The 55,736-nt window shown below is 65.2% G+C and carries 55 protein-coding genes and 1 tRNA gene (2 of these 56 cut by a window edge); 28 read left to right on the top strand and 28 right to left on the bottom strand.

Annotated elements, in window-relative coordinates; all coding sequences use genetic code 11:
* Together rpiB and RTL41_RS05315 are read right to left on the bottom strand one after the other, a co-directional pair.
* Positions 1-60, bottom strand: the beginning of a protein-coding gene (gene rpiB / locus RTL41_RS05320) for a ribose 5-phosphate isomerase B (protein WP_312162087.1). It extends 390 nt beyond the left edge of the window; 60 of the gene's 450 nt are visible here — the first part of the coding sequence; it begins with the start codon at positions 58-60; its stop codon lies beyond the left edge, outside the window.
* A 13-nt stretch (positions 61-73) separates the two neighbouring features.
* Positions 74-751, bottom strand: a complete 678-nt coding sequence (locus RTL41_RS05315; RefSeq protein WP_312162085.1) for a nitroreductase — start codon at positions 749-751, stop codon at positions 74-76.
* A gap of 119 nt (positions 752-870) precedes the next feature.
* On the opposite strand from RTL41_RS05315, the gene RTL41_RS05310 reads away from it, so the two are divergent.
* Positions 871-1,221, top strand: a complete 351-nt coding sequence (locus RTL41_RS05310; RefSeq protein WP_312162083.1) for a DUF2200 domain-containing protein — start codon at positions 871-873, stop codon at positions 1,219-1,221.
* Between the two features lie 12 nt (positions 1,222-1,233).
* Here RTL41_RS05310 and RTL41_RS05305 read toward each other — a convergent pair whose 3' ends face one another.
* Genes RTL41_RS05305 through RTL41_RS05295 form a run of 3 tightly spaced genes read right to left on the bottom strand, consistent with a single transcriptional unit; the run spans position 1,234 to position 3,484 of the window.
* On the bottom strand, positions 1,234-2,013 hold the full coding sequence (locus RTL41_RS05305; protein WP_312162081.1) for a DUF1080 domain-containing protein: 780 nt from the start codon (positions 2,011-2,013) through the stop codon (positions 1,234-1,236).
* Entirely contained in the window at positions 2,010-2,882 is an 873-nt protein-coding gene (locus tag RTL41_RS05300) for a GDSL-type esterase/lipase family protein (protein WP_312162079.1), read from the bottom strand. The genes RTL41_RS05305 and RTL41_RS05300 overlap by 4 nt, the downstream gene beginning before the upstream one ends.
* Positions 2,879-3,484, bottom strand: coding sequence for a helix-turn-helix domain-containing protein (locus tag RTL41_RS05295; protein WP_312162077.1), 606 nt, complete (start codon positions 3,482-3,484; stop codon positions 2,879-2,881). The genes RTL41_RS05300 and RTL41_RS05295 overlap by 4 nt, the downstream gene beginning before the upstream one ends.
* A 334-nt stretch (positions 3,485-3,818) precedes the next feature.
* Here RTL41_RS05295 and RTL41_RS05290 point away from each other — a divergent pair, with 334 nt between their 5' ends.
* Positions 3,819-6,158: a TonB-dependent receptor gene (locus RTL41_RS05290; protein WP_312162075.1), complete on the top strand. Its 2,340-nt coding sequence runs from the start codon at positions 3,819-3,821 to the stop codon at positions 6,156-6,158.
* Between the two features lie 125 nt (positions 6,159-6,283).
* Complete coding sequence (locus RTL41_RS05285; RefSeq protein WP_312162073.1) at positions 6,284-8,440, top strand: family 20 glycosylhydrolase; 2,157 nt, start codon at positions 6,284-6,286, stop codon at positions 8,438-8,440.
* Between the two features lie 22 nt (positions 8,441-8,462).
* Here the strand turns inward: RTL41_RS05285 and RTL41_RS05280 are convergent, their stop codons facing one another.
* Genes RTL41_RS05280 through RTL41_RS05270 form a run of 3 tightly spaced genes read right to left on the bottom strand, consistent with a single transcriptional unit; the run spans position 8,463 to position 11,219 of the window.
* Positions 8,463-9,050 carry a TetR/AcrR family transcriptional regulator gene (locus RTL41_RS05280; RefSeq protein ID WP_312162071.1) on the bottom strand — a complete coding sequence of 196 codons (588 nt, stop codon included), beginning with the start codon at positions 9,048-9,050 and terminating at the stop codon, positions 8,463-8,465.
* 52 nt (positions 9,051-9,102) lie between these two features.
* Complete coding sequence (locus RTL41_RS05275; RefSeq protein WP_312162069.1) at positions 9,103-10,134, bottom strand: glutathione S-transferase N-terminal domain-containing protein; 1,032 nt, start codon at positions 10,132-10,134, stop codon at positions 9,103-9,105.
* A gap of 14 nt (positions 10,135-10,148) precedes the next feature.
* The gene (locus tag RTL41_RS05270; RefSeq protein ID WP_312162066.1) at positions 10,149-11,219 is read right to left on the bottom strand and encodes an MBL fold metallo-hydrolase; all 1,071 of its coding nucleotides are present in this window, start codon (positions 11,217-11,219) and stop codon (positions 10,149-10,151) included.
* Between the two features lie 120 nt (positions 11,220-11,339).
* Between RTL41_RS05270 and RTL41_RS05265 the strand changes: the two genes are divergently transcribed.
* A complete protein-coding gene (locus RTL41_RS05265) occupies positions 11,340-12,242 on the top strand; it encodes a haloalkane dehalogenase (RefSeq protein WP_312162064.1) in 903 nt (300 codons plus the stop codon).
* An 11-nt stretch (positions 12,243-12,253) separates the two neighbouring features.
* Positions 12,254-12,670 carry a DUF1330 domain-containing protein gene (locus RTL41_RS05260; RefSeq protein WP_312162062.1) on the top strand — a complete coding sequence of 139 codons (417 nt, stop codon included), beginning with the start codon at positions 12,254-12,256 and terminating at the stop codon, positions 12,668-12,670.
* 36 nt (positions 12,671-12,706) lie between these two features.
* On the opposite strand, the gene RTL41_RS05255 is transcribed toward RTL41_RS05260, so the two are convergent.
* Positions 12,707-14,389: a sulfatase-like hydrolase/transferase gene (locus RTL41_RS05255; protein WP_312162060.1), complete on the bottom strand. Its 1,683-nt coding sequence runs from the start codon at positions 14,387-14,389 to the stop codon at positions 12,707-12,709.
* A 97-nt stretch (positions 14,390-14,486) separates the two neighbouring features.
* Positions 14,487-15,467 (bottom strand): amidohydrolase family protein, encoded by a 981-nt coding sequence (locus RTL41_RS05250; RefSeq protein WP_312162058.1) that lies wholly within the window; start codon positions 15,465-15,467, stop codon positions 14,487-14,489.
* Positions 15,468-15,599: 132 nt separating this feature from the next.
* On the opposite strand from RTL41_RS05250, the gene RTL41_RS05245 reads away from it, so the two are divergent.
* The 4 genes from RTL41_RS05245 (at position 15,600) to RTL41_RS05230 (ending at position 19,662) form a co-directional block, all read left to right on the top strand.
* Positions 15,600-16,523: a VOC family protein gene (locus tag RTL41_RS05245; RefSeq protein ID WP_312162056.1), complete on the top strand. Its 924-nt coding sequence runs from the start codon at positions 15,600-15,602 to the stop codon at positions 16,521-16,523.
* An 18-nt stretch (positions 16,524-16,541) separates the two neighbouring features.
* On the top strand, positions 16,542-17,408 hold the full coding sequence (locus RTL41_RS05240) for a fumarylacetoacetate hydrolase family protein (RefSeq protein ID WP_312162053.1): 867 nt from the start codon (positions 16,542-16,544) through the stop codon (positions 17,406-17,408).
* On the top strand, positions 17,401-18,885 hold the full coding sequence (locus RTL41_RS05235) for a bifunctional 3-(3-hydroxy-phenyl)propionate/3-hydroxycinnamic acid hydroxylase (protein WP_312162050.1): 1,485 nt from the start codon (positions 17,401-17,403) through the stop codon (positions 18,883-18,885). The genes RTL41_RS05240 and RTL41_RS05235 overlap by 8 nt, the downstream gene beginning before the upstream one ends.
* A gap of 120 nt (positions 18,886-19,005) precedes the next feature.
* Entirely contained in the window at positions 19,006-19,662 is a 657-nt protein-coding gene (locus RTL41_RS05230; RefSeq protein WP_312162048.1) for a TetR/AcrR family transcriptional regulator, read from the top strand.
* A 13-nt stretch (positions 19,663-19,675) separates the two neighbouring features.
* On the opposite strand, the gene RTL41_RS05225 is transcribed toward RTL41_RS05230, so the two are convergent.
* Entirely contained in the window at positions 19,676-20,887 is a 1,212-nt protein-coding gene (locus RTL41_RS05225; protein WP_409418308.1) for an acyl-CoA dehydrogenase family protein, read from the bottom strand.
* 119 nt (positions 20,888-21,006) lie between these two features.
* On the opposite strand from RTL41_RS05225, the gene RTL41_RS05220 reads away from it, so the two are divergent.
* A complete protein-coding gene (locus RTL41_RS05220; RefSeq protein WP_312162043.1) occupies positions 21,007-21,894 on the top strand; it encodes a TetR/AcrR family transcriptional regulator in 888 nt (295 codons plus the stop codon).
* Here the strand turns inward: RTL41_RS05220 and RTL41_RS05215 are convergent.
* Positions 21,844-22,464 (bottom strand): TetR/AcrR family transcriptional regulator, encoded by a 621-nt coding sequence (locus RTL41_RS05215; protein WP_312162041.1) that lies wholly within the window; start codon positions 22,462-22,464, stop codon positions 21,844-21,846. The genes RTL41_RS05220 and RTL41_RS05215 overlap by 51 nt on opposite strands.
* A 203-nt stretch (positions 22,465-22,667) precedes the next feature.
* Between RTL41_RS05215 and RTL41_RS05210 the strand changes: the two genes are divergently transcribed.
* The 5 genes from RTL41_RS05210 to RTL41_RS05190 all read left to right on the top strand — a co-directional run bounded on the left by RTL41_RS05210 (position 22,668) and on the right by RTL41_RS05190 (position 27,560).
* Positions 22,668-23,792 carry an amidohydrolase family protein gene (locus RTL41_RS05210; protein ID WP_312162038.1) on the top strand — a complete coding sequence of 375 codons (1,125 nt, stop codon included), beginning with the start codon at positions 22,668-22,670 and terminating at the stop codon, positions 23,790-23,792.
* Positions 23,789-24,628 carry a hypothetical protein gene (locus RTL41_RS05205; RefSeq protein WP_312162036.1) on the top strand — a complete coding sequence of 280 codons (840 nt, stop codon included), beginning with the start codon at positions 23,789-23,791 and terminating at the stop codon, positions 24,626-24,628. Before RTL41_RS05210 ends, RTL41_RS05205 begins: the two co-directional genes overlap by 4 nt.
* Before the next feature lie 51 nt (positions 24,629-24,679).
* Positions 24,680-26,260, top strand: coding sequence for an AMP-binding protein (locus RTL41_RS05200; protein ID WP_312162034.1), 1,581 nt, complete (start codon positions 24,680-24,682; stop codon positions 26,258-26,260).
* Between the two features lie 128 nt (positions 26,261-26,388).
* Entirely contained in the window at positions 26,389-26,517 is a 129-nt protein-coding gene (locus RTL41_RS05195) for a hypothetical protein (protein ID WP_409418307.1), read from the top strand.
* Positions 26,518-26,885: 368 nt separating this feature from the next.
* Positions 26,886-27,560, top strand: a complete 675-nt coding sequence (locus tag RTL41_RS05190) for a hypothetical protein (protein WP_312162032.1) — start codon at positions 26,886-26,888, stop codon at positions 27,558-27,560.
* Between the two features lie 48 nt (positions 27,561-27,608).
* Here the strand turns inward: RTL41_RS05190 and RTL41_RS05185 are convergent, their stop codons facing one another.
* Positions 27,609-28,376, bottom strand: coding sequence for a hypothetical protein (locus RTL41_RS05185; RefSeq protein ID WP_312162030.1), 768 nt, complete (start codon positions 28,374-28,376; stop codon positions 27,609-27,611).
* A 439-nt stretch (positions 28,377-28,815) separates the two neighbouring features.
* On the opposite strand from RTL41_RS05185, the gene RTL41_RS05180 reads away from it, so the two are divergent.
* The 5 genes from RTL41_RS05180 to RTL41_RS05160 are packed head-to-tail and all read left to right on the top strand — an operon-like array spanning position 28,816 to position 32,799.
* Positions 28,816-29,241, top strand: a complete 426-nt coding sequence (locus RTL41_RS05180; protein WP_312162028.1) for a hypothetical protein — start codon at positions 28,816-28,818, stop codon at positions 29,239-29,241.
* Positions 29,238-30,512, top strand: coding sequence for a relaxase/mobilization nuclease domain-containing protein (locus RTL41_RS05175; protein ID WP_312162025.1), 1,275 nt, complete (start codon positions 29,238-29,240; stop codon positions 30,510-30,512). The genes RTL41_RS05180 and RTL41_RS05175 overlap by 4 nt, the downstream gene beginning before the upstream one ends.
* 24 nt (positions 30,513-30,536) lie before the next feature.
* Entirely contained in the window at positions 30,537-31,094 is a 558-nt protein-coding gene (locus RTL41_RS05170; RefSeq protein ID WP_312162022.1) for a hypothetical protein, read from the top strand.
* Positions 31,091-31,321 (top strand): hypothetical protein, encoded by a 231-nt coding sequence (locus RTL41_RS05165; protein ID WP_312162019.1) that lies wholly within the window; start codon positions 31,091-31,093, stop codon positions 31,319-31,321. Before RTL41_RS05170 ends, RTL41_RS05165 begins: the two co-directional genes overlap by 4 nt.
* Positions 31,318-32,799 carry a TraM recognition domain-containing protein gene (locus RTL41_RS05160; RefSeq protein WP_312162017.1) on the top strand — a complete coding sequence of 494 codons (1,482 nt, stop codon included), beginning with the start codon at positions 31,318-31,320 and terminating at the stop codon, positions 32,797-32,799. The genes RTL41_RS05165 and RTL41_RS05160 overlap by 4 nt, the downstream gene beginning before the upstream one ends.
* Positions 32,800-32,946: 147 nt before the next feature.
* Here the strand turns inward: RTL41_RS05160 and RTL41_RS05155 are convergent, their stop codons facing one another.
* The 3 genes from RTL41_RS05155 to RTL41_RS05145 form a co-directional block, all read right to left on the bottom strand.
* The gene (locus RTL41_RS05155; protein ID WP_312162015.1) at positions 32,947-33,477 is read right to left on the bottom strand and encodes an antirestriction protein ArdA; all 531 of its coding nucleotides are present in this window, start codon (positions 33,475-33,477) and stop codon (positions 32,947-32,949) included.
* Between the two features lie 165 nt (positions 33,478-33,642).
* A complete protein-coding gene (locus tag RTL41_RS05150; RefSeq protein WP_312162013.1) occupies positions 33,643-34,512 on the bottom strand; it encodes a hypothetical protein in 870 nt (289 codons plus the stop codon).
* Positions 34,509-38,609: a HigA family addiction module antitoxin gene (locus RTL41_RS05145; RefSeq protein WP_312162012.1), complete on the bottom strand. Its 4,101-nt coding sequence runs from the start codon at positions 38,607-38,609 to the stop codon at positions 34,509-34,511. The genes RTL41_RS05150 and RTL41_RS05145 overlap by 4 nt, the downstream gene beginning before the upstream one ends.
* A 147-nt stretch (positions 38,610-38,756) precedes the next feature.
* On the opposite strand from RTL41_RS05145, the gene RTL41_RS05140 reads away from it, so the two are divergent.
* Positions 38,757-39,110 (top strand): type II toxin-antitoxin system RelE/ParE family toxin, encoded by a 354-nt coding sequence (locus RTL41_RS05140; RefSeq protein ID WP_312162011.1) that lies wholly within the window; start codon positions 38,757-38,759, stop codon positions 39,108-39,110.
* Between the two features lies 1 nt (position 39,111).
* The gene (locus tag RTL41_RS05135; protein ID WP_312162010.1) at positions 39,112-39,396 is read left to right on the top strand and encodes a helix-turn-helix domain-containing protein; all 285 of its coding nucleotides are present in this window, start codon (positions 39,112-39,114) and stop codon (positions 39,394-39,396) included.
* A 27-nt stretch (positions 39,397-39,423) separates the two neighbouring features.
* On the opposite strand, the gene RTL41_RS05130 is transcribed toward RTL41_RS05135, so the two are convergent.
* Both RTL41_RS05130 and RTL41_RS05125 read right to left on the bottom strand, forming a co-directional pair.
* Positions 39,424-39,918 carry a hypothetical protein gene (locus RTL41_RS05130; protein WP_312162009.1) on the bottom strand — a complete coding sequence of 165 codons (495 nt, stop codon included), beginning with the start codon at positions 39,916-39,918 and terminating at the stop codon, positions 39,424-39,426.
* Positions 39,919-40,405: 487 nt separating this feature from the next.
* Positions 40,406-41,665 carry a toll/interleukin-1 receptor domain-containing protein gene (locus tag RTL41_RS05125; protein ID WP_312162008.1) on the bottom strand — a complete coding sequence of 420 codons (1,260 nt, stop codon included), beginning with the start codon at positions 41,663-41,665 and terminating at the stop codon, positions 40,406-40,408.
* A gap of 237 nt (positions 41,666-41,902) precedes the next feature.
* Here RTL41_RS05125 and RTL41_RS05120 point away from each other — a divergent pair, with 237 nt between their 5' ends.
* Positions 41,903-43,006: a hypothetical protein gene (locus RTL41_RS05120; RefSeq protein ID WP_312162007.1), complete on the top strand. Its 1,104-nt coding sequence runs from the start codon at positions 41,903-41,905 to the stop codon at positions 43,004-43,006.
* Positions 43,007-43,389: 383 nt separating this feature from the next.
* Here the strand turns inward: RTL41_RS05120 and RTL41_RS05115 are convergent, their stop codons facing one another.
* Positions 43,390-43,998, bottom strand: coding sequence for a hypothetical protein (locus RTL41_RS05115; RefSeq protein ID WP_312162005.1), 609 nt, complete (start codon positions 43,996-43,998; stop codon positions 43,390-43,392).
* 10 nt (positions 43,999-44,008) lie between these two features.
* The gene (locus RTL41_RS05110) at positions 44,009-44,869 is read right to left on the bottom strand and encodes a hypothetical protein (RefSeq protein WP_312162003.1); all 861 of its coding nucleotides are present in this window, start codon (positions 44,867-44,869) and stop codon (positions 44,009-44,011) included.
* A 161-nt stretch (positions 44,870-45,030) separates the two neighbouring features.
* Between RTL41_RS05110 and RTL41_RS05105 the strand changes: the two genes are divergently transcribed.
* Positions 45,031-45,477, top strand: a complete 447-nt coding sequence (locus tag RTL41_RS05105; RefSeq protein ID WP_312162001.1) for a hypothetical protein — start codon at positions 45,031-45,033, stop codon at positions 45,475-45,477.
* A 33-nt stretch (positions 45,478-45,510) separates the two neighbouring features.
* Here the strand turns inward: RTL41_RS05105 and RTL41_RS05100 are convergent, their stop codons facing one another.
* From RTL41_RS05100 to RTL41_RS05080, 5 genes are all read right to left on the bottom strand, one after another.
* Complete coding sequence (locus RTL41_RS05100; RefSeq protein WP_312162000.1) at positions 45,511-45,807, bottom strand: hypothetical protein; 297 nt, start codon at positions 45,805-45,807, stop codon at positions 45,511-45,513.
* Positions 45,804-46,004 (bottom strand): hypothetical protein, encoded by a 201-nt coding sequence (locus tag RTL41_RS05095; protein ID WP_312161997.1) that lies wholly within the window; start codon positions 46,002-46,004, stop codon positions 45,804-45,806. The genes RTL41_RS05100 and RTL41_RS05095 overlap by 4 nt, the downstream gene beginning before the upstream one ends.
* 261 nt (positions 46,005-46,265) lie before the next feature.
* A complete protein-coding gene (locus RTL41_RS05090) occupies positions 46,266-46,508 on the bottom strand; it encodes a hypothetical protein (RefSeq protein WP_312161994.1) in 243 nt (80 codons plus the stop codon).
* 99 nt (positions 46,509-46,607) lie between these two features.
* Positions 46,608-48,380, bottom strand: a complete 1,773-nt coding sequence (locus RTL41_RS05085) for a hypothetical protein (protein WP_312161991.1) — start codon at positions 48,378-48,380, stop codon at positions 46,608-46,610.
* 47 nt (positions 48,381-48,427) lie between these two features.
* Complete coding sequence (locus tag RTL41_RS05080) at positions 48,428-49,444, bottom strand: PEPxxWA-CTERM sorting domain-containing protein (RefSeq protein ID WP_312161989.1); 1,017 nt, start codon at positions 49,442-49,444, stop codon at positions 48,428-48,430.
* 205 nt (positions 49,445-49,649) lie between these two features.
* Here RTL41_RS05080 and RTL41_RS05075 point away from each other — a divergent pair, with 205 nt between their 5' ends.
* Positions 49,650-50,225 carry a recombinase family protein gene (locus RTL41_RS05075; RefSeq protein ID WP_312161986.1) on the top strand — a complete coding sequence of 192 codons (576 nt, stop codon included), beginning with the start codon at positions 49,650-49,652 and terminating at the stop codon, positions 50,223-50,225.
* Here RTL41_RS05075 and RTL41_RS05070 read toward each other — a convergent pair.
* Positions 50,203-51,276 (bottom strand): glucokinase, encoded by a 1,074-nt coding sequence (locus RTL41_RS05070; RefSeq protein WP_312161984.1) that lies wholly within the window; start codon positions 51,274-51,276, stop codon positions 50,203-50,205. The genes RTL41_RS05075 and RTL41_RS05070 overlap by 23 nt on opposite strands.
* A gap of 105 nt (positions 51,277-51,381) precedes the next feature.
* Here RTL41_RS05070 and RTL41_RS05065 point away from each other — a divergent pair, with 105 nt between their 5' ends.
* Entirely contained in the window at positions 51,382-52,113 is a 732-nt protein-coding gene (locus tag RTL41_RS05065) for a hypothetical protein (protein WP_312161982.1), read from the top strand.
* Positions 52,114-52,868: 755 nt separating this feature from the next.
* Entirely contained in the window at positions 52,869-54,431 is a 1,563-nt protein-coding gene (locus RTL41_RS20845) for a recombinase family protein (RefSeq protein ID WP_409418310.1), read from the top strand.
* Here RTL41_RS20845 and RTL41_RS05055 read toward each other — a convergent pair.
* Positions 54,388-54,463, bottom strand: a tRNA-Ile gene (locus tag RTL41_RS05055). The genes RTL41_RS20845 and RTL41_RS05055 overlap by 44 nt on opposite strands.
* A gap of 153 nt (positions 54,464-54,616) precedes the next feature.
* Between RTL41_RS05055 and RTL41_RS05050 the strand changes: the two genes are divergently transcribed.
* On the top strand, positions 54,617-55,357 hold the full coding sequence (locus RTL41_RS05050) for an SIMPL domain-containing protein (RefSeq protein WP_312161979.1): 741 nt from the start codon (positions 54,617-54,619) through the stop codon (positions 55,355-55,357).
* On the opposite strand, the gene RTL41_RS05045 is transcribed toward RTL41_RS05050, so the two are convergent.
* A protein-coding gene (locus RTL41_RS05045; protein ID WP_312161976.1) for a hypothetical protein crosses the window boundary here: on the bottom strand, positions 55,354-55,736 show its 3' portion. 118 nt of this gene lie beyond the right edge of the window; 383 of the gene's 501 nt are visible here — the last part of the coding sequence; the start codon falls outside the window, past its right edge — the gene reads right to left on this strand; its stop codon occupies positions 55,354-55,356. The two genes, RTL41_RS05050 and RTL41_RS05045, sit on opposite strands and share 4 nt — an antisense overlap.

Raw genomic sequence — 55,736 nt, 5'->3', positions numbered from 1 at the left:
CTGTCGGAGCTGAATGGCGGTGTGGTCGCTGGAGAGGACGATGCGGCTATTGGCTGTCATCGAGAAGTCGTCCCTAGTCGCCGAAGCCGACGAACACGGTCGCCTCGGCCACCGCCTTGCGCTCCGACACCACCGCGTTGGCCGGGAAGCTCTCGTCGGGCCAGCCCAGGGCGATGCTCTTCATGATCACCTGGTCGTCGGCGATGCCGGCGTGCTCGCGCACCACCGGCGACTGCATGATGCCCTGGCTGTTGATCACCGTGCCCAGCCCGCGCGACCAGGCGGCGTTGACCAGGGCGGTCGTCACCGCGCCGCAGTCGAAGGGCGTGTCGTCGCTGCCGTCCAGCACGCGGTCGTAGGTCACGATCACGCAGACCGGCGCGTCGAACTGGCGAAAGCCGCGCAGCACCCAGTCCTGGCGCATCTCCTTGTCCTCGCGGGCGATGCCCATGGCGGAGAACAGTTGCTTGGCGACGCCGACCTGCCGGTCGCGGTGTTGCCCAGCAAAGGCCTGTCCCGTGCGGAACTCGCGCGAATGCGGCACGCCCGCCAGGTTCCGCTCGGTGTTGCCGGCGCGGATCTTGTCCAACGGCTCGCCGGTGATGACATAGAAGTTCCAGGGCTGGGTGTTCATCGACGACGGCGCCCGCATCGCCAGACCGATGATTTCCTCGATCAGCGCTCTGGGAACCGGATCGGGCTTGTAGCCACGGATGCTCCGGCGGCCGAGGATGACGTCGTCAAACTTCATGAATGGCCCCCGGGGCGGTTGGCGTGGCTTGATCGGTAGAGCACTGTCAGCTTTCGGCCCTGAAGCCAATGTCGGGCCGCGCGGGCCCCATTCCGGCAGGGCCGACGGAGGCAGACGTGATGACCAAGCATCGAATCTATACGACCAGCTTCGCCAGCGTCTATCCGCACTACGTCGCCAAGGCCGAGAAGAAGGGCCGCGCCAAGGCCGAGGTCGACGAGATCATCCGCTGGCTGACCGGCTTCAGCCAGCAGGAGCTCGACTCCCGCCTCGCCGACAGGACGGACTTCGAGACCTTCTTCGCCCAGGCGCCCCGGCTGCATCCCGCGCGGGCGGAGATAAAGGGCGTGATCTGCGGCGTCCGGGTCGAAGACATCGCCGACCCGCTCATGCGCGAGATCCGATACCTGGACAAGCTCATCGACGAGCTCGCCCGGGGCAAGGCGATGGAGAAGATCCTGCGCGGCTAGCGGCGGCGCCCCTCACCGCGCCGGCGCCAGCTCCCGCACCCAGATGTTGCGGAAGCTGATCGGCTCGCTGGGGTCGCGGTGGGCCTGCAGCTTGATCGGCGACTTGCCGTGCGCCTTGTACCTGGGCTTGCCGATGAACACCGTCTCGCCGGCCAGGACCGCATTGTCCTGCACCAGCACGCCGTTGTGCAGCACCGTGGCCCGCGCCGGCGCGACCAGCGCCCCGTCGGCCCCGAACACCGGCGCGCGCCAGATGACGTCATAGGTCTGCCACTCGCCCGGCTTGCGGCTGGCGTTGGCCAGCGGCGGATGCTGCTTGTAGAGGCTGGCGGCCTGGCCGTTCACATAGGTCGGGTTCTGGTAGGAATCGAGGATCTGCAGCTCGTAGCCGGCGTCGCCGCCGCCGGTGGAGGCCAGGAAGAGCCCGCTGTTGCCGCGCGCCTGCCCCGACCCGGTGATGTCCTCGGGGATGCGCCATTCGATGTGGAGCTGGTAGTCGCCGAAGCTGCGCCGGGTCTCGATGTTGCCGGCCGCCTTGTTCACGGTCAGCACGCCGTCGGCGAGCGTCCAGGCGGCAGGCGACTTGTCCTTGGTCGCCACCCATTCGGAGAGGTCCCTACCGTCGAACAGCACTAGCGCGTCGGCCGGCGCGGCGCCCGTCCCGGCCCCGGGCGCGACCACCGGCGGCTCCGGCGTCCACACCTCGGTGTCCTTGGGCAGCAGTTGCGCGCCGCAGGCGGTCCCGACCGACAGCGCGGCCAGGGCGGCGATCGCCGCGAACCTCATCTTCATGGCCTGGTTCCTCCCGACGCCCTTCTTGGCCCGCGCCGCCGCGCTTCGTCCAGGGCCTGCTCGGCGACCTGGCGCATCACGGCGTAGCCGGCGCGGTTGGGATGCACGAAGTCCTTGCTGAAGGCCGGCGCCATCGCCCCGGCCGGCGTCGCCATCGCCGCGTGGTAGTCGGCGAAGGCGTAGCCGCGCGCCGCCGCGAACGCCTTCAGCCAGGCGTTGAGCTCGACGATCTGCGCCGCCGGCTTCAGCTCGCCCCGCCACAGGAAGCGGTCGGCCGGCGGGATCGCGCCGATCACCACCGCGATCCGGTTCGCATCAGCAATGTCCGCCATCGCGCTGATATTGTTCTTGAAATCCTCGGGTCGGTTCGGCCCCGTATTGCCGGCCACGTCGTTGGTTCCGGCCAGGATGTGCACCACCTTCGGCCTCAGGGCGACGACGTCGGGCATGAAGCGCAGCAGCATCTGCGCGCTGGTCTGGCCGCTGATCCCGCGATCGACCCGCGCGGCGCTGAAGAAGCCCGGGTCGGCGACCATCCAAAGCTCGGTGATCGAGTCGCCCATGAACACCGTCTCGACGCCCTGGGCCGCGGCGTTCTCCGGGCGATAGCGGCAGAGGTCGGCCCAGTCGCTGGCCGCCTTCTCGGCCTTGGCCTTTTCGGCGGCCGCCCCGCGCGCCGGGTCCATGGCCTTGGCCAGCAGCGCCGGCGGGAACGGCACGTCGGCGACCATCGCCTGCGCGATCTCCACGCCCAGCGGATCGGGCGCGGCGAGCGGCGGGCATGGATCGGCGACCATGCCGACAGGCTGGGCCTGCGCGGCCCCCGCTACGCCGGCCAGCAGGCCCAGCGCGACGATCAGGCTTCTCATGACGTCTTCCCCCCATGCAGCGTTTCCATCAGCCGCCGCAGCAGCAGGATCGAGTCGCGCACGTCGCCGACGTCGGGCTCCAGCACCTGCGAGATCGACAGCCCGCGCACCGCCCAGACGATCAGCCGCATCTCCGGCGGCGCGGCGACGTAGTCCAGGTCGAACCATTTCATCAGCCGCTTGCGCGATTCCCTGGAAATCCGCGCCAGCACCGGGGCCAGGCGCTCGGTCATCGCCGGATCGCTGCGCGAGCCCTGCAGGATCTCCAGCACCGCCACCCCCGCCGGCCGGCTCAGCGTCTCCCACACCGCCTCGGGGATCGCGAACACCCGCTCCTTCGGGTCGGCGATGGCGCCGAACCGCTGGTCGTAGAGGTCCATCTCCTCCTCGAAGGCGGCCTCCACCACGGCCAGCATCAGGTCGGCGCGGGTCGGGTACTGGTGCAGCATCGCGCCGCGGCTCCCCGACCGCTGCGCCACCAGCGAGGTGGTGGTCGCCGCATAGCCCTCGTTGTGCAGGCAGTCGATCGCGGTGGCCAGCACCTTGGCCCGCGTCCTGGCGGTGCGCTCGGCTTGGGTCAGGCGGGGCGGGCGTTCGCTCATCGTTGATTCTCGGGCGCGGCGGCCGGGGCGGCGGGCGGACATCATCCGCGCACGCGCCGATCCTCGGCAAGGTTCATGGTCGAGCTCAACTTACATGCGGTATTGACCGGATGTAAGTTCCAGAATTAGGTTGCGGCGACTCCGGGGCATCGGGGCGCGTTCAGACACTCCAGACCACGGCTCCGCCCGCACCGCGGCTCGCCAAGTAAAGCCACGCTCATCAGCCGCCACAGCACAGAGCCCATGCTGCCGGCCGGTGATGACATCGATTACACCACACGACCAAGCCGGCGCCGATCGGCGCCAGAACAAGAAGAACCGGGGGAAACCACACATGCACAGATCCGCACGCATCAGCCTGCTCGCGACCACCAGCCTGGTCCTGGGCGCCGTCGCCACCGCCGCCGCCGCCCAGTCGAACGAACCGGGCATGCTGGCCGAACTGGTCGTCACCGCCCAGAAGCGGGCCGAGAACGTCCAGGACATTCCCAAGCCCGTCCAGGTCGTCGGCGCCGGCGAACTGGCCCAGAACAACGTCACCGAGATTTCCGACCTGCGTAAGCTGGTGCCGTCGATCTCCGGGACCGGCCTCTCCATCCGCGGCGTGGCCACCTCGGCTTCCAGCATCGGGGCCGAGAACAAGGTCGGCGTCACCCTCGACGACGTGCCCCAGCCCTCGCGCGCCACCCTGGCCAACAACCTCATCGACATCGAGCGCGTCGAGGTCCTGCCCGGGCCGCAGGGCACGCTCTCGGGCCGCAACGCCACCGGCGGCCTGATCAACCTAGTGACCCGCTCGCCCTCCCGGACCTGGACCGGCTTCGCCACCGCCATGGTCACCGACGACGGCGAGCGCCAGTTCGGCGGCTACGTCTCGGGCCCGATCAACGACTGGGCGGCGTTCAGCGTCTCGGCCTATTCGCGCCACACCAAGGGCGTGCTGACCAACCTGACCACCGGAACCGACACCTATGCCGAGGTCAACGGCGTGCGCGGCAAGCTGGAGCTGACCCCGACCGAGGACCTGACCATCACCCTGACCGGCTTCCACCAGCAGCGGAACGCCGTCGAGCAGGGCCTGGGCGCCCTCATCCTCGGCTATTCGTCGGTCCCGACCTCGCAGATCTTCACGCCCTACGACTTCAACAACCCGCCCCGGCCCTATTCGGTGCTGCGCCCGGCCCCGCTCTCCTTCGACCTCGACGGCTTCGTCTCGCCGCGGGATTCCAAGAGCCGCACCATGGACGACGGCGGCGTGCTGCGCATCGACTACGAGCTGGGCGGAAACACCCTGACCTCGATCACCTCGTTCCTGCGCGAGACCAATCCGGCCACCACCGACCTGACCGCGAGCACCCTGGTCAACATGGCCATGCGGCCCGACTTCGACGGCTTCGCGCACATCTACAACAAGACGAACTACATCACCCAGGAGGTTCGCCTCGCCTCCCCCGTCGACACCGACCTGCAGTACGTCGTCGGCGCCTTCTATTCGAAGACCGAGAACACCTACGACTACACCCGCTTCCTGCTGCCGGTGGACTGGCATCGGGTGTTCGGCCAGGAGGCCTTCGCCGTCTTCGGCCACGCCTCCTACAACGTCACCGACAAGCTCACCATCATGGGCGGCCTGCGCTACGAGAAGGACAAGGTCGACTACACCTGGGTCTTCAACCCGATCGAGGCCACCAGCCGCCGGCTGGAGAACGGCGTCACCATCCCGTTCCCGAAGATCAACGACCTGATCGTCAGCAAGGGCGACGACAGCGGCGACTACGTGAACTACGACGCCTCGGTCCAGTACCACCTGACCGACAACGTCATGGCCTATGTCACATACGGCAAGGCCTCGCAGGGGCCGGTCTACGACGCCGAGGACAACACCGTGGCCATGGCCGGCACGCTCAGCACCCTCGATCCGGAGAAGGTCAAGGCCGTCGAGGCGGGCCTGAAGACCGAATGGTTCGACCGGCGCATGACGCTGAACGCCAACTATTTCGACAGCCGCTACGAGAACTACCAGCTCCAGACGATCCTCTACGACGCCACCCAGGCCAACACGATCCCGGTGCTGAAGCTGGCCTCGGTCGGCGAGGTGCGCACCCGCGGGGTGGAGCTCTCGGCCGCCGCCGTGGTCACCGAGAACTTCCGCCTCAACGGCGCGGTCTCCTACACCGACGCCAAGATCGAATCCTTCCCCTACGCCCCCTGCTACACCGGCCAGACGGCGGCCGAGGGCTGCGTGACCATCGTGGTGCCGGGCGAGACCACCGCACGCCCCGTGCAGCGCGACCTGGCCGGCCATCGCCTGGCCAGCGCCCCCGAATGGCGCGGCACGCTCAGCGGCGCCTACACCTTCCGCGAGGCGCTGGGCGACTACGACATCGTGCTGAACGGCACGGTCCGCGCGCAGAGCAAGTCCAATACCGACCTGCTGGGCGATCCGGCCAAGAACCTCGCCGCCACCACCTTCGTCGACGCCGGCGTCAGCTTCACGAACGGGACCTACAAGCTCGACCTGCTGGTCAACAACCTGTTCGAGGAGAGCGCCGAGACCTACGGCACCACGCTGGGGATCTTCCTGCCGCCCGCCGGCACGGTGATCCGCACCCGCACCGGGATCAGCCGCGACAACACCCGCTACTTCGGGGTCCGGTTCACCGCCAACTACTAACCCCCTGAGGCGGCTTGGCGGGCCTTCCCCCGCCACGCCGCTCCTGGTCCGGACATGCCCCCGGACCGCCTGGCGGCGGACGCTCCCCGCGCCCGCCGCCAGGATCTTTTTCGCAAGAGGCCGTCATGCCGCTCCGTCCCGTCGCCGCCCTCGCCGCCGCCTGCACGCTCGCCCTGCTCGGCCCCAGCGCGGCCGCCGCCGTCGCCCTGACGCCGCTGCCGCAATCGGTGAGGGAAAGCGAAGGCTCGCTCGCGCTCCCCGGCCGCTTCGCCATCGCCTGGACCGGCTGCCGCGAGCCCATGCTCGAGCGCGCCGCCGAGCGCTTCCAGCGCGACCTCGGCCGCCTCACCGGCGTCGAGACCTTCGCCGCCGCCGGCCCCCGGCTGGAGATCGCCTGCGCCGCCGCCGACCCGGGCGCCCTGAGCCTCGAGGCCCGCGAGGCCTATCGCCTGCAGGTCACGGGCGAGGGCGTGAAGCTCGACGCCGACGGCCCCATCGGCGTGCTGCGCGGCCTGGCCACCCTGCGCCAGCTCATCGAGACCGGCCCCGACGGCGCCGCCGCCCTGCCCGCCGTCGCCATCGACGACAGGCCGCGCTTCGCCTGGCGCGGGGTGACGATCGACACCGCCCGCCACTTCATGTCGATCGAGACCCTCAGGCGCCAGATCGACGCCATGGAGCAGGTCAAGCTCAACGTCCTGCACCTGCACCTCAGCGACAACGAGGCCTTCCGCGTCGAGAGCCGCCGCTACCCGCGCCTGCACGAGGTCGCCGGCCACGGCCAGTTCTACACCCAAGCTCAGATCCGCGACCTGATCGCCTACGCCGCCGACCGCGGCGTGCGCGTGGTCCCCGAGTTCGACGTGCCCGGCCACGCCCGGGCCATGACGCTGGCCTATCCCGAGCTCGCCTCGAACCCGGCGGGCGCGCCGGCCGCGGGCGCCCAGGTGCTCAATCCGGCCTCCGAGGCTGCCTATCGCTTCGTCACCCGGCTGTTCGACGAGATGGCCGGCCTCTTCCCCGACGCCTATTTCCACATCGGCGGCGACGAGGTCGGCGACGATGCCTGGGCCGGCGATCCGCAGGTCGAGGCGCTGATGAAGACCGAGGGCCTGACGACCAAGGCGCAGGTCGAGGCCCATTTCCACCGCCGCATCCACCAGGCCCTGACCCGCCGCGGCAAGATCGTGGTCGGCTGGGAGGAGATCATCGACACCGGAACCCTGCCGCGCGACATCGTGGTCCAGGCTTGGCGCACCTCCAACGCCACCGCGCGGGCCACCGCGCTCGGGCACCGGACCATCGTCTCGGCCGGCTACTATCTCGACCTCCTGAACACCGCGCAGTTCCACTACGGCTTCGACCCGCTCGACACCTCCGCCGCCGGCATGAGCCCGGCGGACGCAGACGCCGCCCGCAAGCTGCACCCGCTGGTCGGCCGCTTCGTCACCGACGGCGTGGTGGTCCAGCCGATGGCCCCGCTCACTCCCGAGCAGGAGGCCCTGGTGCTCGGCGGCGAAGCTCCGATCTGGGCCGAGCTCGTCACCGACGAAATGCTCGACAACCGCCTCTGGCCGCGCGCCGCCGCTCTGGCCGAGCGCTTCTGGTCGCCGCGCGAGGTGCGCGACACCGGCGACATGTACGCCCGCCTCGCCGTCCAGCAGGACCGCCTGCGCCGCCTCGGTCTCCAGGATCAGGCCGCCCGCGCCCGCATGGCCTCGCGCCTGGCGCCCGGCGCGTCGGAGCCGCTGCTGGTCCTGCTCGACCTCGTCGGCCCGGTCCGCAACATGGCCCATGACAAGCGCGTCCCCGCCGCCATCGCCGGCAAGAAGATCGTGCAGAACCTGACCGCCATGGCCGACGCCGCCCCGGTCGACAGCCTCGCCGCCCGCGCTTTCCTGGCCCGCGCCGAGCGCGCCGCGTCCGGCGAGGCCGCAGCCCGCGCCGCCGTCCGCGCCGACTTCGAGGTCTGGAACGCCAACCACCGGCGCGTCGTCGCCATCGCCCAGGATCATCCCGCCGTGCGCGAGGCCCTGCCGATCTCCGCCGACATCGCCGAGATGGCCGCCGTCGGCCTCCTGGCCCTCGACGCGCTGGAGACCGGCAAGCCGCTCGCGCCCGAGACCGCCGCCCGCGCGAAAGTCGTCCTCGACCGCGCCGACGCCTTCGAAGCCGCCTCCGCCAGGCCGATCTTCTCCTTCTTCGGCAAACGCCCGCCCGCCGACCTGATCATCATGGTCACCCCCGGCGTCCGCCGCCTGGTCGAGGCGGCGGGAGGCTAGCAGCCGGCCAAGGTCCTGCCCGCTAGCCGAGCAGGGTCCGCACGGCGCTCTCGAGCACCTGGCGCGCGCGATCGGGGGCCAGCCCCTGCTCGCGCCGCAGCCGCGCCCAGCTCTCCCAGCTCAGCAGCAGATCGAGGGCCTCGAAGCGGAGCGGATCGCCGGCGATCTCGGGCGGCGCCTCGCGCTGGAGGATATCCCGCAGCGCCCGGACCAGCCGGTCGTTGTCGTTGTCGAGGAAGCGGGAGCGATGGCGCAGGGCGTCGGACGCGCGCTTGAACGGACCGATCTTCTCGAACACCGCCGCGCGCCGCTCGACCAGTTCGATCACCCGCTCGCGCGGGTCGTCGGTCTTGAAGGGCTGGCCGGCGATGCCGCGCATCTCGGCCTCGATCACCTCGGACATCTCGGAATAGAGGCTGTCCATGTCCTTGAAGTGCCGGAACACGGTGCGCAGGCCCACATCGGCCCGTTCGGCCACCTGTTCGGCGCCGGGCGAAAGCTCGCCGCCGTGGATGATCTCCAGCATGGCCGCGACGATCCGGGCGCGGTTGTCCTGTCCGCGCCGCCGCCGCCCGTCCCCGTCCGGCGCCGCCTTGATCGCCCGTTCCACGCCGCCTCGCCTCACGCCGTCATGCTCGCTCCCTGACTAAGGCCAGCCGGGCTCAAGCTCCAGCGGCGAACAGCGCCTCGCAGCCGCTTCCGGCGAGCAGGCGATCGACATGCGCGCGTTCGGCTTCGCCCAGGCCGCCATGCGCCGCGCGCAGCCAGCGCAGGCACTTGGCCTGATACGGGAACGGCTGCTGGGTCCAGGCCTGGCCGTCGACGCGCGCCTGCACCTCGTCGGCGCCGGCCATCACCGCGGCGGCGTTGGCCAGCATGACCGGCGGATAGACCCGGCCGATCTCGGCCAGCAGCGCCATCAAGGTCGGCGGCGGGTCGGCGACGCTGATCCAGTCGTCCTCGCCCGGCTCGACGCCCGACTGGTCCTCCATCAGCCCGACCCAGGCGCTCACCCGCGGCGCGATCTGGAGCGTCAGGGCCGTCGGCGTCGGATCGAACTCGGCCAGTTGGGTCAGTTGGCCGAACACCGCGAAGTCGCAGGCCGCCGGGCGGGCGCCCAGCAGGTAGGGCCAATGGCGCAGGTGGTCTTCGAAGGCGATCAGGAACCGGCGGTAGCTGGCCTCGATCACCGGTCCGGTCACCGCGTTCGAACCCACATAGCGCAGGCGCCCGATCTGGCGGTCGGCGACCATCCGGCCGCGTTCGGCCAGGTCCTCGTCGGGGATGCAGAAGCCCCGCCAGCACGGCAGCATGGCCGCGGCCTTGGCGATGTCGGCCTCATAGGACCAGCGATAGTGGAACATGGCCTTGGTCAGCCACTCGTCGGCATAGTCCTCGATCAGTTCGTCGATGAAGGCCAGGGCCGGGTCGGACGGGATCAGGCTGCGCCCTTCATGCTCGCGCTCCAGCCGCCGGATGATCGGGCTGGAGTCGGTGACGGCCGCCAGTTCGCCGTTCTCGTCGGGCAGATAGAAGGTCGGCAGCAGCGAGACCTTCGGCTGTGGCAGCCCGGCCAGCGCCGGCCCCGAGGGCGGCAGGAACCGGTAGGGGATGCGTCGGTAGCGCAGCACCGCCAGCATCTTGCGGGTGTAGGGCGAGCCCGGCGCGCCGGACAGGGCGATGGGGTCTTTCATGGAACGCCTGCCTCCTATCGGAAGATGGTCAGCCTGTTGCTGTAACTGATGGCGTCGCCGCCCGCGGGCAAGGTGATCAGGTCGCCGTCGTGCCCGACCCGGATCTCGCCGGAGAAAAGCTTGCGCGAGTCGCCCAGGAACGGTCCCTCCAGGGCGCGCATCGGCAGCGGCGGGATGACGTGGGTGAACAGCAGGTAGCGCGCGCCGGCCCGCTCGGCGATCCGCGCCGCCTCCTCCGGCGGCGTGTGATAGGACAGGATGTCGTGGGTGATCGCGGCCAGGTTGGTCCGGCCATGGGCGGTCGCGGCCTTGTTCTGGATCTCCACCAGGTTCGGCGCCAGCCCCTCGTGCACCAGCACGTCGACGCCTTTCGAGGCCGCCTCGACCCGCCTGGACGCGGCGGTGTCGCCGCTGATCACCACGCTGCGCCCCTTGTAGACGAACTTGTAGCCCACCGCCGGCTCGACCGGCTCATGCTCCACCGGGAAGGCCGTCACCTTCAGGTCCGGCGTGTCGATCAGCACCACGTCGGGCCCCTCCCTCGGCGCGGCGAAGGGGTGGGCGACGCCGCCGAAGCCGCTGGTCGGGGTGACCTTCTCGCCGTGGTGGGCGACGCGAAAGCCGCGGTCGATCCGATAGGCCTCCTGGAAGCCGGCCAGCACCGTCTCCACGCCGGTCGGGCCATAGACCGGGACCGGCGCCGTCCGCGCGCCGCTCGCCCAGCGCTGCAGCATCAGTTCGCCGAGGTCGTCGATATGGTCGGAATGCACGTGGGTCAGGAGGATCGCATCGACCCTGGCCGGCGGCAGGTTCATCAGGCTGAGGTTCTTCGTCCCCCCCGCTCCGGCGTCGATCACGAATAGCTGGCCCCCGGCCAGGACGACCGTGCAGGGGCCCGCGCGGGTCGGATCGGGCATCGGCGAGCCCGAGCCGCAAAGCCCCACGTGCAAGCCGTCCGGCAGGTCGCGGTAGGGATCGGCCTCCATCGCCCGGTCATAGATCCGCTCCATCGCCGCCACGGCGATCGGACCCCGCGCGGTCCATGCGAGCCCTCCCGCCAGCCCGACCGCCGCGGCGAGCGCCAACCCGATCTTCCATCCTCGCGACATCGCCTGTCCCCGCCTTGACCGATCCCGAATATAATGACACGCATAATGTCACTAGTTTCGGAAATGACCAGCGCTCAATGCGCGGCGGAGGATGGGATGCAGGTCTTGAGAACCCCGGACGAGCGTTTCGCCGGCCTGCCCGACTGGCCCTACGCGCCGCGCTACCACGAGTTGACGGACGCCGGCGGCGCGCGCCTGCGCCTGCACTATGTCGACGAAGGGCCGCGCGACGGGGCCCCCGTCCTGCTGATGCACGGCGAGCCGTCCTGGGCCTATCTCTACCGCAAGGTCATCGCCGGCCTGGTCGCCAAGGGGCGGCGGATCATCGCCCCCGACCTGATCGGCTTTGGCCGCTCCGACAAGCCCGCCGACCGCGCCGACTACACCTACGAGCGGCACGTCGCCTGGATGAGCCAGTGGCTGACGGCGCTCGACCTCAAGGACCTGACCCTGTTCTGCCAGGACTGGGGCGGGCTGATCGGGCTGCGGCTGGTGGCGGCGTTCCCCGAACGCTTCGCCGGCGTGGTCGTCGCCAATACCGGCCTGCCGACCGGCGGCGGCATGACCGACGGCTTCAAGGCCTGGCTCGCCTTCAGCCAGTCTGTGCCGCAGATGCCCATCGGCATGCTGGTCAACGGCGGCGCGGCGCGCGACCTGTCGCCCGAGGAAGTCGCCGCCTATGACGCCCCGTACCCGGACGAGAGCTACAAGGAAGGCGCCCGGCAGTTCCCGGCCCTCGTGCCGGTGACGCCCGAGCACGCCTCGGTCGCCGAGAACATCGAAGCCTGGAAGACGCTGGAGCGTTTCGAGCGGCCGCTGGTCACCGCCTTCAGCGACGGCGATCCGATCACCAAGGGGGGCGAGGCGCCGTTCCAGGCCCGCGTGCCCGGCGCCCGCGGGCAGCCGCACGTGACCCTGCACGGCGGCCACTTCCTGCAGGAGGACTGCCCCGAAGACATCGTCGCCGTCATCGACGGCCTGATTTCCCGCCGAGCCTAGGAGCCGCCGCCATGCAGGTCGCCAACGCCGTCTATCCGCCCCACGAGCAGGCCATGGAGTTCTTCGGCGGCGCCGAAGACGGCCCGTTCGTCATGGTCAATCTGCTGAAGTTCAAGCCCAAGGCCGAGTATCCCGACGGCTCGGACGGCCACCTCACCGGCGCGGAGGCCTATGCCCGCTACGGCGAGGAGGTCCGCAAGCTGGTCGAGGGCCTGGGCGGCAGGATCCGCTATGGCGGCCAGGTCACCGGCCTGCTGATCGGCGAGGTCGAGGACCTCTGGGACATGGTCGCCCTGGCCGAATATCCGTCGCTGGCCGCCTTCCAGCAGATGGCGATGTCGCCGCAGATGCACGCCATCGAGCACCACCGGATCGCCGGCCTGGCCGGCCAGCTCAACATCCGCACCAAGCCCGGCGAAGGCTTCTAGGCTCGCGTCCGCCCGCCCGGAGAGGCCCCGGGCAGCCTAGTTGTCCCAGAGGATGTATTCGTCGCCGGCCTTCTGCGGAACGCCGCCCGGCTTGTCGATGAACACCGGCCCCTGCAGCAGCGAGGGCCAGATCGGCTTGACGCTCTGGGCGTCCTGCCGGGCGATCAGGTCCCTCAGCGCCTTGACCTTCTCGGGCTGGGCGGCGGCCAGGTCGCGCTGCTCGGTGGGATCGCTGGCCAGGTCATGCAGCCAGACCTTGCCCCGCGCCTCGTTGACCTGCAGCTTCCAATCGCCGTCGAGGACGGCCTTGTACTGGCCCGAACGCCAGAACAGCGTCTGGTGCGGCCGCGTCGGGTTCTTGCCCTGCACGTGCGGCAGCAGGTCGACGCCGTCGATCGGACGATCGCTCGGCAGCGGCGCCCCGCCCGCCGCCGCCGCGGTGGCGAAGATGTCGATGTGGCCGACCGGATAGCGATAGGTCGACCCGGCCGGGATGGCGCCTGGCCAGCGCATGAAGAACGGCGTGTGGACGCCGCCCTCGAAGAAGGTCGACTTGAAGCCGCGATAGGGCTTGTTGACGTCCGGCAGGCCGACATAGCCGGCGCCGCCGTTGTCGCTGGTGAAGATCACCAGGGTGTTCTGGTCCAGCCCCTCGTCCTTGAGCGCCTGGAGGATGCGGCCGACATTGTGGTCCAGGTTGCGGGCCATGGCGCCGTAGACGCGGGTCCGGTGGTCCTTGATCTGCGGCAGGGCGTCATAGTCCTCCTTCTTGGCCTGCAACGGCGTGTGGATCGCGTTGGGGGCGTAGTAGAGGAAGAACGGCCGGTTGCGGTTGGCCTTGATCGACTTGACCGCCTCGTCGGTGAGGTAGTCGGTCATGTAGCCCTTGGGCTGGAACAGGGACGAGCCGTTGTACTGCACCGCATAGGGCAGGTTCGGCCACAGGAAGCGGTCGATAGGGTCCCAGGGCTGCTTGGAGTTGACCACGCCCGGGTCCTTCTCGGGCAGGAACATCGAGCCGCCGGCGATGAAGCCCAGGCTCTCGTCGAAGCCCTGGTCCTCGGGCCGCGAGCCCGTCTTGCCGCCCAGGTGCCACTTGCCCAGATGCACGGTGTGATAGCCGCGCGCCTTCAGCACCTCGGCGATGGTGATCTCGCTGGCGGGCATGCTCAGCTCGTTGACCGCCGTCGGCGTGCGGTCCGCGCTGCCGGGCGGCATGTCCTTGATGCGCTCGGGGAAGAACTTCGGCTTCACGATCGCGCCCGGCTCGGCCTCGGTGCCGACCATCCGCTCGAACGCCACCGGCGCGGGGGTGAACTCGAAGCCGAAGCGGGTCGGATAGCGGCCGGTCAGGAGCGCTGCGCGCGACGGCGCGCAGGTCGCGTTGCCTGCATATCCGGCGGCGAAGGCGACGCCCTCCTTGCCGATGGAGTCGATGTTCGGGGTCGGCACGGCGCCGTTCGCCACGCCGCCGCCGTTGAAGGTGATGTCGTTGTAGCCGAGGTCGTCGGCCAGGATGAACACGACATTGGGCGGCCGCACCGCCGCCGCAGGCGTCTGCGGCCCCTGGGCCCAGGTCACCTCGCGGTTGGGCTCGACCGGCGGCATGCGGGCGCGCGCGACCATGGACAGGATCGTGGTGCGGTTCGTGGCCACCAGCGCCAGCCCCGCCGCCAGCACCAGCGCGGACGCGCCCAGCAACTTCCAACGCCGCTTCATCGTCGTCGCCTCCCGATCCTATATTGACACTATTCGTGCCACTATATCGATCACTGGACAACCCCGGCTTTGCGGACGCGGTTTGGGACGGGCGCCGTCACCCCTTCGATAGCTGAACCAACCTCGGAAAGACGCGCTCGGCGTTGGTCCGGGCGATGGCCTGCAGGTCGGCCTCGCTCAGCCCGTTGTCGTTCGTCAGTTGGTGCAGGTTGCGCGCGACGCCGAACTCCGGCGTGAACGGCCAGTCGCTGCCGAACAGGATCTGGGTGATCGGCGCGATGCGGCGCAGGCCCTCCAGCGCCACCGGATGCGCCGACAGCGCCACGTCGTAATAGAGCCTGCGCAGGGTCTCGAAGACCTCCTCCTCGCTGGCCGGGCGCGGCGCGATGAACGGCAGATTGGCGAAGGCGGCGATCCGCGCGACCAGGGCCGGCAGGGCCGCGCCGCCGTGCGGGACGATGACCTTCAGATCGGGATTGGCCTGCAAGGTCCGCGAATAGAGAAGGTCGACGATCGTCCGCGTCGTATCGAGCGGGAACTCCAGCATCGGCGCCGGCCGCCCCAGCCCGACCTGCTCGAAACAGGCCGGGCTGGTGGGGTGCAGGAACACCACCGCGCCGCGGCGGTTGAGCTCGGCGAACACCGGCGCGAACCTGGGCGAGCCGAGATACTCGCCGTCGCTGTTGGTCTCCAGGATGACCCCGTCCACGCCCAGGCGGTCGAAGGCGTAGGCGATCTCCGCCAGCGCCGCCTCGACGTCCGGCATCGGCAGGCTGGCGAAGAAGCCGAAGCGGCCGGGGTAGTCCCGCACCAGCGCCGCGCCCGCCGCGTTGACCTGCCGGCACAGCGCCGGCCGCTCTGCCTGCGGCAGGAAGTGCGCCGAGGGCGAGGACAGCGACACCATCGCCGTGTCGATCTGCTGGCGATCCATCATCTCGATGGCCGCCGCCGCGCTCCAGGCCGGGATCGGCATGCCGCCGTCCAGGCTGGTCAACCCGGCCTTGGCCAGCGCCTCGCCGTAGACGTCCGGCAGGAAGTGCGAGTGGACGTCGATCCGTCCGCAGGCGCAGTCGCCCATCGGAAACCCCCAATATTTGACCACTTGGTCATTTGATGGCGACCCGTCGTGCCCATTGCAAGGTAATTTTCCGCTTGCAGCGCGCGGAGCCCGTCGCCAAGATTGACCAAATAGTCATTTTGAGAGCGCGGCATGAGCACGATCAAGATCGAGGACATCGCCTTCGTCCGCTTCCGGGCGCCCGACCTTGCCGGGATGCAGGGCTTCCTCGAGGACTTCGGCTTGACGGTCGCGCCGGATGGCGGCCGGCTGTTCGCCCACGGCGCCGGCGAGAGCCCCTTCCTGCACGTCACCGAGCCGGGCGAGCCCGGGTTCGCGGGGCTTGGCCTGCGCGCCCGGTCGCTGGCCGACCTGGAGACGCTTGCCGCCGCCGAAGGGGTGGCCATAACGGATCTCGACGCGCCCGGCGGCGGCCATGTCGTCTCGCTCGCCGACCCCGACGGCCATCGCGTCGAGGTGGTCGCCGGCCAGGCCGCCAAGCCGCCCGCCCCCCTGCCCGCGCGCGAACCCTGGAACTCGGCCGCCGGCCGCCGGCGCCTGCGCCGGACCAAGCGCGTCGGCGGCGGCCCGGCCCATGTCGTCCGCCTGGGCCATTGCGTGCTGAACGTGTCCGACTTCCGCGCCAGCGAGCGCTGGTACAAGGACCGGTTCGGCTTCATCACCTCCGACGAGATCGCCCTGACGCCGGAGTTTTCCATCGGCGCCTTCCTGCGCTGCGACCGCGGCGCGACCCCGACCGACCACCACACCCTGTTCCTGGTCCAGGCGCCGACCGGCCCCGGCTTCAACCACGCCGCCTTCGAGGTGGCCGACCTCGACGACCTGATGGCCGGCCACCAGACGCTGAAGGACGCCGGGCGCCACCAGGAATGGGGCGTGGGGCGGCACATCCTCGGCAGCCAGGTCTTCGACTACTGGCGCGATCCCTGGGGTCACACCTTGGAGCACTGGACCGACGGCGACCTCTTCACCGCCGACGACGGCTCGAACGTCGCCGGCGTCACCGACCTGCTGGGCGTGCAGTGGGGCCCGCCCGCGCCGCCGACCATGGGCTGAGCCCCCGGAGACAAGATCATGAAACTCGCCACCTTCCAGGCCGGCGCGACGCCCGAGCTTGGCGCCGTCGCCGGCGACCGCATCGTCCCGCTAAACCGCGCAGCCCCTGGCCTGCCGGCCGACATGACCGGCCTCATCGCCGCCTGGCCCCAGGTCGAGAACGAGGTCCGCGCCATCGCCGCCGCGGCGGCCGGCGCCCTGCCGCTGGATCAGGTCCGGCTGCTGGCCCCGATCCGCCGGCCGGGCAAGATCATGGCCATCGGCCTGAACTACGCCGATCATATCGCCGAGAGCAATCTGGGCACGCCCGAGCATCAGGTGTGGTTCTCCAAGGCGCCGACCGCCGCCAACGGCCCCTTCGACCCGATCGACGTGCCCAAGGTCTCGCAGACCCTCGACTACGAGGCCGAACTCGTCGCGGTGATCGGCCAGGGCGGCCGGCACGTGGCCAAGGCCGACGCGCCCGGGGCGGTGTTCGGCTACTGCGTCGGTAACGACGCCACCGAGCGCGCCTGGCAGCACCGCACCCCGCAATGGGTGGTGGGCAAGTCCTTCGACACCCACGCCCCGTTCGGCCCCTGGATCACCACCGCCGACGAGGTCCCCGACCCGCACGTCCTGGGCATCCGCTGCCTGGTCAACGGGCAGACGCGGCAGGACTCCAACACCCGGCATCTGGTCTTCGACCTCTGGGACCAGATCGAGCACCTGAGCCAGGCCATGACCCTGGAGGCCGGCGACCTCATCTTCACCGGCACGCCGGGCGGGATCGGCGCGGCCATGAAGCCGATGCAGTTCCTCAAGGCCGGCGACGTCGTCCGCATCGAGATCGACGGCCTGGGCGCCATCGAGAACCCCTGCGCGCCGGAGCCCGGCCGTGCGTGACGACGGCTTCGACTGCGACGTCCTGATCGTCGGGCTGGGCCCGGTCGGCGCCATGCTGGGCGTGCTGCTGGCGCGGTCGGGCGTCAGCACCATCGCGATCGACAAGGACACGGCGGTCTATCCCCTGCCCCGCGCCGCGCATTTCGACCACGAGATCATGCGGCTGTTCCAGCAGGTCGGGATCGCCGAGGAGGTCGCCCGCCACGCCCGCCCCGCGCCCGCCTACGAGTTTCGCGCCGCCGACGGCCAGCTCCTGGTGCGCATGGACCTGCCGCCGCTCGCCCCCTGCGGCTGGGCGAGCGGCTACATGTTCCACCAGCCGGCGGTCGAGACCGCGCTGCGCGCCAGGCTGGACGAGAGCCCCCTGGCCCAGGTGCGCCTGGCCCATCGCTTCACCCGGCTGGACCAGGACGCCCAGGGCGTGAGCGCGGTCATCGCGGGGCCAGGCGGCGCCTCCAGCGTCCGCGCCCGCTACCTGGTCGGCTGCGACGGCGCCTCGAGCCCGGTGCGCGAGGCGGTCGGCGGAGAGCTCGACGACTATCGCTTCGACGAGCCCTGGCTGGTGCTCGACGCCGTGGTCGAGGACGGCGCGCGCACGCCGCAGGTCAATCTGCAGATCTGCGATCCGGCCCGGCCGACCACCTGCGTGCTGATGGGCCCCGGCCGTCACCGCTGGGAATTCATGCTGCTGCCCGGCGAGACGCCCGAGCAGGTGCTGGACGACGGCTTCATCGCACCGTTGCTGGCGGCCTGGGACTGCGGCCCGGTCCGCATCGAGCGCAAGGCCGTCTACCGGTTCCACGGCCTGGTCGCCAAGGCGTGGCGGACCGGGCGCGTGCTGCTGGCCGGCGACTCCGCCCACCAGATGCCGCCCTTCGCCGGCCAGGGCATGTGCTCGGGCCTTCGCGACGCCGCCAACCTCGCCTGGAAGCTGAAGGCCGTGCTCGCCGGCCAGGCGGACGCGGCGCTGCTGGACACCTACCAGGTCGAACGCGAACCGCATGTGCGGACCTATATCGAACTGGCCATCGGCATGGGGCGGGTGGTCTGCACGCTCGATCCGCAGGTCGCCGCCCAGCGCGACGCCGGCATGCTGGCCCAGCGCGCAGCCGGCGCCGCCCCCTTGCCGCCGGCCGCGCCCGCCCCGCTGGCCGGCGACTGCGTGATGGCCGGATCGCCCGGCGCCGGCGCCCTCTTCCCGCAGCCGGTGGCCGGAACGCCGGAGCGCCGCCTGCGCCTCGACGACGCGCTGGGCGAAGGGCCGTGGCTGATCACCCGGACGCCGGCGGCCCTCGACGGCGCGATCGACCTCGCCGATCCGAGGCTCGCGCCGTTCCGCGCCGAGCTGGCCGGATGGCTCGACGCCCGCCAGGCCGCCGCCGTGCTGGTGCGGCCCGACCGCTATGTCTTCGGCGCCGGCGAGCCGCAGGATCTGGCCGCCGCCTACCGACAAGCCCTGCGCCCGCAAGTCGCCTGAGGGAGCCCCAGCCGTGGCCGGCCGCCTTGCTTCCACGCCCGATCTCGATCAATTCCAGCAGCGCATGCTCGCTCGCCCGGCCCTCGCCGCGGAGATGAAGCTGATGGCGGAGGCCAGGGATTGAACGGTAAACGCACCGAGCGCGCCGAGCGCACGCGGGCCGCGCTGCTCACCGCGGGGCGCCGCCTGTTCTGCGAGCGGCCGGTCGACGCCGTGGCGATCGACGACATCGTCCAGGCGGCCGAGGTCTCCAAGGGCAGCTTCTACAATCACTTCCCCGACCGCGACGCCCTGGTGCGCGAGGTCACCGCGGAGATCCGCTCGGAGGTGGAGCATGCCGTGAGCCGGGCCAACGCCGGCGTCGAGGACCCGGCCCACCGCATGGCGCGGGCCGTCTGCGTCTACCTGCGCTACGCCGTGGACGATCCCGAACGGGCCGGCGTGCTGGTGCGGATCCACAGCGGCCACACCTCGACCTCGACGCCGCTGAACCGGGGCCTGGTGGACGACGTCGCGCGCGGCCTCGCCCAGGGACGCTTCAAGCTGGCGACGATGGAGTCCGGCGTCCTCTTCGTGCTGGGCGTCGCGCAACTGGCCCTGATCCGCATCACCCAGGAGCCGACCATGACCCTGGCCGTCAGCCTGGCCCAGCAGATGTGCGCCCTGCTGCTGCGGGGCCTTGGCGTGCCCGGGACCGAGCCCGAGGTGATCGCCGCCCAGGCCGCCGACGAGATCGTCCGCCAGGGCGCCCGCCACGCCCAGCCGGCCTCCCATTGAGGCGCGGACGTCGTCAACTTGACGATGCGATCTCGGGAAGCCCCAAGATCCGCTTGGCGATGATGTTGTTCTGAATCTCGTAGGAACCGGCGAAGATCGTGTTCGCCTTGCCCGAGAGCCATTCACGCACGCATGCCAGTTCGTCGGCGTTGAACCCGGTCCCCCCCCATCCGAGCCCCTGCTGGCCGAGCGCCTCGACCAGCAGCTCGGCCCGCTCCTGCACCAGAAGCGATGAGACGTTCTTCAGGATGGACGTGGCTGCGGTCGGTCCGCCCGCCCCGGCCTCGAGCGCCACGCGCTGCATGGTCAGCGCAAACGCCTGCCGCTCCATCGCATGCCGCACAAGCCGCATGCGCAGGTCGCGGTCGGCCAGGCGGCCGTCCTCGTCGCGCCCGAGGTACTGGACGACGACCTCCTCGATCGGACGCTTTTCCGTGGCCCGCGGCGGCGCATCCTCGCTCCGCTGGCGCTCGTACTGCAGCAGCCGCTTACCGATCGTCCACCCGCCGTTCAGCGGGCCGACCAGATTCTCCTTCGGAACCCGCACATCGGTCAGGAAGGTCTCGCAGAACGGCGAGCGGCCCGAGATCAGTCGGATCGGCCGCGCCTCCACCCCCCGCGAGCGCATGTCGATCAGCAGGAACGAAATGCCGTCGTGCTTTCGGGTCGGATCGGTACGGACCAGGCAGAAGCACCAATCGGCATGATTAGCGCCGCTCGTCCACGTCTTTTGACCGTTGACCAGGAAGTGGTCTCCCCGGTCTTCGGCCCGGGTCTGGAGCGACGCCAGGTCCGAGCCTGCGCCCGGCTCGGAATAGCCCTGGCACCAGCGCGTCTCGCCGCGGGCGATCGGTGGAATATGGGCCTGCTTCTGAGCCTCGGTTCCGTATTCCAGCAAGGTCGGCCCAAGCATCCGCACGCCCATGCTGTAGCCGATCGGGTTCCAGGCCCCGAGCCGGCGCATCTCCTCGCGAAGCACGCGGGCCTGCGCAACCGTCAGGCCGCCGCCGCCGTAGGCCGCCGGCCAGGTCGGCGTCCCCCAGCCCTTCTCGCAAAGCGCGGTCCTCCAGCGCCCATAGGCCTCGCTGTCCGGCTCGGCTTCACCGGCCTGGGGAGCCCGGCCGGCCAGGACCGACGGAAAGGCCTCGTCCAGCCAGGCGCGAACGTCGAGACGGAAGTCCTCAAGGGACTCTGGAGCCGAGAGCGTCGCCTGCATGTCTGCCATCCCGCCAGCATCGTGTTTTCGAGCGTTGTATCCGAAGTAGTGTGAATGTCATCAATCAATGCGTCCGCCGTGCTGGCTGTGCTGGCGCCAGCGGAGAGTACGGCTATGCTATGGCCTCAATGACCGCGCCGCCGCCGATCCAACTGACCCGCGACGCGCTCTTCGAGCGCGTATGGCGAGAGCCGCTGTCGGCCGTGGCTCGCCAACTGGGCCTCAGCGCCAGCGGCCTGGCCAAGATCTGCGATCGCACCTCGATCCCGTATCCGAGCCGGGGCCATTGGGGGAAGGTCAAGGCAGGCCGCGCGCCCTCCCCGCCGCCGCTGCCGCCCGCGCCGGACGGCGTCGAGAACGTCCTGCGGATCGCGCCGGGCCGGATGGTCGCCCGCCGGGCCAGCTCGCGATTGCCGTTGGAGGAACGTCGGGCCCATCTGCTCGACGCGGCGGCGCAGATCATCGTCCGCGAAGGCCTGCACGCGGTCAGCATCAAGCGCGTCGCGCGCGACGTCGGCCTGACCGCGCCGCGCGCCTATCACTTCTTCCCGTCGGTGGACGACCTGCTGGTCGAGCTCGCCCGCCGGGAGCTGCAGGCCGTGCGCGCCGCCCAGCAGCAACGCATCGACACCGCCACGCGGCCGGCCGAGCGGCTGCGCCTCTCCACCGTGACCTACTTGCGCGAGATCGCCAGCCGCGGCGGCCTGCTGCAGGTGCTGCAAGCCGCGCCGGCGGTTCGCAAGGGACTGCGCCGCGAGCAGCGCGCGCTTCGCGCCGCCAACACAGAGGTCGTCGCCGGCCGCTTCAGCCATAGCCACGGCGTGCCTGAGGATGTCGCGAGAGCGGCCACCATGGTCCTGACCAGCGCCGTGTTGCGCACGGGGCGGATGATCGCGCGCGGGCGCCTCGGGCTCGATGTGGCGGAGAATCTGGCCGCCGAGATCGTCGAGGCCGGCAATCGACGACTAGCGGCGCGTTTCCAGGCCGCCTCGGCGGGCGACGTCGATCACGCCTAGCACGAGCTCGTGGCAAAGGACCGAGCCGCGCTCAAGGTCCAGGTCGCCCTGGTAGACCAGCCGCCCGCACTCTTCCGGCATGGTCAGGCCGATGCCGACGCAGGCCACAGCCTGGCGAGGCGACAAGCCGAACTGCGCGCAAAGGGCTCGCGCCAACCGCCGCGTGATCCGATCTCGGAAGGCGGTCACCTGGCGCGACACATGCCCCGCCATGAACCGGTCCCGCAAGATGAGTTGGATCAGCGGCCCGGCCTGGGCGACGTAGCGAAAATAGGCCTCGGCCGTGGCCGTAGCGAGCCGAACTGCGTCTTGTTCGCGCGCCGCCGCCGACAGTACGGCCTCGGACAACGCATCCAAGCTGGCCTCCAGGAGCGCGTTATAGAGGTCGTGCCGGCCGGGAAAATACTTGTAGACTAGCGCCTTGCTGACCTTCGCGCCGTCCGCCAGGTCCTGGACGCCCAGCGGCAGGTAGCCCTGCTCCAACAGCAGATCCGCGGCGATCGCCAGCAGGCTCTCGCGGCGCGCCTCGGGCGCCAGACGCCGCCCCCGCCGAAGTCGCACGCGGCTCATGCGAGCCGTTCGTGATGACTATGGTTCCGGCGATGGGTCATCGGCCTTTCGACTCAAGCGGCATTGCCCTTCGCGTTTAGACCGGCTCGCGGCCGGACGCGAGGTCGTGCAGGCGCCAGGCGAACCTGGCCGCCCCGCTTTTAGCCGAGACAGGCCCGCGCCGATGTCATAGTGTCAATGTCAATAAAGAGGAGGAAACGGGCATGCCTTATGCCGCCGGGCGCGTCTTCCACGACGCTGATAGCCACGTCATGGAGCCGGCCGACTGGCTGGTCCCGTTCGCCGAAGACGCCATGAAGGACCGGCTGTTGCGCCGGGACCCGCCCTCCACCCGCCCGCCGGTGGAAGCGCCGAAGGAAAAGGTCATCGAGGGCCTGATCGGCGGTCCCAAGGGCCGACTCGCCTACGGCGCCTACGACCCGGCCGAGCGGATCCACGCGCTCGAGGAGTTGGGCTTCGCCAGCCAACTGGTCTTCCCGACCTCGGCCCTGCGCCCCTTCCGGACCAGCAGCGACCAGGACGTGCTCTATGCCGGGGCGCGAGCCGCCAACAAGGCGATGGCCGCCTTCTGCCGCGACCCGCGCCTGCTGGGCGTGGCCTATGTGCCGCTGGACGACCCGGCGCGCGCGCTGGAAGAGGCGCAGGAGGCGATCCGCCTGGGCTGCCGCGCGATCTGGGTCCCGTCGACTCCTGCCGGCGACAAATCTCCCGGCCACCCGGACCTCGAACCGTTCTGGGCCCTGCTGGCCGCGAGCCGGACCCCCTTCGTGCTGCACATCGGCGCGGGTTCGCGCACCATGCCCGCGGAATATGTGAACAACGGCAAGCCCAAGTCGCCCGACCTGCATGGCGGCGGCGAGAACCTCCGCTTCAAGGACTATGTGGCCCTGCCCCACTCCGCCGAGATGTTCCTCGGCGCGCTGGTCTATGACGGCCTCTTCGACCGCCAGCCGGAACTGCGCGGCGGCGTCATCGAGTACGGCGCCTACTGGGTGCCGGGCTTCCTGCGCCAGATGGACATGGGCGCGCGCTCCTTCGGCCGGACCGATCCCTACCTCAAGGCGCTGTCGGCCAAGCCCTCCGAGATCATCCGTCGCCACGTGAAGTTCACGCCCTTCCCGGGCGAGGACGCCGGCTACCTGATCCGCGACAGCGGGGCTGACCTCTACATGTTCTCCAGCGACTACCCGCATCCGGAGGGCACCAACGACCCGATCGCTCGCTTCGAGCGCACCTTCGAGGGCCTGAGCGAGGACGACCGCGCCCGCTTCTATCGCGCCAACTTCGAGAGCATGATGGGCCTGGTGACCGAAGGGGCCGTGCAATGAGCGAGGCCGCCCAGCGCACCCTGACCAGCGAGTTCCGCGCCCCGCACAACGGCTTCCAGCAGGCGTCGGGCTCCATCCACAACGACGAGGTCGCCTCCAAGCTCGGCTTCAAGGGCGGCACGGTTCCGGGCTCGGTCCACATGGATCAGTTCGTACCGATGCTGGTGGAGCTGTACGGTCGACGCTGGTTCGAGACCGGCGACATCTCGCTGCACTTCAGCCAGGCCACGGTGGACAAGGAAGAAGTGCAGGCGGCCGTTCACCCCGGCGACCAGAGGGCGCGCTTGCTCATGTTCAACCGCGCCGGCCAGCAGGTCTGCGTCGGAACCGCCTCGCCCAAGGCCCGCGACGCCGCATCGGAACTCGCACGGCGCATGGCCGAACAGGCGGAGGCCGATCCCGCGCGACTGCGAATCTATGCCGATGTCCGGGTCGGCGACACGACCGCCGACATTCCGATGCGAGTGAACCGCGCGGACTACGACGCCGGCCTTGGTCGGATCACCGAGCGCCTGCCTCTGTACGACGCCGAGGGCGTACTCTCGCCCGCCTTCGCCGTCCGCCTGGCGCACATGAGCCGGCCGTTCGTGATGGCCAAGGCCAAGACGCCCTATGTGGGCCTGTTCGGCGCCCTGGAGGTTCGCCACCTGGCCGGGCCGCTGCTGGCCGACAAGGACTATGTCGGCCGCACCACGATGCGGAAGATCACCGAGAGCCCGAAGACCGAGAACGTCTGGTACGACGTCGACATCGCCGACGCCGCCGGCGGGCAGGACGTGGCCAGCGTGACGTTCATGATCCGCGCCATGAAGGCCTCATCTCCGCTCTGGACCTGAGGCCGCCCGCAGCCGCGAGCCAAGACAACGAAAAGATCGGGAGATGCGGGGATGAATGCGCCGGCGAGGCTCGAGGGGGCCGAGATCAAGGCCCGGGTGGACGCGGCCGTGGACTCCGGCATGTGCATGGCCGTCTGGGCCGAACTGCAGCCGGACAAGCTGGCGGTGCTTGAGGCCGCCGGGCCCAGCCGAACCTTCGGCGAGCTCAACGCCAGCGCCAATCGGCTGGTCCGGCTGATGCGCGACCACGGGCTGCAGGCCGGCGACGCCGTCGCCATCGTCTGCTCGAACCGCGTCGAGTTCCCCGAGGTGCTGTTCGCCACCCTGCGCGGCGGCTTCCGCCTGACGCCGGTGAACTGGCACCTGAAGCCCGACGAGATCGCCTATGTCGTCGACAACTGCGAGGCCAAGGCGCTCTTCGCCGACACCCGCATCGCGGGCCTTGCGGGCGTGGCGGCCGCCTGCCCGCAGCTTCGGCTGAAGGTGGCGATCGGCGGCGACCTGCCGGGCTTCGTCCCCTACGGCGACATCGCGGCCTATGGGGGAACGGACATCGACGATCCGGTGCGCGGCTCGACCATGCTCTACTCCTCGGGCACGACGGGCCGGCCGAAGGGGGTCTACAAGCCAAACGCCCAGGCCATCGGCGGCTATGACCCCATCTATGATCGCGCCGTCGACAAGCACATCTGCACCGGCCCGGCCTACCACGCCTCGCCGCTCGCCGGGGACATCCGCCGGGCCCTCAACAACGGCGTGCCGACCGTCCTCGTCGACAAGTGGGACACCGAACAGGTCCTGCAACTGATCCAGGACCAGAAGGTCACCCGCGGCCATTTCGTGCCGATCATGTTCCAGCGGATGCTGGCCTTGCCGCCGGAGGTCCGCGCCAAGTACGACCTGAGCTCGCTGAAGCGCATCACCCATGGCGCGGCCCCCTGCCCGCCCGAGGTGAAGCAGGCGATGATCGAATGGCTGGGCCCGGTGCTCTTCGAGTACTACGCCGGCTCCGAGGGCGGCGTCGGCTTTACCGTCACCTCCGAGGATTGGCTCAAACGGCCGGGCACGGTCGGCCGCCGGCCGCACAAGGCTGCAGCCAAGATCCTGGACGAGAACGGCGAGGAATGTCCGCCCGGCGTGCCCGGCGCCATCTATCTCAGCCTCACGGACCAGGGCGGCTTTACCTACTACAAGGACGACGCCAAGACCGACGCCGGCCGGCGCGACGGCTACTTCACCATGGGCGATGTCGGATATCTGGACGAGGACGACTGGCTGTTCCTCACCGGCCGCAGCGCCGAGACGATCATCGCCGGCGGGGTCAACATCTACCCGCAGGAGATCGACAACGAGCTCATCAAGCATCCGGCGGTGGAGGACAGTTGCACCGTGGGCGTCCCCCACGGCGAGTGGGGCGAAGAGGTCCGCGCGGTGATCCAACTGCGTCCCGGTTTCGAGCCCTCGGAGCCACTCAAGCGCGACATCCTCGATTTCGCGTCCAGGCTGGTCGCCAAGTACAAGGTCCCGCGCGGCGTCGACTTCGTGGACGCGCTGCCCCGCAGCGAAGCCGGCAAGATCCAGCGCAACAAGGTCCGAGCGCCCTATTGGGAAGGGCGCGCCCGGGCGATCTGACGCCAGGCCATGACGGCCAATCCCGTCGGTCAGCGCGGTTCGTCGGCGACGCTGGCGAGGCGGCCTGGCCCGCGGGGAAGCTGGGGCAGTCTCTGCCTGGCCAATTCGAGGTCTTCGTCGAGCAGGTCGTGCCGATCCTCCAGCGCCGCGTGATTTTCCGCGAGGACTATGAAGGCTCCACCTTCCGCGAGAGCCTCGGACTGGCCCGCCCGGTCAATCGCAACACCGCCGCCAGGGCCGCGCGCGCCGTCGCCTGACCCGCCGCGACGTCGAGCGCCCTCTCCAGGGACGCGCCGAAGGCGTCGGACGGCTTGGGTGTCTGCACGCGCATGCCGCGCGACTGCTCCGCGGCTCGCCTCACGCAACTTCGGCTTGGCCAGCGCAGATTACGGCATCAACTCCAGCACGCGATCCAGGCGTGGCCTCGAACGCGTCGCTGGTGGGCCCGGTAGGAAAACCTCCAGATCCCACTCAACATAAGAAAATCAATATCTTAGCAGATCGCCCGTCGCCCTTGTGTCACACCTTCCGTGTCCCATGCAAGGGCATCTCGCGCCACTTGGCTCCAACAAGGACAACACCTACCATTCCCGGCAGAGCTTTGACGCGAAGCTGGGAGAGCATCTTGCCGGTCTGGCTGACGATCGTAGTGACAGTGGTGAGTGTGCTGGGGGCGGTCGTGACGGCGATTGCAACGCTGTTGCTATGGCGGGTCACGAAGGTTCTCGCCGTCGAAACGCGGCGGATGGCCGATGCAAGCTCCCAGCCGCATGTAGTGGCGACCATCGAGCCCAATCGCTGGTCAATGATCCATGCAGACTTGCGCGTGGAGAACACCGGAAATGCGACCGCGTATGACATCGAAGTCGAGTTCGACCCGCCGCTGCAGAACGGAGAATCTCGATCTGAGAAGCAACTCCCCCTCCAGCGCCTTAGCGTGCTGAAGCCCGGCCACGGTATCACGAGCTATCTCACGGAGTTCGAACCCATCATTGACCAGAAGTATACCGTATCGGTGACGTGGAAGCGTTCCAGGGACGCCAGCACACGCGAGGGAAACAGCTACGAGCTTGATCTCAGCGCGCTCAAAGGCATCTCTCGGCTAGGCGCTTCTGATCCAGGCGTGCAGATAGCAGAGCAGATCAAGAAGATGCGGGAGGATTGGCAATATGTCGCCAGCTCCTTCAAGAAGGTGAAGGTGGACATTTACACTTCCGCAGACCGACTACACGAGCAACGCGCCCTTGAGCGGCGCTGGAGGCGGGAGGAGCGTCAGCGGGCCGGGTCGAAGCCCGAGTGACCAATCCACAAAGGGCCAACCGCGGAATGGCGGCAGCAGCCGGACCGCCTACTTCGGGTTCTTAAAAATCTCATCGAGAACCACGCCAATCTTGGACTTAGCCCAGTCCTTCACCGCAGCAACAAACACAGCAACCGCACCTCCAACTATGGTCGATTTCTCAAATCTTTTGAGCAATCTCTCGGTGGGCGACACCACATAAGCAATGAATGCTGTATATCCAAACTGACCCGCATAGGTGAACATTGCCTTTGCGGCGCTGAGCGCCGCAATGATCTCCGCACGCTCCTCTGGATGATTTGCTGCATAGCCATTCTCAGCCTGAACCACGGCAAGAACTTCATCCAGCGCTTCCCTGACCGCCGCGACCTGGGGACTCCCCGGTTCGATTGGCAGCGGGCTCCACGCATCGGGCTCCTTAAGCGCTTCTGGAGCGGGGCCAGCTCTGAATACGGCCGACGCCGCGCTACCGGACGCTAGGTGAACAAGGCTGGCGTCATACACCTCGTCGGCCATCTTCCTTACGTGGGCACGGCCATCTCGCGTCATCACATACGCGCCGGTCCCGACCCATTCTTGAACCGTTCGCTCGCTCATCAAACCTACTGTTCGCGAGCGCTGCTTTTGCACCTCCTCAAGCAGATCATCATCCTCCAAATCAGAGAGGATGACCTTCACGATGCTGAGCGGGACCGCGAGCCGCTCATGAATACGGCTGGGGGTGAAATCCAGCCGCTCATCTCGGACGTATGCCTCATACATCATCACCAGAACGAAACGCCGGGCGGCGTCCTCATCGACGTAAGGCTTCGGCATGAATTACCCCCGTTCCCCATTCCAGCATTTCACCTCCCCCGGCGATAGGAAAGCCGATGGTTTTGGGGTCACCCATACGAACCCCTATACGTGGGGAGCGGCGCGCGGTCTCCCCCCATAGGGGTCAGGGCCTGCGGCCCAGAGAGGTGCGTCGGGACGCGCCTGCGGAACCAATAGGTCCCGCCACGAAGGTAGAGATGACTGTATCCTGCCACAGCTTGCATTCCCGCTCTGTGGCACACCCTTGTGTCCCACTTCAACGGCGCAACCGGCTGATTTCCCTGATTTTCCTTGTCACTCAGCGACTTAGTGGGTCGCTGGTGGACTTGGATGTCGAAACCTCGAACCGACTGTTCGAGATTCTGACGGACTGGAACACCACGCTTGAGCGCGCTGGTCATGCCGAACGCCTGAGAGAGATTTCCTCTCAGGTGCCGCCTTGCCCCTAGATGACACTTTCCAGAACGCAGCCTTAGCGGCGAAGCCGCCCAAGAAAAGACCACCACCGTTCAGCCTTCGGCTGTCGGCGGCAGAACGCGAGCGGCTGCTGGCGCAGGCCGATGGCGCGCCGCTCGGCTCGTATATCAGGGCGAAGATTCTGGACGGGGCTATGCCGCCGCCGCGGAGAAGGCCGCGCGCGTCTGCCAGTGTCGTCGACCAGAAGGCGCTGTCGCAGGTGCTGGCCGCACTCGGTCAATCGCGCCTGTCCTCCAACCTCAACCAGCTCGCGCACCTCGCCAATATCGGCGCGCTGCCCGTCACGCCGGAACTGGAAGCGGAGTTGGCGGAAGCGCTCGCGGCCATCCGCGATCTTCGCCGCCTGCTTCTCGTCGCGCTCGGCTTCAAGGAGCAGGACGCGACATGATCCTCAAAGCCTCCCAACGCAGCGGCGGACAGGACCTCGCCGCCCACCTGATGCGCGCCGACGAGAACGAGCATGTGCGCCTGCACGAGTTGCGCGGATTCGTCTCCGAGGACTTGAAGGGCGCGTTCAAAGAGGCCGACGCGATCAGTCGCGGCACGAAGTGCCGCCAGTATCTCTTCTCGCTCAGCCTCTCGCCGCCTGAACAGGCGCGCGTTCCGGCGGAAGTGTTCGAGCAGGCGATAGACCGCATCGAGGAGCGGCTGGGGCTGGAAGGCCAGCCCCGAGCGATTGTCTTCCACGAAAAGGAAGGCCGACGCCATGCGCATTGCGTGTGGAGCCGCATCGACGCCGACACGATGACCGCGAAGCAGCTCTCCTTCTTCAAGACGAAGCTGATGGCGGTCTCGCGCGAGCTTTATCTCGAACACGGCTGGAAGATGCCGCGCGGCATGGCGAACCCTGCCGAGCGCAATCCGACCAACTTCACCCTCGCCGAATGGCAACAGGCCAAGCGGCAGGGCGTCGATCCGCGCTGGCTCAAACAGACCTTGCAGGACTGCTGGGCGCGCTCCGATAGCGCCCGCGCCTTCGGACGCAGCCTCGAAGAGCACGGTTTCTTCCTGGCGCGCGGAGACAGGCGCAGCTTTGTCATCATCGACCATAGCGGCGAGGTGCAATCGCTGCCCCGCGCGCTCGGCCTGAAGACCAAACAGGTCGCCGAACGCCTTGGCGACGGCGCGGACCTTCCCGGTGTCATGGAGACGAAAAAGCTGATCGGCGAGCGGATGACGCCCGCGATCCGCCGCCATGCCCAGGAATCGCGCGACCAGTTCCGCGTCCGCTCGGCCAAGCTCGGCGAATACAAATCGCAGATGACGCAGTTCCACCGCACCGCGCGGGGCAATCAGGAACAGCGCCATGCCCGCGAATGGGATGCGGAGACGAAGGACCGCGCGGCGCGTCTGCCGAAGGGCATTCGCGGCCTCTGGCACCGGATCACGGGCAAGTACCAGGAGGTGCGGCTTCTCAACGAGCGCGAGGCCGCCGCCACGCGCGATCGGCAGGCGCAGGAGCGCCAGAAACTGATCGAGCAGCAGCTAGAGCAGCGGGAGAGATTGCAGGAGCGCTTCAAGGAGCTGCGCCGCGACCAGGCGGAACGTCTGCTCGAACTGCGCCGCGAGATCGGACGCTACCTCTCCTTCTCGCGCGGCCATGCGGACCCGCCCGCGCAGACGCGCGGCTACTCCCAGTCCCTTCGCCTCGAACGATAGCCCCCGCCATCAAGGAGCTTTGCCATGTCTCAAAAGAACGGCACGGACAGTACCGGGTTCGCCCTCGCAGTTGTGGTGACGGTCATAGGCTTCGCCGTGGCCGTCATGTTCGCGCTGGCGGCGTTCGCCGCGCTTGTGCTCTCGCTTCTATGCCTTGCGGCATGGAACAAGCCGCTCACCATCGGCGACCTGACGCTGGAGCCGCCCGAAGCACGGGCGTTCGTCGTGCGCGGCCTGATCGGAACGGTGGTCGTTCCGGCGTTCGCTCTCTTCTGCGCTGTCTTGTTCCAGACGGAAATCGACCCCGATTATTGGCCTTACCTGCTTATCGGCGGCTACACGCTCGGCTCGGTCGGTATCGGCATCCTCCTCACAAACGAGGAAGGGCCCGCGCAGCAAGTGTTGCCTCCCCTGCCTGTTGCATCGGCGCCCCTGCCGCCGTCAAGGTCAGACAATCATCCCTGCGGCCATGCACGTTGCCCGCTCTACGAGGCCACGCGGGGCTATGCGCCCACCGATGCCGCACCGCCGCCGCGCCAGTTTCAGTACGCCGAGTGGGACGATGAGGAGGTGCGCCGATGAGCTTTGGCCGCCTGATGGAAATCTACCAGTTCTTCTGGATGTTTGAATCCCACGCCCAGCAGCGTCTCGCATGGCAGGACGCGGCGCAGGCGCGGACCGCGCGCGAGCGCGCCGAAGCGCTCGCCGCCGCCCAGCTTCGCGCCATGCTGGACGCCAACCCGAGCGGACAACTTGGCAATGCGCAACTGAACGACCCGGACGGCCTCGAACAATCGGGGCTGTTATGAGCGTGCCCGCGCCCTCTTCCGGCGGGCTTCGGCGCGGGATCGAGCTTGGCTTCTTCAATGGCCGCGCGCTGGTCTATGGCGGCACCGAACCCGTCGCCATCGACGCGCAGGCGGGCAAGGGAAAACTGACCCGCTTTCTGGGCGTCAATCTCGTCTCCCCGCGCACGGCGCATCTGACCAAGATCATCACCGACCCCAAGGACGGCGAGGTTTCGTGGGCATCGTGGAAGACGCTGGAGCGGCAGGGATACCGCGTGCGCTTCATCAATCCGGGGCGTCTCTACGGCTATCCGGGCGAGACGTATAACTTCAACACGCGGCTTTTGGAGGTTGCCCGGCGTCCCGAGCTTCACGGCATTTTGGGCGAGGCCGCGTATGACGCGGCCTCGTATCTGGTGCCCATCGACCCCGACCCGAAAAGCCGCTGGATCGGTCAGGGCGTGAGGACAGCGTTCGCGCTCTACAACAAGATCACGGCGCTCTTCCCCTCTTCCCGCTGGCGATGCACGCCGGGGGGCTTGTGGGATTTCTTCGGGCGCGGGCGCGAGGAGATCGCGGACGACCTTCTCGTCTGGGCGTCGGATTCACGGCTGGAAGACGATGCGGGCATGTGCCGCCAGATCGCGAGCCTCACGGGATCGCGCGACCAGTGGAACGCCTACTCTTCCGTCATCATCGAACGCTTGCAGGGTTTTCAGCCGGGATCGGCGGCGCGCGCGGCGACGGATTCAAATTCGTTCGATCCTGCCGACATGAAGCATGAGCGCACCGCGCTCTTCATCATAGGATCGGCCCGCAGCGATGCCAGCCGCACCTTTGTCGGCGCGATGGCCGCCGCCGTCATCGAGCGCTTCGCCGACGCGCACGGGCCGCTGCGCGCGCTCGTCGTCGGCGAGGAATGGGGCCAGCTCTACGTCTCGAATTTCTATGAAATCCTGACCCTCTACCGCGAAGGCGGGATCAATTTCCTCGGCGTGTTCCAGAACGCGGCGGCGCAGATCGAGGCCAAGTATGGCCGGGAAACCGCGCGCATCTGGAAGAAGGCCGTCGCCCATACGGTCTATCGCGGCCTTCCCGATACCGACACGCTCAAGGAGATCGAGCACCGCTCGGGGAAAACGAGCGTGATGGTGCGCGGCTTCAACGTCTCGAACAACCAGGTCAACGGCTCGGGCGACAACCTGGTCGAACAAGCGCGCCCCGTTCTTCAGGTAGAAGATGTGCGCCGCGCGACGGGCGGTGAGATGGGACTGCTGGAATCCCGCGACCACGGGTTTTTCACGGTGGAGATGCCCAACTTCTGGGAGCGCCCTGAAATGGGAGGCATGCTCCGCGATGTGCGTGGCCGCCCCGACAAATATGCATGGCTGGCGAACAGGCCGCACGCCTTGCCCGCCCCGCAAAGGCCGCCATTGGAGGAAGTGGAGTTCGCGGACGCCGCGATTGAGGAAATGCTGGCGGGCCTTGCGAACCAGTGAGTCAGAGATCAGGGGGCTTTAGCGCCCCCTCTGGTCAAGGAAGCCTCACGGCGCGGCCATGGCCCGCGTCCTTGACCATTCACCCTGCACGCTCGCCGCTCTGGGCAGGGTTGCAGGAAGCCTGCAACCCGCCGGATAACAGGGCTGTCAGTGACCGCTGAACACGTGCAGTTCATGATAGCCGAGTTGGATGGTGAACACGTCGCCGTTCATGTCCGCATCCCGCGCCATCGCCTCATAGTCGATGTAGTAGCGTAGCGCGTCGGGGACGCTGATCGTCTCTTTGGTCACGCCTTCCATGTAGTCGGCAAGGCTGCGGTAGCGTCCCAGATAGCGGTCTTCCAGCGCGTCCCTCGCTTCCTCCAGATCGCCCCCGAAATGCGAGAGTACCGCGCCGCCAAGTTCGCCATGTTCGGCAATAAATCCGGCGAGTTCGCACACGCGCCCGATGCCGGAATACTCCTCGATGGTCGCGCCCTCGAAACCTTCATAGTCATGGATCGCGTATTCTTCGGCGTCCGGTATGGGCGATGCCGCCAGCATGCGGACGATCTCCGTCCTTACCTCGTCCTCGCCAAGGCCAGCGTCGATCCATGCGCCGTGCAGGGTGCCGTTATTGTAGGCCGCGAGGCAGGCCACATAGATGCGGGGTTTTGTATTCGTTTGGGTTTTCTCCATTCTCTTTCTCCTTGGGATTGGGTTCATCTGAACCCTTGCCCTTCGGCGAGAATGGGGGTGCAAGCGGAGGGAGCCTTCGCGGGGACCCGGCTGCAAGGAGCGCGCAGCGCGGATGAAGCTGGGCGGAAGGCTCTTGGAGCGCGCCGGGGGCGAAGCCCCAAGCCTTCATGCGCCGTATAATTTTCCCGCGTAGTAGTCTTCCATCTCCAGGTCTTCGTAGTATCGCTCGCGCCGAGCGTTCTCGATCTTTTCCCGCACCTCGGGATAGCACTCACCGCACCCTGTGTCCCCAAAGCCGAAATCTTCAACTAATCGCATCAAGCCTTCATCATCATCGTAATCGAATAGGTGCGATATATCTTTAAGGTCGGATTCGAAATTCTCTACGCCGCAGTTAGGACACTCAACGATCTCTTCCTTGTGGTGACAGACGCAACATTGCTGATCTTCAACGATGAAAGTGGTCTCGTTGCAGTTGGGACATATCCAACGAGTGATGTTGCCGCGGGATTCTATGTATAGCTTAGCTCTCTGGATGAGTTCCGCGCGGGCACGCACCAGCAGTAGAATTTGCTGGTGCTGTTCCTCGTCGATAAAATCTGACGTCTCAAGATCGAGGTGCGCGCGGTAGAAAAAAATCATGAAGCTGAAAATCTCAGCGAACTTCAGCTCTATATGTTCGTGTGAATAATCGAACTCAAAGTGTGTCAGCTCATTTCGGAGCTTCACCGCCTTCTCGATGCTGGCCTTTTCCTCATCAGAGATCGCGACATTCCCGATGCGTGGGTTCCGCAGCCGCGCCAGAGCGCCCAGCAACGTGACCGTCTTCTCGGCCCGATCAACGGATTCAAAGATCAGGACCGGATGGACGCGCCGGAGACGTTCCTTAAAGGCAAGCTCCATCGCCTGAACAACGTGGACGATGGCAAACTTCCACGGAGAGGTTTGCGGCGCTTCAGCCTGCGCACACGCAACGGCTTCGCGGAAATACGAGATGCTGTTGTTGAGCAAATCGAGTTTGTGGTTTCCGCTCAACGTATCCGCCTTCTGATGTCTGCCTCAGTGTCGTGATAGCTGGCCTCGTGCTCGTATGTCTTCGCCATATCCGAATGTACTGCGGCAACAAACGGGTGGGAGTATTGCAATAAGCGCGCACTCCGCAGGTATCTCTCAGCGAGTTCACGCTCCTCCGAACCTCCCTCTCCCCGCCAATGCGCGCCCCGCGCATTGTAAAGCCCCGTGTGAGCACCGCTCGCCAGCTCTTTAGTCTGAATTTCCTCCATGACCTCGCGAACGGGCTCGCATGGCCAAATGCCGTCGGCTCCTTCGGGCGCTTCTGCGAACAGCTTACCGAGACAGACGTCCGCAATCTCAAGTCTTCCGAGCTCGGCACAGGTTTCCCGCACCACCTTTACCCATTTCAAAAGACGATCAGCCTGCAACTCACCAAGGTCATCATGACCGGGTATACGCCTTATCGCTTCGAGGAGTTTATAGCCGCGCTCCGCCAAGTGTTTCCCATTGTCGGCAGGCACTTTCCACTCCGGAGGGTCTTCACCGCCATCTTTGCGTCGGTATGTCCAGACGATTGCCTGGATGAACAGCGCCGGGTTGTTCTCCGTATACTTTTCGAGATTAGGGATTCCATGCTTCTCGTTCCGCGACCAAGGGCGGGAAAGAGCGTCGATAAAGGCAAATTCCAGACGGGCTTTTTCCTCAAGACTAACTTCGCTCGCCTTGTCGAGAATCACGAACGCCTGCTGGATATGGTATTGGTCCAGCTTGTATTCGCCCTCCCGATCTCTCCCACCCTTCGCCACTTCAGAAAGGAGTTGCTGGAGGAGATGTGGGCGGACAGCTTCCGCTTTGTGGTGGATACAAGCAAAAGCAGCGCGTGGGCGCTCGACCGCCAACAGACGCTCGACCCCTTCGCAGGCCTCGTCATCCGCCTCGTGAATCCAGTCCGGCACAACCTCGGACCAGTAAATATTGCGACTTTGCTCCTCAAGTTCATCGACCAGCCGCCATGTGCTCCGGCGAAATGGCGCCAGCAGAAGGACACGCACGAAAGAGTTTTGCGGTAGTGCGCCACCAAGCTGCCTCAAGACGCGCTCGCGCTTTTCGTCGTCTTGGGTACGCAATGCTCCAAAGACGAGATTTCTCCGCGGCCATGGTTCATCATGATCCTCGGGCGGCAAAGCGCGCTGGATAAAACTGACAAGCGCCTCTTCTTCGAAGACTCGGCTTTCCAGCAACCAGCCAATCTGGGAAGCCGCCCTCCCCATCTCGGCGAGGCGGATCACGCCATCAATGCCCTCGGCCGCCAACACCTGACGCAAAGCGTCTACCCGTTGGGCAGCAATGCGTTCGTCTCGCTTCTTGAAGTCAAAGTCATCGCTTTGAATTTCATCCGCCGACTCCTCGACCCAAGCTTCCCGAAAGAGCCACTCATGCTTCTGAAGAAGGTCTGACGGCTCCAATGCTGCATAGGCTGCCTTTGCAGCGGCGGAGAGTGACGGACGCCCCTCATTTTTCTTCAGCCTCGCGGCACGCCGCGACATAACCGTCACGCGGATTCGTTCCCGTACGAGCGCCTTCTCCGCATCGGGCGCTCCGGCGGCCCAATCGCTAACTAGCGTCCAAACCCTGGCTTGATCCTCGTCGGAAAGATCGTGGAGATGCTCGACGAGGTCGCAAAGCATTTGGCGAGTGTAGGATTTCCAATTCAACGCCATCTCGACCATCTCGCGCATAAAATCGAGAACCGGCTTCCATGTGGAGAAAGGCTCGCCAAAACCGTAGCCGTCGGGTCTCCACCGAGGCTTGTGACTGTAGTCTCCGGTCCTTTGGCCCGTGTCGATCTGTTCGATGCAAATTCGCCACGCGACATCGGGATGCCGCTTCGCCAATAGCTTCATTACAGCCAGGCGTTCGTCATGACTCGCTGCCGTCTGTGGCATCCACGCCCGGAAGATCGACGACAGTGAATTGATGGGCTTGTTGCCCCAATTGTCGTTAATCTCGACCTCGGAGAGCCTTGCGAGGATAAGCGCCGCCCGAGGCAAGGTTACCGGACTCCAGGCCAGCCCCTCCAATGCCCAGAGCAGTCCAGTCCTCGGACAACTGCCGAACATGCCCGCATCGGCGGGCCGCATCAGGCCCATCACAGCCGGATCGTCCGACTTAAGATCACTCTCAAGGAGAGAGAGAAATTCATCGGGTGCCGCCTCAGCATATGTGGGCAAGTCGCGTTCCGCGGCCTCCAGCGTCCGCGTCGTCAACGGTGTAAGTAGATCTCGGACGAGACGGACCGCTTCTATTTCGCAGTCTATGCCTAGCCGCGCCTTGAACAGATGGTTTCCGTGGACGGCGAGCAAAACCAGCGTCTCCGAAAGGCTCTCTCTCAAAGCACCCGAAAACTCGCGCGTCTTTCCGTGGATAGACGCAGCCCAGCGCTCACTCTGCGGCAAATCCAGCGCAGGATCGTCTTCACCCAGAACCATTCGCGCCAACGAAAAGAACCGCTGAAGGTCTTCGCGCGTGACCGCTCCAGCACAGGCGTAGAGGGCGTCAATTTTTGAGATCACCCCGCGATAAGTTCCGATGGACCAGATCGGCGGGTCGTTCAGGGCCGCGAACCGCTGGACCTCTTTCTCGAGCACCTCGTATGTCGGACCATTCGCGACCAAGGTGAGCGCAAGTTGATCGACCTCGCTGCGCGAATCCCAAACGCCGACGAACAGGAAGGGAATAAGATTGGAAGCGGCCGCTTCATCGGAGGCCCACGCGGGGGTTCGCACGGCTGGCACATTGGACAGCCTGCGCCGTAGCACTGTTAGGGAACGACCAGACTCGTCGGCGCACTTTGAAACCTCGTCGCGGTCGAGCCCCATAGCCTCCAGCCCCGCGCGAAACGCCTCATCGTTCAAAGGTGTGATGCTGACGTGAGGCGTGGCGTTCGTCGCGTTTCGTGGATAGATGACGATGGTATGGAGCGTAGAGGCCAGCGGCCCCATTTCACGCTCGACTTCACGGTCAGTTGTAACAGCGATGAAGCCCGGCTTGCCTTGAGCAAGGCGCGGCAGAACCCCCGGCTTGTCAAAAACCAGTACGCGGTCCCGATAGGCCGCAAGTTCATCCCCGCCCTCGATGCTGAAAAGCTGAGCTAAGAACGCAAGCGCCTCCTCAATAGAGTCCGCCGCAATGATCGTTGGCTCGTCAGGCGTGTTTTTCAGCCGCGAGATCATCGTGCGTTTCGACGCTTCAATCGCCGGCCTGAACAGCATGCCCGATAGAGGCGGCTTGGCCACGTCTGCGAAATCTGACCAGCACCTGTCCAGAGAACGGACCCCTTCAGAGGGGGCGTTCGTCTCGTTCGCAAACCAAGTCTGGCCCGGATGCGATTGCTCCAGCCATTGCTCCAGATCACTAGCGTCGTAGGCGCGGACATCCTGCCATTGTCCGGAGGCCTTCATGGCCTTCACCCACTCCGCTTTACCGCTCCAGCGGCGAGGGGTGACGAACACAAAGGTCATCTGGTCTCGGTCAGCTTTAGGCGTTGCTGTGACGCTCTTCGCGAAATCCCCGTCCGCCTTGCTCTTGACGTTCTTATCGACCCCGAACTCCCAGCCTGAGCGGCCCTTCGGAATCCATGGCGTCCCGTCCTCAGCCTCCACCAATCCGTCCCACCCTGGGCGCATGGCATCGTCATTGCCGGGGAAATCAACGGAGCGAAGCCCGACCCCCGTCGAGTGGACAAGAGTACGCAAGAACACGCTTAGGCGAACACGGGCGCTTACATTCGGCGCTGCCCAAGCTTCAATGTCATTTGCCTTGAAGGACAGAAACGGCGGCACATAAGCCTTGCTCGCCGCCGCTACGCCTTTGCTTTTTGCGAGAGCGGTGTCGTACGCAGCCTGCATATCGAGGAGATTCTGCGCAGGAATACCGAATGCGCGCTCCACACGAGCTGCCATGTCGGGCGTGGCGGACACCTTGCCGTTCAAGAAATTGGAAACGCCAGGACGGCTTATGCCGAGAAGTCCGGCAGCGTCAGTCACGGACATCCTCTTGGGCGTCAGAGCGACATCGCGAACGTGTTGGCCTGGATGGATCGGGGCGGATTTTGTCATCGTTTAAACGTCACCCACTCATAGTAGCAAATTGTAAGGTGTAAGGCAACGCATTACACAATTCTCCCTTTGTTCGATGAGGCGGATGGGTGTCGCTGACGCACAAACCCTTGACTTTTGGGTGTCAATGACACACAATGAAAGAGCATGGATACAAAGCCCGTATCAGTCGTCGAAACCGCCAGCTTCCTGAAACTCAGCGAGGCGATTTGGTCGGACGACGAACGGATGGAGTTGGTGGACTATGTCGCCCGCAATCCTGAAAGCGGCGACATCATCCCCGGCACGGGCGGCGTCCGGAAGCTCCGATGGGCACGGGCCGGGAGTGGCAAGCGCGGCGGCGCACGGATGATCTATTTCTATCACCACGCCGACGCGCCGATCTTCCTCCTGCTGGCCTACGCGAAGGCGCAGGCGACAGACATGACGCCCGACCAGAAGCGGGCCGTATCCGCGCTCACGGCTGAACTGAAAAAACGATACCCCTCGAAAGGAGGCTGACATGACTGACTTTGGAAAAGACCTGATCGAGAGCCTCGGCGAGGCCGTCCAGTACGCAAAGGGCAAGCGCGCCGGATTGCGCACGCATGCCGTCGAAGTGCCGGACGTGAAGTCGCTTCGCCAGAGCCTCGGGCTGACGCAACAGGCTTTCGCCGACGCCTATCACATTCCGCTCGCCACGCTGAAAGGCTGGGAGATGGGACGGCGCCAGCCCGACGCGACGGCAGCCGCCTACCTCAACGTCATCGCCTCGATACCAAACGAGGCGCGCAAAGCGCTGACCTAGAAAGCGCCCCGCAGCGCTCCCCCAACTTCAATCGGACCACTCGATCCGCTTGCCGGTGTATCGACCGTCGCCCGCGAGCATCAAGCGGTCAGCGAGCCGCTGAGACTCGACCGTCGGCGCGATAGCATGAAGCAGCGCCCGGACAACTTCGAGACATTCCCCCGGCGCCGGCACAGCTTCGAAATAGCCCGCCGGATATCGCAGGGAATGATCCTCGTTCATGACGCTGAGGCTCCAAACAAGATGCCCCAGGTTTTCGATAGGTCTCAATCCGCGCTGGTTCGCCGCCACCTCAAGCGCAACCAGATCGTGACCGAGTTCGCGCGACCAGAGCTTTCGCTTCGGGACCTCCTTGGCGGCAAGAAACGCTTTCAGGCCAAGCTCGACAGAGTGCGAAAGCAGGTAGAAGCCTGAATGCAAGAAGCGTGTGCTCGTCGCGACATCCAACACTTCGAATGCATCTGCGAACTCGCTCGCACGACCCAACAATTCCCCAGCAAACAACCCGAGCGGCTGCGGCATCGTAACGGTCTCGCCTTCCGGCCTCAGAGCTGTCATCAGCAGATGATGTCACAGCGCCCTGCCTGTCGGCAAAGCACCGCGGCGTCCGCAGGCGAAACGCCCCATGCGCGGATTGCCTGGTGCAGGTTTCCAAGGCGGCAGACGCCTTGGTCGTGATCCAACGGCGAAACGGTGGCGCGCATCCAATCCGCGGAGGGTTGGTCAGGATTGCACAAGGGCAGGAACGCCCTTTGCTCGCATTCAAGGCCGACGCCTTGGTGCAGGTCCAGGGCGGCATACGCCTGGTCATGGGTGTCGGGAGCAGGAACGCTCCTGACTGGTGATGCAACGGCCAGACGTTGCGGTGGCGTGAGCGAAGGTCCGAGGGGCCTGAGAGAGCGCCAATGGCCGGGAGGAATGCAACAGGAGGCGCGCAGCGGGCCTCCTTTGCCAAGATTTGCGGGTACTACCCGCACATCTTGCACTCTACGAAAGAGCGAAAACCGCCTTAGCCGTGATCCCTTACGAACCGCCGCGTCCGGTCCGTCACGAAGAGAAACGACATCACGTATGGAGGCTGACCAAGTGAATGATGCGCATCTATCACCTTGCTCTCTTCGAGATAGGCGAGCGCGCTGTTCAGCCTCCGGACGGGCCAGTCTGCGAACCAGGACGCCACATCTTCGGCGATGTCCGCCTGACTGACACCTTCGCTCACCAGGCGGTTTGCAACAGCCACCGCGTCCTTCTGATTATCGAAATCGAGGAAGTGGCGGTCGAACTCCACAAAGAGCCCGATGAGCGGCCAGAACCGCATATCGTCCATTCGCTGGGTTTCGATCAGAGCACTGTCTGACAAATCCAGAACACCGAGTCTGACGTCTTCCTCGGGAAGCCCGGTCGCTTCGGCCACCTTCGCGACGGTCGTTTGCGGATCGAACTTGCAGCCGTTGACGCTGTTTGTAACGAGATAGCGGGCGACCGCCACGGCGCTCGCCGACCAACCTTTGATCCCCGAGGGCGCGTTCTGGACGTAGGTTGGCTTCTCGCCCCGCGGCGGCTTTGTGCTGACACCGTGAATGTCGGCGATGAGCGCAGCGACCTCGGCCTCATCGTCCAGATCCGTCTCAGGACAACGCAGCGTTTTCAGGAACGGCGACAGGCGCGTGATCGGCACGCCGATACGCAGGCCCATGAAACGTGACTCGCCCTGGACGGCCTGAAGGAAGCCCGCGTCGATCTCGGTTTCGACCCAGGGCTTGCCGATGGAATTTTCGGTCAGAAGGACCACGAAGTGCGTGCAGTCCGAGAGCCCGCTCTCCATCTTGCGGCGCAGGCTGTCGCCCGTCCTGATTTCCCAGGCGTCAAGCCAGACTTCGATCCCCGCCGCCATGAGCTTTTCGGCAAGAGGCCTTGCAAGGGACTCGTGATCTTCCGATGCATGAGCCAGATAGACGTGAGGAACTTCCTTGGCGGCAACAGTCACGTTCTCAACCTGGCCCTTCTCCAATCCCAGACGCCGCTCCAGCTCCCGCGCAAACTCGGGAGAACCCTCGGTACGAATGACATACCCGTCATTGCCCTTGCGACGCACGAATACGGCGGGCCGCTTACCGGTTTCGGGATCGACAATAGCCCCGGCCGTGCCGCGCACCTTTTCCTCGATCGCCGCGAAGGCCTGATCGAGCATCTTTTGTTTGATGCCGTCCATAAACTGCTTCTGGTTCACGGTGCGGCCACCGAGCTTGAACTCAAATCCCTTCGCCATGCCCCAAGCTTAACCGAACTCGCGGAACATAGGAAGAACCTCCACTTACGGGTGCGGCCCCACTCCGCTTCACAAAGGCCCCCCTTCTTCTTCAGAACCTCCCCGCGACAATGCACGCAGCGAGGGAGAGGCTTGGTTTCGCGCGCGTTAACATTGTAGCGTGGCCGCAGAGCGGAGCTGTGCGGGGAGGCTCAATTGATTTGGCGAGGCGCGGGAAAACTGACGCTGGTCCTCGGAATGGCGCTTCAGCTCGCCATTCCGGTCGAGGCGCTGGCGCAGAACAACAATTTCTACCGCCAGCAACAATGGCAGCAGCAGCAACAGTGGCAGCGTCAGCAGGAGATGCAGCGCCAACAGACTATGCGCCAGCAACAGATGCTGCGCGACCAGCAGATGCGCCAGCAGCAGGCGCAGCGCCAAATGCAGATGCAGCGGCAGCGGGCGTGGCAACAGCCACGTTCACAGCCGGGCTTCCGTCCCCAGCAGGGCGTTCAGAGGCCGCAGCAGGCCCAGGGCGGATTTCGGATCTTCCGCAGCCCCCAGCAGCAGGGACAACAATATGGCCGCCCCCTGCCCCGTCAGCAGGCCGCCAACCAGAACCGCTTTTCGGTCTTCCGCAGTCCCAGCCAGCAGCCCGCCGCACGGCTCTGGCGCAACAATCCCCAAAGCCAGAACGCCCTCGCCGCGCAGCGGCGTAATTTCTTCAACGCGGCGCGGGGCGTAACCGTCCGTTCCGGGCAGTTCCTGCGCGCGAGCTATAGCGCCCGTGCAGCCGATGTCCGGCGCTGGCTCGCCTCCCGCACTGTCACAGCGCAGCGCGGCAGCAACAATGGCGGCGCGCGCGCCTGGTTCGCTCAATGGCGGGGAAAATTCACCGGTCCAAAGGTCGTGGCCGGCGGGCCCGGAGGGAACGGCGGCCATGGCGGTAATGGAGGCAACTGGGGAAGACGCCCACCGTTCTCCGCTCAGATAGCAGCCAACGACAACAAGGCATATAGGAAGACAAGCTCAAATAATATTGCCAGCTCTGATAGATATAAGCGTGAATTGCTCGCTCGTTCTGAGCGACCAAAAGTCACAAATAAAGATTTGGATAGCATTATCGAAAAGCTATATAGAAAGGATGCGAAATACGGCATCAATGGAAGCACCGCGTCAGCGGTTCGATATGAAATTTCCAGTGGAGAAAAGGTTGGAAACCGTTTCCACTCACAGAAAGCACAGGATAGCATAAGGGAATTGCAGAATTGGATTCGGAGAAATCCAACCGCATCCAAAACTGATATAGCCGCAGCGGAAAACACAATTTCCGATCTTAGATCTGCGCTAAGTGGAAATTGAATGAATAAAGAAACAAAAAGTTTTTTAAATCTACTATCAGCGGTAGACAAGCGAATTGAAACCATAGCAGATCAGACGTTTGACTACTGGCACCCAAACCCTCCTCCACCAACTTCAATTTATGACGAGGTTGGATTCGTAGTGTCGAATATCTTCAATTCACTCTCAGTTTCAGCACGGGAAACCATCTGTGAACTGCTAGAAGACGGGATGAGGTCGGACAACTCGGAATTGGCTGGGGCCATTGCCTCTGGATTTGTTGAGGGGTTCACCAGAGACATTGGGCATGAAGAGTGGAAAAGGCGCGCCGTATATTGCGGCCCTTCAGTTCGATCATATGTTGCGAAGTGGACGACGCTCGACGAGGATCAATAGTCCTAAACCTACTCCGCCGCGCCACCGCCCTTCATGTAGTTGCGGAGGTTGCGTGAGAAGCGGTTCATCGTTCCGCCCTGACAACCAAATTCATTGACGAACCGCATGCCGTCCTGCTGGGCATCCCCGGGGATTTCATTGGCATCATATGCGGGGATCAACTCCTTGATGGCGCTGGGGTCCTGCGCCATGCGGCCATATGTCTGCAACTGATTCAGGAACATCTCCATCCCCTTCTCGGGCGTGATGCTGTCTATCATGTCCGAGGCCGTCTTGTTCCGCATGGCGTCAACCTCGGCGGTCTTGAAGGCCGAGGCGTTGCCGCAAACCTGACGCACCGCGTCGGCGAAGTTCACCGCATATGCCCGGAGATGAAAATCGCTGTAGCCCGCATTTTCATAGCCGCTGTTGTTGTAGATCGCGGCCAGCGCACCGGGCGCTTCATAGGTCTCGAAGTTGGCTTCCGTCGCTTCGCCCATGATGACCGGGCCGCCGCCTAGAAGACCCGTGACCGCGCCCAGCGGCAGAAAGCCGATATTGGTCAGAGCGCCGAGCGCCAGACCGACAGCGCCGCCGAGGGCGAGCGTTTTGACCGGACGGGAAAGAACCATCGCCATTGTCGCCCCCTTAGACCGGAGAATTCGTCATGCCGGGATTTTCGGTGGCGCGGAGCCACGCATCCTGGACAAGCTTCTGGTATCCAACGTGATCGAACCGCGCCATGTCGGCCTTCGCGGCCATCTGGCGGAACAGCGCCAAGAGGCCCGCGTCCGACGCGACGTTTTCCCTGAGGAGCACCGCCTCGAGCGCCGCCGCTACTGCGACAGCGTCCAGAGCGGCAAGGCGAGCGAATTCGCGGATCGAGGTGTCGGCGATCTTCCGGCCTTCGGCGAAGGTCGCACGCTGGCTTTTGACTGCCGTCGCCAGCGCCTTCTTCTCAATGTCGTTCGCGCTTGCGAGGGCGGGCAACAGATCGCCGTCCAACGCCTTGCGCGCGGCACGCCCGACGCGGACACTCGACACCAGTTGGTCGAGCAGTTGATCGGGCTGCGCTGACGGCGCTCCCGCCTTGGGCAGATTGAAGATCGGCTCGCCGCTACGGTCGGCGGCATTCGCGACGTTCTGCGCCAGTTCCTGCCCCGCCGCCTGCGCGGTGGCCGCCGATTTCGCGACGACCGTCTTCAGGCCGCCGAGGTGCTTGTCGACTTTCTGCTTTCCCTTGTCGGTGCGGTAGTAGACGACGAAGGCAGCCACTCCGAGCAGCACGAAGACGACGGGCGGGTTCAGGTACATCGAGACGGTGAGTCCGATGAGCATGCTGGCGAAGAACAGGATGACCGTCTTCGCCCGTTCGGGAAGGATGAACGGCTTCTTGCCTCCCTCGGCAGCCCCGGCCGCTCCAGCGGCCTCCAGCGCAGCGGCAGGTTTCATCCGTAGAACGAACACGATCGCCCCGATCAGGACGGCAAGAATGACTATCGTGGTCACGATATGCCCCGACTCCCCAGACACGGACGGGACGTGCGTCGCCTATGGCCGCTTGCCCAATCCCCCTGCAACGCAGAATAGTCAGGAGCGGCCTTGCGACAATAGTGCGCACGCAGCAGGTGAGAGAAAAGAGCCGCAGGCGCAAAAAAAGGGGAAACACCGTGGCCAGACGCACCTCGCCTCAGGAGCAATTCGAAGACGAGCGTCCGAAGCGGGGGCTGTTCTGGCTGCTCTTTCGCATGCCGGGCGCAACGCTTCTTTGGCTGCAATACATGTTCCCGGCCAAAGGCGATGTCTGGGGCTCGGCGCGGCGCTACCGCAACCCAGGTGCGGAGTTTCTCTGCACGATGATGCTCTATGGCTGCCTGGCGATCATGGCGTACTTTCTGTCTCAAAGTCACGAGCGGCCCTCGCACGGACGTGAAGCGGAGACGGTCGCCGCCGACGCGCTCTATTCCGACGACGTTCCCGAGCCTGCTCCCGCCGGCGACGTCATCGTCGCCGCGCCGGAGCCGCCGCCCGAACCTGTCTCCGATGAAGCGCCCACCTATGCGCCGCCAGACGCCGAAGAACTCGCCGCGAGCCAGCCGGAAGACCCGCCTTATTGAAGGCAAGCGCGGCCACGCCGCGCTTGTCAGGTTTTAGAAGAGTGATAGTTGGCGGATGCCAGCTTCGATCTCGTGCCAGCCCTTGTTGGCGGCAGATTGTTCCAGCCACGCGAGAACGTAGTCACCGGGACTTCCAAAGTCGTCGATCACGCCCTTCGAGATGAAGTGCGAACGGTAGCCCGTCTCTGTGATCGGCAACGGCGCCCGCTGCGGTTCAAGGGTTTCGATCTGGAGGTGATCGACGAAGCGTTGGCGTTCGAATGTCACCTGGACGAAGAAGCCACGCCAGTCGAGGGTTTCGGTGGTGATTGAGCGGTGATGGAAGGTCATTGCTGACCTCCCTTTCCTTCCGCGCTTTGCTCGCGCATCACGATCCGCCCGAGGACGGGCGCGGCGTCGAGCTTCACGTTGAAGCCTTTGCCGTCGGCGTTGGGCCAGGCCGCGCCGATGCGCACCCATCGGCTGGCCTCTCCTTCGCCTTGCACCACGTAGACGTTGTGGGTCGGTTTTGCGGGTTTGCTTGTCATGGATCTTCTCCTTTGTTCGAGGCCGCGACCATTCGCGGAAAACCTCACGGGGAGAGGACGGATCGGCGGGTCAGGCCGGAGATCAAACGCCGCCCCCTGCGCCGCGAAAGCGGGGCGGAGCTGCACAAGCGTTCACGCGCGGAAGCGAGCCGCGTTGATGTCCGGCCACGCTGATCCATGATCCCCGAAGATGAGGTTTTTCGAGAAGGACGGCGCGGGTGGCCGGAGGAGATTCCCGGCGGGAAAACCTGAGAAGACGGCCTAATGCGGACGCTTGGCGATCAGGTGGGCGCGGTCACGGATTTCGTGCGGTGAGGCGTCAGGCCCTAGCTCTTCCACCGCCGCCGCGTAGCAACCGAGAATGCGCTCGTAGACGAGTGCCTTACCTTCGGGAAGAAAGTTGATAACGCCCTGCATGAGGAAGTAGGCGAGTTCGGAGACTTCAACATCGTCGCCGCAGTCCGCGAGCGCGCGGCGTAATCTGGCGATGGCTTCGTTCTCCATGCGCGCCCTTCCCGCGTTTGCAAAGACAGACTAGCTGCCTGGCATCGCGGCATGCAACGGACGGAACGACAGGCCATGGCCGTTCCGTCTCTGACACCACTAAGGCCGATAGGCGTTCGCGGCGTTGAAGTCCTTTTGCTCCTGGGCAGCCGCTGCCGTCTTGGTCGTGCGGTACTGGACCGCCGCCGTCGCCTCGTCGAGGGTCATCTTCTCCCGCGCATCCACATCCACGATCTGCAGATCGACGTAGTAGATCGGCGTATCCGCGTCCGGCGCTTTCGGATTGCTCGATTTCTTGACCGGTGGCGGATCCCGATCCGCGCGGTTCGGCGGCATATGCCAAAGGGTGGCCGTCACGACGACACCGCAGTTGGGGACGTAGCCAGCCGCTTCCCATTTCGGCACATAAGGAAAGTTCGTGGGCTCTTGCCCCAGAACGGACATGATCCCCTGCGCGTTCACATACTCTAAGAAGCTATCGAAGTCTGGCGGGCTATATCCGAACCATTTCACGAACGGCGGCACGACCCTCGTCATGCAGTAGGTCGCGACGGGCTTTGCCTTGATGAGCGCATCCTTCGCCGCACGAGGCTCCACGGGCAGGAACGTGTCGTTCTTGAACCGGAGGATGCCGTTGTTCGATACGCCGTTGCCAACATACCAACTCTCGGTGGGAAGCAGGTTGGCGCGGTCCCTATAGACCCACGCCACCATCGTGTACCAGCCGGACTCATAGACCACGGACGGCGTACCGAACTTGGACGTCAGCGGGCCGAGCACATTCTTGGACGGCTGCGGCATAGGCTTTATTTCGAAGCTCTGCTCGCCGAACGGAAGCTTCTGAGAGAACTCCTGGGTCTTCGAAATATGGTAAATTCGACCGTCCGGAGCGAAACGCGCGAACAGGCCGTCGAACGCTCGCGCCTTCCCGCGATCCTGGTCCTTCTCACAGCCGAAGCAAAGATCAAGAGGCATTGGCCGCGGCTTCGCCACCGCAGCCGCGGCCCAGGCTTCCAGGTCTTTCTCTCTGTTGAGCGCCGGGACTTTTCCGGCGCGGTAATCCGCCCAGGCGAGCGGGTTGGCAGGAAGATCACTGTCATGCTTGTAGGGCTGGCCATCGTAAGGAGCGAAGGGCGAGTAATCCGCGAACATCACCGCGCCCTTCTCTGACGCGCACACTCCTGCCAAGGCCTGCTCGCGGGTCATGCCGAGCGCGACACCGCGTGCAGAGAACCGACCTGCCTCCCCCGCCTGCGCGCTTGCGTTCCGGCAGGGCATCATGGCGAGACGTTGCACGACGTCGGATAGTGGCTCCTTCTTCCCGTTCTCGGTGGGCGTTTGCCCTGCTCTCGCCTTGACCGCTTCGGACAGAATCGGGTCGAGCGCGATGGCTTTCTTTAGAAGGTCGAGGCGAAGCGAGAGCGCCAGAAGACGCCCCGCCTTTTCGACATTGCTGTTCCTGATGCGGCTTTCAGTATACTCCTTATACTGTTTTGCCCCACTGGACTTGCGGGCTTGCTCGATGTCGGCGTCGACCGCAGCGATGCGTTGCTTGTCGCTATCGGCGCCCGACGACACATCGTCAATGTAGTCCGCGACGTTACGAGGATCGCGCCCGTCCCGATAGCGTTCCAAGAGGCTAGCGAAGCGTTCGTTCTCGCTCGCCGCCAGCTTTTCGTGCGCGGCGATCACGTTCGCCCGCTCGCTGTCAGGAAGCTCTTTCAACAGCTTCTGCGCCTGCGACGCGAACGCGGCAGGGTTTTCCGCCTGCCCGCTCACTTCGCCCGTCTTCTTCCCGCAGCCGGACACAGTGGCCCCGCACGCGGCCAGGATCGCGAGCGCAGCCGCGCCGCTCCGCAGATGCCTCAACATCTTCGCCTCACTTCATCGGTGGATAGGAGTTCGCCGCGCCCGCCCGCTCAGGCGGCCGCGAGCGCTCGGCGGCTGCGGCGCAGGCCTGCCCCGGCCAGACCGAAGCCCGTAATCATCATCGCCCAGGTCGCAGGTTCGGGCACGGCGGAGACGGGCGTCGTGAAGGGGAACAAAGCGGATGCCGAACGGGTCACAGAGCCTTCAGGCCCCTGATAGGACGTTTTTACGGTGTGGGAAAAATCCAGCGAGGCGAAGACATTTTCTTCCGTCACATCAAGCGCGACCCAGTTTGTAAGGCGCAGCGTCCAGAAGAAGTCCTGACCGGGATTGAACGTGTAGTTGATGGTACTGCTGGAAAGGAGATCCACCACTTCCAACCCGTCCCAAACAGCCGGCGTCAGTAGCGGATCGTTCAAGGCCGACCAGAAAGCAGAATTGGTCGCATAGTCACCCAGAAGCCAACTCTTGCCCGTAATGACCTCATAGCTCACGGGGTCGTAGGCAAGAAAATCAAGCCTGGAATAAATGTTCGTCAGGCTCGCAGGATCGGCAACCAAATTTTCAGACCATTCCGCTGCGCCTGACACGTCGAAGTTGAAGCCGACATTGGAGCCTGCATTCCACAGGAAGGGCGAGCCGCTCGCGGACGTGATGTAGAACGTGTCATCAAAACTGGCCGTCGCACTCGCGGTCTCGAAATTGCTCCCAAGCTGCGCTACCGCGCTACCCGGCTTGTTCTCTCCAAACGACAGATACGCGCGGGTCTTGAGTTCGGCGTTTGCGAGCGAAGCGGAAGCCCACACATCGCCGGTAACCGGCTTCCAGACGACATCCGCGCAACCGGAGCCCGCGACGCAATATCCCACCTCCCGACTTCCGCTATCGCCGAACACCACATCACTGTTCGCGAAATCGTAGAGCGACGAACGATCATTCGGCGGCAGGCCATATCCGTTGTCTATGCCGGCATACGTCCCCGCGATGGCCGGTGACGCCAGCAGGACGGTCGCGGCGGAGAAGATAAGTTTAACCCTAAGACCGCGGGTCATTTCTGAAAAAGACATTCGCACCCTCGCACACGTGGCGCGGACCAAAACAGCAACGTCAACAAAAACGACCCTTTTTGAGGCTATTTCTATCTAGCGTCACTTTGCCTCATTTGTTAGAAAACTCCCCGAAAACAGGAAGGGATCGGACCCGGCAGCGCGGACACACAAAAACGGTCGTTTTTGTTGGGAGTTGTACGACCGACAGGATGGTGTTTCGCGTATGGCGAGAAAAGTCGGATATCTACGCGTATCGACGCACGAACAATGTGTGGATCGTCAATCGGACGGCCTGCTGCCGCATTGCGACGAGATCCATGTCGAGAAGCTTTCCGCTGTGTCGCGGAGCCGCCCCGTTTATGAAAGCGTGATCGCGGGTCTTTCCCCTGGAGACACGTTTATCGTGTGGGACCTCGACCGCGCTTACCGCTCCGCTATCGACGCGCTGGCCGAACTGGAGAAGCTGCGCTCGCGTGGCGTGGAGTTCCGCATCCTCAATATGAACGTGGACACGACGACCCCGATGGGATGGGCGTTCTACGCCTTTGCCAGCATCATGGCGGAAGTTGAGCGGCGCACGCTCTCACAGCGCACGAAGGAAGGCCTGGCCGCCGCGCGGCGACGCGGGAAGCGGCTCGGCAGGCCGCCGAAACTCACCGACGCAGCCGTCCGTAAGGCGGCAACGCGCCTCAAGCGCGGGGAGAAGTTACAAGCGGTCGCCGGAAGTCTCGATGTTGCACCTTGGACGTTGAGCCGAGCGCTTCGCAAAGTAGACATCAGTTACGATCAACACCGCTAAACCGCGCAAGACCCGCAAGGTAAGGGTACCCGTGCGTAATCAACATGGTCGGGATGTCGCGCAAATAGTGATCGTCCGTACCGCCGATCTCGAAGTTCTTTCGGAATATGCCGTGGTTTTCCTTCTTGCCATCGGCGAGGAAATCCGCCGCAACCTTACCTGTCACGAACAGGCCGCCCATAGCGCCAAAGGCCAAGGCCATGTTGCGGGCAAAGCTTCCAAAGAATGCGCACCAATGAGCGATAGCCTGACGGGCAACGTGAGCCGCGTCGCCATCGCCCACTGCATATTCGGACAGATTTGCGGACGTCAGTTCCCTCGCCGCGGCCTCCGCGCGAACTGGGTCCGGATTGTGCCCCCCTTCAAATTCCAATCTCGCAACCGCGCGAATGAGGCTTGGCGCGCCCATGCCGGACAGAAGGTCTTGCCCCGTAATAGTAAGGGGCAGATCGCCGCGTTCCTCCCTGACGAAATGCATGATGGTATGCTCGTCAGGAGTTGCCGGCGTAATTCCGATATGACCGCTTTCGGTTTGCACAGGAATCCAGCGCGGGTTCTCCCTCGCCTTCACAAACCCGACCGCCCCTAGCCCCGAACGGACGCCGATCGCGACGACAGGGAAGCCGATTTTTGGCCTTCCTTTTCCGATGAGCTTGTAAGCGCCCTGCTCGGAAATAATCGGAACGGCATGGCCGAGAGCCACCATGTCATTCATCACATCTAAGCCACTTAAACCCAACTCAGCCCTTAGGGCCGCCCGATCAAAGGTCCAATCGCCCGGCATACCTTGAGGCTTGATAGCGTCGCTGTTGATGTAGATCGGGGCAGACAGAATGAGCTTTCGTCCTTCGATGGCGATCCCTTCAGACGTTGCAAACTCCCGTACTGCGGCGGCCAATGGCCGAGCCTGGTTGGCAAACCGCTCTGTTGGCCACTCCTGAAGCTCACTCATTAGAGTGCCGTCCTCAGCCAACCCAAGTATGAGGCGGCTTCGCCCCAAGTCACAAAGGATGTCCAGGCGATCGTCGCGTCCGCTCCGCTCCACAGCCATTGGACTCCCTCTTGTTGCGACCTCAGATAGGCTGGTAGGCATATAGGGGCGCATCAGGGCGAGGAAGCCGCCGCGCCATCAACAGGTATTGCTTCAGGATTGCACGTGGCCAATACGCCCAAAAAGAAGTTAGAGCAGCTCCGCGAAGATCAGCCGGTTACACCACTCGCGCGCAAGCCCTACCTCCCCCCAAGCCACAGCAGTACGCGCGCCCACCCCTTCGGCGCTCAAAGTAAGGCTGCAAACTATTTACAATTATTGCCTTACAACGTAAATTCATATACTAGATACTGGATGTTCCATGGAGATGTATTCTCCAAGGCGGACAAACTACTGTTAGAGTATTTGATTGCACTTGGATTTACCGAGGAAGAGGCCGTCGAAAAGCTGCCCCATGCCAAGGAAGCTGTGCGCCAAGCCACTCCCCACAAAGAGGCCATCCACCCCTCGGCGGATTTCAGTTCAGCGAGTGCATCCGACAGCAATCTAGCCGCCGCCCAAGATGGCGATCCGCGCTTTGCCTCCATCGAGCGCTACGCCAACCGTGCCAGTGGCGAGGATGCTCTGACGTTTTATCAGCGCGCCTGGGCTGCCGCCCCACAGCCACTCTACCGCGAGGACGTGGATGCGCACGACCCCATACTCGCCCCCGCCATTCAAGCCCGCTGCAAATATCTGAATCGACAACGAAAAGAGGACGGCCTTCCCTTGTTGCGGGCAGATGACATTTTGCCGCCTCGCCGTCCCGTACCCAGCGGTCTCGCCAAAACGCGAGAAAGCAATCGTCGCAGACAAGCTACTCGTCGTCAGAAGCTCCAAACACCAATTATCCGTTAGTCACGATTATTTTATCCATTATCCGATAATCACGGGTACATTCCGGCGTTCCGAAGTGAGACACCCTTTTGCGGAACTTCGCGCAAAGGTGTCTCATGAAAAAAGCAGCTCAAAATCGCCCCCACCTCCGCTGGCGGGCGAAACCCATGTCGCCTGCCGAGAAGGCGTGGTGGTCGCGCGGCATCCGCCGCCTGAAAAAGCAGTTCGAGAAGCGATTTCCTGAAGAAGAGGAGCCGCCCAATGCTTCTCCCGCGTGACCCAAAACCCCTTCCAAGCAATCCCCAGTGCCTGCCGTGCAGGCGCTGGGGATGGAAGGAACGCAAGTGCTGCCAGAAGCACAAGGAAATAGAACCACGAAAACTTTGAATATACATAAGATTTCAGACAAGGAACATTGACCAAATAGGATTTTGTTCCTTGTTTGTTCTCATAAATTTTGCTACAATATAGGGCTTGAAAGCCACGAAATAAGAAGAAAAAGGAGGCATCGTGACTACAGAAGAATTCAACCGCCTTCAGGCGGATTCGAGACAGAACGTCCGAGGCGATCTTCCCCCGTTTGAAGCGGACATAGAGGAATACCGCCACGAACTGGCGGAGTTCAACCTCAGCCGCGAAGCGGAAACCCAGCTCCTGACGACGCTCTGGCACATCATAGCCGCGTTCGTGGACAAGGGCTTTTCCGTCGATATCTGCTCCCACCTATTCAGCGCCGAAGACCTGCTTGGCGGCAACGACGAGAATGGCGGGCGGGCATGAGCGGCAACGAACCAAGAATTGCCGTCGCGTATGTCAGGGTGTCCTCGCCCAAGCAGAGACTCCAAGGCCACGGACAAGAGAGCCAGCTCGCCCAAATTCGCGAGTTCGCGAACAGGAAGGGCTACAAGCTCGTCGAGACGTTCAAAGACGACATGACGGGAAAGCTGTTCGACCGCCCCGGCATGAAGGCGATGCTTGCTTTCATTCGAAAGAACCGCGCCAAACGCCCCGTCGCGATAGTCTATGATATATCGCGGCTGGCCAGGAAGGTTGAGGTACATATCCAGCTTCGCAACACCATCGCCATGGCAGGCGGCGTTCTGGAATCTCCTTCCATAGAATTCGGCACCGACCCGGACTCCGTTCTGGTCGAATTGTTGCTTGCGGCGGTTGCGCAGCATGGCTCGGAGAAGAACGGCCAGCAGGTGAAAGACCGCATGCGCGCCCGTATGCTGAACGGTTACTTCGTCTTCCACGCTCCGCAGGGTTTTAAATACAAGGCGGTTTCCGGGCGGGGCAAGATGCTGGTGCGGGACGAGCCCGTCGCGTCGATTATTCAGGACGCTCTGGAGAAATTCTCGCTCGGGGAACTCGACACACAGAGCGACGTCGTTCGCTATCTGGAAGCGCAGCCGCTGTACCCCAAACAGAAAGGCGGGCGGGTGCATCGCAGCCGCGTCGCCCTCCTCCTCACACAACCTGTCTATGGCGGCTATATCGAAGCGCCCAGCGACTGGGACGTGTCGCTCCGTCCCGGCCAGCATGAAGGCCTTGTAAGCTGGGCCACGTTCAAGCGCATTCAGGACAGGCTCAACGGCGTCGGCCATGTGACATCGCGCAAGAACGTAAACGCCGATTTCCCGCTCCGTTCGCATGTACTGTGCGACGATTGCTCCGCACCTCTCACCGCTTGCTGGTCGAAGAGCCGCAACGGTGCCCATCATCCCTACTATCTCTGCCAGTCGCGCGATTGCGTCTCGCGCGGAAAGTCTATCCGGCGTGACAAGCTCGAAGGAGAGTTCATCGACATCCTCAAGAGCGCGCAGCCGACCGAGAAGCTGTTCCGTCTGGCGGTCGGGATGTTCGAGAAGCTGTGGAACCGGAAGGCCGAACGCGCAGCGGCGGAAGAAAGCGCGATGTCTTCGGAGTTGGCGAAGATCGAGAAGCAGATCGACACGCTGCTAACGCGCATCGTCGATGCGAGTGTGCCGAGCGTGATCGGGGCCTATGAGGAGCGCGTTCGCAAGCTTGAGGAAAGTAAGTTCCTGGTCCTCGAACGGATGGCGTCCGGGGCGTCTCCGGCGACCAGCTTCCGCGACACACTTCGAACCGCTTTGGCCTTCCTCGCAAGTCCTTGGAAACTTTGGGAATCAGGTTCCTTAGAGGTGCGTAGGATCGTGATTAGGCTGATGTTTTCTGAGCGTCTGCGATATTCGCGGACCGAAGGATATCGAACCGCTAATTTATCCCTGCCCTTCAATCTCTTGGGCGGTGTTTCTGGCGCGAAAAGCGCGCTGGTGGGCCCGGTAGGACTCGAACCTACAACCAGACCGTTATGAGCGGTCGGCTCTAACCATTGAGCTACAGGCCCCTGCAGCGAAGCAGGGCTGCGGGTTACCACGACCTGCACGCGCCTTAAAGCTGCCGTTCAGCTTGGCTTTGTCAGAACATGCAACCTCCGCTCGTCGCCCGGCGTTCGGAGACCTCAATCCCGCCGGTAAGGCGGGGGCTACTGGAGATTTCGATGAAGACCTTCGTCCGCGCCGGCGCCCTGGCCCTGATGCTCGCCGCCGCCGCCGCGCCCGCCGCCTTCGCTCAAACCGCTCGAACCACGGCAGACTCGATGTTCCAGACCACCACGCTGAACCTCTCGGCCTATGGCGAGACCCGCGTCGCGCCGGACAAGGCGACGATCAACCTGGGCGTGGTCACCGAGGCTCCGACCGCCGCCGCCGCCCTCGCCGCCAACAGCGAGCAGATGACCACGGTCATCGCCGCCCTGCGCAAGGCCGGCATCCCCGACAAGGACATCCAGACCTCGGGCCTGAACCTCAACGCCCAGTACGACTACGTGCAGAACGAGCCGCCGAAGCTGCGCGGCTACCAGGCCTCCAACCAGGTCACGATCACGGTCAACGACCTGGCCAGGCTGGGCGTGGCCGTCGACGCCACGGTCAAGGCCGGGGTCAACCAGGTCAACGGCATCTCGTTCGGCCTGAAGGATCCGACCGCCGCCGAGAACGCCGCCCGCCAGGACGCGGTCAAGGCGCTGGCCGCCAAGGCCGACCTCTACGCCCGGGCCACCGGCCACCGGGTCAGCCGGCTGGTGAACCTCAGCGAAGGCGGCAGCTACGTGCCCTCGCCCCCGCCCGCGCCGATGATGGCCTATGCGCGCATGGAGAAGGATTCGGGCGGCGCGCCGATCTCGGCCGGCGAACTGAACGTCCGCGTCGACATCACCGGCCTCTACGAACTGTCGCGCTAAGCCGCGGGGCCCTCCCCTCCGGGGGAGGGCTGCTTCGGGCCGAGGCCGGCCCTGGCGAAGGCCGACGCCAGCTTGTCGGCGACGACGATGCCGGGCGGAGCTTCGCTGGCTTCCATCACCGCCGCAAAGGTCATGCGCTCACGGCCCTCGATCGGGCCGCTCGCCCAGGCCACGATCCGGGTGCCGTCGGCATTGCTCCGGCAACTGGCGGTCCTGCGCTCGCCGGCGGCCTTCTTCAGCAACTGGTCCAGGCTCTGCACGCCCGGCCCCTCGCAGGTCGGCAGGGTGCGCCCGCAGACGACGTGCGTGCCGTACTGGTAGACGACCTTGCCCTGGTCGGCGATCAGCACGCAGGTGCCCGGATCGCCGATGGCGTCGG

The sequence above is a fragment of the Phenylobacterium sp. genome (genome assembly GCF_031984885.1).
Lineage (GTDB): Bacteria > Pseudomonadota > Alphaproteobacteria > Caulobacterales > Caulobacteraceae > Phenylobacterium.
The sequence above is the reverse complement of the archived record's forward strand: the minus strand, read 5'-3'. Positions and strand labels throughout refer to the sequence as shown.

Coding starts and splice junctions, on each gene's coding strand:
- RTL41_RS05165 (WP_312162019.1), top strand. CDS start 31,091: ATGAGCTTTGGCCGCCTGATGGAAATCTACCAGTTCTTCTGGATGTTT.
- RTL41_RS05090 (WP_312161994.1), bottom strand. CDS start 46,508: ATGGAGAACGAAGCCATCGCCAGATTACGCCGCGCGCTCGCGGACTGC.
- RTL41_RS05170 (WP_312162022.1), top strand. CDS start 30,537: ATGTCTCAAAAGAACGGCACGGACAGTACCGGGTTCGCCCTCGCAGTT.
- RTL41_RS05075 (WP_312161986.1), top strand. CDS start 49,650: ATGGCGAGAAAAGTCGGATATCTACGCGTATCGACGCACGAACAATGT.
- RTL41_RS05225 (WP_409418308.1), bottom strand. CDS start 20,887: ATGGCAGACATGCAGGCGACGCTCTCGGCTCCAGAGTCCCTTGAGGAC.
- RTL41_RS05160 (WP_312162017.1), top strand. CDS start 31,318: ATGAGCGTGCCCGCGCCCTCTTCCGGCGGGCTTCGGCGCGGGATCGAG.
- RTL41_RS05050 (WP_312161979.1), top strand. CDS start 54,617: ATGAAGACCTTCGTCCGCGCCGGCGCCCTGGCCCTGATGCTCGCCGCC.
- RTL41_RS05315 (WP_312162085.1), bottom strand. CDS start 751: ATGAAGTTTGACGACGTCATCCTCGGCCGCCGGAGCATCCGTGGCTAC.
- RTL41_RS05310 (WP_312162083.1), top strand. CDS start 871: ATGACCAAGCATCGAATCTATACGACCAGCTTCGCCAGCGTCTATCCG.
- RTL41_RS05115 (WP_312162005.1), bottom strand. CDS start 43,998: ATGGCGATGGTTCTTTCCCGTCCGGTCAAAACGCTCGCCCTCGGCGGC.
- RTL41_RS05135 (WP_312162010.1), top strand. CDS start 39,112: ATGACTGACTTTGGAAAAGACCTGATCGAGAGCCTCGGCGAGGCCGTC.
- RTL41_RS05220 (WP_312162043.1), top strand. CDS start 21,007: ATGACCGCGCCGCCGCCGATCCAACTGACCCGCGACGCGCTCTTCGAG.
- RTL41_RS05140 (WP_312162011.1), top strand. CDS start 38,757: ATGGATACAAAGCCCGTATCAGTCGTCGAAACCGCCAGCTTCCTGAAA.
- RTL41_RS05175 (WP_312162025.1), top strand. CDS start 29,238: ATGATCCTCAAAGCCTCCCAACGCAGCGGCGGACAGGACCTCGCCGCC.
- RTL41_RS05260 (WP_312162062.1), top strand. CDS start 12,254: ATGCAGGTCGCCAACGCCGTCTATCCGCCCCACGAGCAGGCCATGGAG.
- RTL41_RS05080 (WP_312161989.1), bottom strand. CDS start 49,444: ATGTCTTTTTCAGAAATGACCCGCGGTCTTAGGGTTAAACTTATCTTC.
- RTL41_RS05185 (WP_312162030.1), bottom strand. CDS start 28,376: ATGCCGAAGCCTTACGTCGATGAGGACGCCGCCCGGCGTTTCGTTCTG.
- RTL41_RS05210 (WP_312162038.1), top strand. CDS start 22,668: ATGCCTTATGCCGCCGGGCGCGTCTTCCACGACGCTGATAGCCACGTC.
- RTL41_RS05265 (WP_312162064.1), top strand. CDS start 11,340: ATGCAGGTCTTGAGAACCCCGGACGAGCGTTTCGCCGGCCTGCCCGAC.
- RTL41_RS05130 (WP_312162009.1), bottom strand. CDS start 39,918: ATGCCGCAGCCGCTCGGGTTGTTTGCTGGGGAATTGTTGGGTCGTGCG.
- RTL41_RS05205 (WP_312162036.1), top strand. CDS start 23,789: ATGAGCGAGGCCGCCCAGCGCACCCTGACCAGCGAGTTCCGCGCCCCG.
- RTL41_RS05095 (WP_312161997.1), bottom strand. CDS start 46,004: ATGACAAGCAAACCCGCAAAACCGACCCACAACGTCTACGTGGTGCAA.
- RTL41_RS05300 (WP_312162079.1), bottom strand. CDS start 2,882: ATGAGAAGCCTGATCGTCGCGCTGGGCCTGCTGGCCGGCGTAGCGGGG.
- RTL41_RS05245 (WP_312162056.1), top strand. CDS start 15,600: ATGAGCACGATCAAGATCGAGGACATCGCCTTCGTCCGCTTCCGGGCG.
- RTL41_RS05275 (WP_312162069.1), bottom strand. CDS start 10,134: ATGAAAGACCCCATCGCCCTGTCCGGCGCGCCGGGCTCGCCCTACACC.
- RTL41_RS05155 (WP_312162015.1), bottom strand. CDS start 33,477: ATGGAGAAAACCCAAACGAATACAAAACCCCGCATCTATGTGGCCTGC.
- RTL41_RS05200 (WP_312162034.1), top strand. CDS start 24,680: ATGAATGCGCCGGCGAGGCTCGAGGGGGCCGAGATCAAGGCCCGGGTG.
- RTL41_RS05085 (WP_312161991.1), bottom strand. CDS start 48,380: ATGTTGAGGCATCTGCGGAGCGGCGCGGCTGCGCTCGCGATCCTGGCC.
- RTL41_RS05305 (WP_312162081.1), bottom strand. CDS start 2,013: ATGAAGATGAGGTTCGCGGCGATCGCCGCCCTGGCCGCGCTGTCGGTC.
- RTL41_RS05145 (WP_312162012.1), bottom strand. CDS start 38,609: ATGACAAAATCCGCCCCGATCCATCCAGGCCAACACGTTCGCGATGTC.
- RTL41_RS05100 (WP_312162000.1), bottom strand. CDS start 45,807: ATGACCTTCCATCACCGCTCAATCACCACCGAAACCCTCGACTGGCGT.
- RTL41_RS05250 (WP_312162058.1), bottom strand. CDS start 15,467: ATGGGCGACTGCGCCTGCGGACGGATCGACGTCCACTCGCACTTCCTG.
- RTL41_RS05070 (WP_312161984.1), bottom strand. CDS start 51,276: ATGGCTGTGGAGCGGAGCGGACGCGACGATCGCCTGGACATCCTTTGT.
- RTL41_RS05125 (WP_312162008.1), bottom strand. CDS start 41,665: ATGGCGAAGGGATTTGAGTTCAAGCTCGGTGGCCGCACCGTGAACCAG.
- RTL41_RS05240 (WP_312162053.1), top strand. CDS start 16,542: ATGAAACTCGCCACCTTCCAGGCCGGCGCGACGCCCGAGCTTGGCGCC.
- RTL41_RS05255 (WP_312162060.1), bottom strand. CDS start 14,389: ATGAAGCGGCGTTGGAAGTTGCTGGGCGCGTCCGCGCTGGTGCTGGCG.
- RTL41_RS05285 (WP_312162073.1), top strand. CDS start 6,284: ATGCCGCTCCGTCCCGTCGCCGCCCTCGCCGCCGCCTGCACGCTCGCC.
- RTL41_RS05120 (WP_312162007.1), top strand. CDS start 41,903: ATGGCGCTTCAGCTCGCCATTCCGGTCGAGGCGCTGGCGCAGAACAAC.
- RTL41_RS05295 (WP_312162077.1), bottom strand. CDS start 3,484: ATGAGCGAACGCCCGCCCCGCCTGACCCAAGCCGAGCGCACCGCCAGG.
- RTL41_RS20845 (WP_409418310.1), top strand. CDS start 52,869: ATGAGCGGCAACGAACCAAGAATTGCCGTCGCGTATGTCAGGGTGTCC.
- RTL41_RS05290 (WP_312162075.1), top strand. CDS start 3,819: ATGCACAGATCCGCACGCATCAGCCTGCTCGCGACCACCAGCCTGGTC.
- RTL41_RS05215 (WP_312162041.1), bottom strand. CDS start 22,464: ATGAGCCGCGTGCGACTTCGGCGGGGGCGGCGTCTGGCGCCCGAGGCG.